Genomic DNA, 57,671 nt, shown 5'->3' on the forward strand with positions numbered 1-57,671 from the left:
GACCGCGACGTCGGGCCGGCGCGCCTGGTGCAGCCCGAGCTCGTGGTCAGGGAGAGCACGGCCGCCGCTCGACCGGCCTCGGCGTAGCCGGGGACATGCGTCGGCGATCGGGGCGATGATTTCGGGCACGCGTGGGGTGCCGGCCGCTCCGGTGCGCACCACCGCGGCTCTGGACCGCTCCGCCGCCACTCCAAGCGATCACCGCCGGTGCCGGCGAGGCCGGCGAACAGGCGTTTCCGGACACGCTATGCGCTCCTCGGGCAGTTCTGTTAACGATAACACAGCGTCCCGGCCCATGGGTGAGCGTTAACAGCCGAGATTAGGTCAACAGTTAAAGCCGATGTGGCACATCCGTCAATATGGTGTTACCAGGATGTTTCGGCGTAACCGGACCGTGACCGGCACCCTCCTTGACGCAGGGTTGTGTTAACGCTCACAGTTCTTGCCAAGCAGTTGAGAGGAGCGACCGTGGGACCCAGCGTCGAGCGCCGCCCGCCCGTCATGGCCGACGTGGCCAGGCTGGCCGGAGTGTCGCACCAGACGGTCTCGCGGGTGCTCAATGATCATCCGAACGTCCGCGCAGAGACCCGCACCCGGGTCATGCGGGCCATCGACCAGCTCGGATACCGCCGCAACCTCGTCGCCCGGGCACTGGTCACCAAGCACTCGCGCACGCTGGGCGTCGTCAGCTTCGACACGACGCTGTACGGCCCGGCGAGCACGGTATACGGAATCGAGCAGGCCGCAAGGGACGCGGGCTACTTCGTGAGCATCGTGAGCCTGCGGACCATCGACAGGGCCGGCGTGAACGACGCGATCGGCTACCTCGCCGAGCAGGGCGTCGACGGCATCGTCGTCGTCGCTCCGCAGCGATCGGCGGCCCGTGCGCTCGACGACCTGCCGGCGGGCATGCCCGCCGTGGCCGTCGAGGGCTGGCATCAGGGCGACGTCTCCGTGGTGAGCGTCGACCAGGTCGAGGGAGCCAGGCTGGCGACCTCGCACCTGCTCGGCCTCGGCCACGAGACCGTCTGGCATGTCAGCGGCCCCGCCGACTGGCTGGAGGCCGAAGGGCGATGCGAGGGCTGGCGCGCGGTGCTGACCGAGGCGGGGCGCCGCGTACCCGACCTGCTGACCGGGGACTGGAGTCCTCGATCGGGCTACCAGGCCGGGAAGCACCTCGCCGCGATGGTCGGCGACGTCACCGCGGTGTTCGTCGCCAACGACCAGATGGCGCTCGGCCTGCTGCGGGCGTTCACGGAGGAGGGGGTGAAGGTCCCCGAGCAGATCAGCATCGTGGGCTTCGACGACATCCCTGAGTCGGAGTTCTTCTCCCCACCGCTCACCACCATAAGACAGGACTTCGGGGCCGTCGGCAGGCGCAGCATCGACGTGCTGCTCCGGCAGATCGAGTCGAGCGAGTCGTTGCCCCATGAACGGCTCGTGGTGCCTCCCCAGTTCGTACGAAGGGGAAGCACGACCGGCGTGCGCTAGCCGTACGGAAATCAACCAAATGATCAGCGCTGACCACCTGACCTGTGTTAGCGCTAACAGCGATGAAAGGATCCCCCCAGTGTTGAAGAGGATCTCGGCACTGATCCTGGCGGGCGTCACCGCCCTGACGATGGCCGGATGCAGCGGTGGCGGCGACGGCGACTCGTCGGCCAGCGGCGGCTCGGCCGGCGGTGGCGACGACAAGATCGTAATGGGCTTTTCCCAGGTCGGCGCGGAGAGTGGCTGGCGTACCGCCAACACCAAGTCCGTGCAGGAGTCGGCCAAGGAGGCCGGCATCGACCTGAAGTTCTCCGACGCCCAGCAGAAGCAGGAGAACCAGATCAAGGCCATCCGCTCCTACATCCAGCAGAAGGTCGACGTGATCGCCTTCTCGCCGGTCGTGGAGTCCGGCTGGGACACCGTGCTCAAGGAAGCCCAGAACGCGAAGATTCCGGTCATCCTGACCGACCGGGCCGTGGATTCCAAGGACACCAGCCTGTACAAGACCTTCCTCGGCTCCGACTTCGTCGAGGAGGGCAAGAAGGCCGGCCAGTGGCTGGTCGACGAGTACAAGGACAGCAAGGACACGGTGAACATCGTCGAGCTGCAGGGCACCACCGGCTCGGCGCCCGCGAACGACCGCAAGGCGGGCTTCTCGGAGATCATCTCGGCCGACCCGAAGTTCAAGGTCATCGCTTCGCAGAGCGGCGACTTCACCCGGGCCAAGGGCAAGGAGGTCATGGAGGCCTTCCTCAAGTCCAACCCCAAGATCGACGTGCTCTACGCGCACAACGACGACATGGGCCTCGGCGCCATCGAGGCGATCGAGGGCGCGGGCAAGGTCCCGGGCAAGGACATCAAGATCATCACCGTTGACGCGGTGCACGACGGCATGCAGGCCCTCGCCGACGGAAAGATCAACTACATCGTCGAGTGCTCCCCGCTGCTTGGCCCCCAGCTGATGGACCTCGCGAAGAAGGTCGTCAAGGGCGAGCAGGTTCCGCCGCGCGTGGTGACCGAGGAGACCACCTTCACCCAGGAGCAGGCCAAGGAGGCCCTGCCCAACCGCAAGTACTGATCGTAAGCACTGGTTTCCTCACCGGGCCGCCTCTTCCCGGGGCGGCCCGGTGCCGCGACAGTGATGAGGACGAGAGAGGGGCTCCGCTATGGCCGCGCCCGCGCCGATCCTGCGGATGAGCGGGATCGGCAAGCAGTTCCCCGGCGTCAAGGCGCTGGACGACGTCGACTTCCGGCTGTTGCCGGGAGAGGTGCACGCCCTGATGGGCGAGAACGGCGCCGGCAAGTCGACGCTCATCAAGGTGCTGACCGGCGTCTACGACATCGACGCCGGCGAGATCGAGCTGGAGGGAAGGCGGGTCGCCTTCTCCAGCCCGCTGGCCGCCCAGCAGGCGGGCATCAGCACCGTCTACCAGGAGGTCAACCTCTGCGCCAACCTCTCGGTGGCGGAGAACATCTTCATCGGCCGTGAGCCGCGCCGGCTCGGCCGGATCCAGTGGAAGAAGATGCGCCGCCGGGCGGAGGAGATCCTCTCCCGTCTCGACCTCGACCTCGACGTGTCGGCGCCGCTGTCGTCGTACTCGCTCGCCATCCAGCAGATGGTCGCGATCGCGCGGGCGGTGGACATCGACGCGAAGGTGCTCATCCTCGACGAGCCCACCTCCAGCCTGGACGCGGGGGAGGTCGCCCAGCTCTTCCGGGTGATGCGCCGGCTCAAGGAGCAGGGCATCGCGATCCTGTTCGTCTCGCACTTCCTCGACCAGATCTACGAGATCTCCGACCGCATGACGATCCTGCGCAACGGCACGCTCGTGGGGGAGTACCTCACCTCCGAGCTGAGCCAGGTCGAGCTGGTCGGCAAGATGATCGGCCGCGAGCTGGCCGACCTGGAGAAGCTCGAAGACCGCCCGCCCGCCCGTGAGGGCGCGCCGCTGGTCGAGACCGAGCTGCTGGGCCGGACCGGGGCGATCGAGCCGTTCACGCTCACCATCCACGAGGGGGAGGTCGTCGGCCTGGCCGGGCTGCTCGGCTCGGGCCGTACGGAGATCGCCCGGCTGCTGTTCGGCGCCGACCACGCGGGCACCGGCGCACTGAAGATCGACGGCCAGGCGGTCAGCCTGCGCACGCCCCGGTCGGCGGTCGCCCGCAAGATCGCCTTCTGCTCGGAGAACCGGCGGGCCGAGGGGCTCATCCCCGACCTCACGGTCCGGGAGAACATCATCCTGGCGCTGCAGGCGGCGCGGGGCTGGACCAGGCCGATCCCGCGGCGCAGGCAGGACGAGCTGGTCGAGAAGTACATCTCCGCGCTGAACATCCGCCCGGCCAATCCCGAGCAGCTCGTCAGGAACCTCAGCGGCGGCAACCAGCAGAAGGTGCTGCTGGCCCGCTGGCTGATCCTGGAGCCCCGCCTGCTCATCCTCGACGAGCCCACCCGGGGCATCGACGTCGGCGCCAAGGCGGAGATCCAGCGCCTGGTCGCCGAGTTGTCGGACGGCGGGATGGCCGTGCTGTTCATCTCCGCCGAGCTGGAGGAGGTGCTGCGGCTCAGCCACAAGGTCGGCGTGCTGCGCGACCGCCGGCTGGTCGCCGAGCTGGACAACGACGAGGGCCTCACCACCGACAGGCTCACGGAGACGATCGCGAGCGGAGCCATCTCATGACGCGGTTCCTCAGACACCGGCTGTTCTGGCCCGTTGCCATCCTGGTCGCCCTGCTGGCGCTCAACCTCGTCTTCACCGACAACTTCTTCCGGGTGCAGATGAAGGACGGCCACCTCTACGGCAGCCTCATCGACATCGTCCGCTTCGGCGCTCCGCTGATCCTCGTCTCGCTCGGCATGACGCTCGTCATCGCCACCAGCGGCATCGACCTGTCGGTCGGCTCGGTCGTCGCCATCGCCGGCGCGCTGGCCTGTCTGCGGATCAGCGACCTGGACGACCAGAACTCGATCGGCGGGGTCCTCGCGGCGGTCGGGATCGCGCTGGCGCTCTCGGTGGCGCTCGGCGTGTGGAACGGCCTCCTGGTCGCGGGCATCGGCATCCAGCCCATCATCGCCACGCTGATCCTGATGGTCGCCGGGCGCGGGCTGGCCCAGCTCATCACCGACGGCCAGATCACCACGGTCAACAGCTCGCCGTACAAGCTGATCGGCGGCGGCTACTGGCTCACGCTGCCGTTCTCGATCATCATCGTGGCGGTCGTGCTCGCGCTCACCGCCTTCCTCACCCGGCGCCTCGCGCTGGGCCTGCTCATCGAGTCGGTCGGCGGCAACGCCGAGGCGAGCCGCCTGTCGGGCATCAGCGCCCGCGGCGTGCTCATCACGGTGTACACGTTCTGCGCGCTGTGCGCGGGCATCGCCGGGCTGATGATCAGCTCGAACGTCTCCAGCGCCGACGGCAACAACGCCGGCCTGTGGATCGAGCTCGACGCCATCCTCGCCGTCGTGATCGGCGGCACCTCCCTGGCGGGCGGCCGCTTCTCGCTCGGCGGCACGGTGCTCGGCGCGCTCATCATCCAGACGCTGACCACCACCATCTACTCGATCGGCGTCCCGCCGGAGACCACGCTGCTGTTCAAGGCGCTCGTGGTGACGATCGTCTGCCTGCTGCAGTCCCCGGCCTTCCGCGAGAAGGTGTTCCACCGCCGCAGGCGCCCGCAGTCGCCGAGCCCGGTGACCGAAGAGAAGGTGAGGGTCTCGGCATGACGAGCGTGACCGGTCTGCTGGACCTCCGCCGCACGGTCCCGCAGAAGTACATCCCCGTCATGGTGACGGCGGGCCTGTTCGTCGCGATGTTCGTCGCGGGCGGCATCCGCTACGAGGGCTTCGCCACCGGGCAGATCGTCCTCAACGTCTTCATCGACAACGCCTTCCTGCTGGTGGTCGCGGTCGGGATGACGTTCGTGATCCTCACCGGGGGCATCGACCTGTCCGTCGGATCGGTGGTCGGGCTCTCCACGATGGTCAGCGCCAGCCTGCTGAAGGACGGCTGGCCGGCGTTCGGGGTCATGGCCCTGGTGCTGGTGATCGGCGCGGTGCTCGGCCTGGGCATGGGCGCGATCATCCACTACTTCGAGATCCAGCCGTTCATCGTGACGCTCGCCGGGATGTTCCTCGCCCGGGGCCTGTGCTACACGATCAGCACCGACTCGATCCCGATCGAGAACGCGACGTTCACGGCGATCGCCCAGACGCGGGTCGACCTCGGCGGCGACATGTGGGTCTCGCCGAGCGTGCTGATCGCGCTCGTGGTCGTGCTGGCCGCGGCGTACGTGCTGCACTACACCCGGCTGGGGCGCAACGTGTACGCCACGGGAGGCAGCGAGCAGTCGGCCCTGCTGATGGGCCTCCCGGTGGCCCGGACGAAGATCGCCGTCTACACCGTCAGCGGGTTCTGCTCGGCGCTCGGCGGCCTGCTGTTCGCCTTCTACTCGCTGTCGGGATACGGGCTGAGCGCCGTCGGGATGGAGCTGGACGCGATCGCCGCGGTCGTCATCGGCGGCACGCTGCTCACCGGCGGCAGCGGCTACCTGCTCGGCACCGTGCTCGGTGTGCTCGTGCTCGGCCTGATCCAGACGATCATCAGTTTCGAGGGCACGCTGAGCTCGTGGTGGACCAAGATCTTCATCGGCCTGCTGCTCTTCGCCTTCATCCTGCTGCAGCGGCTGATCACCGCCAGGCGCAGATAGCGCGGGCGGGTCCGGGTCCCCCTCTCCCTTCTCCCTGGTTTGGAGTGCTTGTGAGCGCTAACAGCGAGCGTTACGTCATCGGCGTCGACTACGGCACACTGTCCGGCCGTGCCGTGGTGGTGCGGGTGAGTGACGGCGAGGAAGTGGGCGGCGCCGTCCACGAGTACGCCCATCGGGTGATCGAGGAGGCGCTGCCGGGCTCGGGGGTCCGCCTCGGGCCCGACTGGGCGCTGCAGTCGCCGGCGGACTGGATCGACGTGCTTCGGCACGCGGTGCCGAAGGCCCTGGCCGCCGCGCAGGTCCCGGCCGAGCGGGTGGTCGGCATCGGCACCGACTTCACCGCCTGCACGATCCTGCCCGTCACCGCCGACGGCCACCCGCTGTGCGAGCGCTTCCCCGAGCGGCCGCACGCCTGGCCGAAGCTCTGGAAGCACCACGCGGCCCAGCCCCACGCCGACCGGATCAACGCCCTGGCCGCCGAACGCGGCGAGCCGTGGCTGCCGCGGTACGGCGGCAAGATCTCCTCGGAGTGGCAGTTCGCCAAGGGCCTGCAACTGCTGGAGGAGGACCCGGAGCTCTACGGCCTGGCCGACCGGTGGATCGAGGCGGCCGACTGGATCATCTGGCAGCTCGCCGGCGTGGAGACCCGCAACGTCTGCACCGCCGGATACAAGGGGATCTTCCAGGACGGCGCCTACCCGTCGGAGGACTTCCTGGCCGCGCTCAATCCCGGCTTCGCGGGCTTCGCCGGGAAGCTGGGCGCCGACCTCGCGCCGCTCGGCGGTCTCGCCGGCCGGCTGACCGCGCGGGCGGCCGAGTGGACGGGGCTGCCCGAGGGGATCGCCGTCGCGGTCGGCAACGTCGACGCCCACGTCACCGCGGCCGCGGCCGACGCCGTGCGCCCCGGCCAGATGGTCGCCATCATGGGCACGTCCACCTGCCACGTCATGTGCTCCGACCAGCTCGCCGAGGTGCCCGGCATGTGCGGGGTGGTGCGTGACGGCATCGTCCCCGGGCTGTGGGGCTACGAGGCGGGCCAGTCCGCCGTCGGCGACATCTTCGCCTGGTTCGTGGACAACTGCGTGCCCGCGTCGTACGCCGAGCGGGCCGCGGAGGCGGGGCTCGGGCTGCACGAGTACCTGACCTCGCTCGCGGACGGGCAGAAGGTCGGGCAGCACGGGCTGGTCGCGCTCGACTGGCACGGCGGCAACCGTTCGGTCCTCGTCGACCACACCCTGTCGGGGGTCGTCGTCGGGCAGACGCTCGCCACCCGTCCCGAGGACGTCTACCGCGCGCTCATCGAGGCCACCGCGTACGGCGCGCGCACGATCGTGGAGACCTTCGAGGCCGCCGGGGTGCCGGTCGAGGAGTTCGTGGTCGCCGGCGGCCTGCTGAAGAACCGGTTCCTCATGCAGATCTACGCCGACGTGCTGCGCCGCCCGCTGTCGGTGATCGGCTCCGACCAGGGACCGGCGCTGGGATCGGCGATCCACGCCGCCGTCGCCGCCGGGGACTACCCCGACATCACCGCCGCCGCGGCGGCGATGGGCAAGCGCGAGACCGCGGTGTACGCGCCCGACAAGGAGCGTGCCGACGCCTACGACCGGCTGTACGCCGAGTACCGGAGGCTGCACGACCACTTCGCGGACGGTGATCTCCTGCACCGGCTCCGCGCGATCAGGAACGAGGCCAGTGCATGATCGAAGAACTGCGCAGGACCGTGTGCCGGCTCCACGCCGAGCTGGTGCGGTACGGCCTGGTGGTGTGGACGGCGGGCAACGTCTCGGGGCGGGTGCCCGGGGAGGACCTGTTCGTCATCAAGCCGAGCGGCGTGTCGTACGACGACCTGACGCCCGAGTCGATCGTGGTGTGCGACCTGGACGGCAATCTCGTCGAGGGCGACCTCGCGCCCTCCAGCGACACGGCCGCGCACGCCTACGTCTACCGGCACATGCCGGAGGTGAACGGCGTGGTGCACACGCACTCCACGTACGCCTCGGCCTGGTCGGCCCGCGGGGAGGCGATCCCGTGCGTGCTCACCGCCATGGCCGACGAGTTCGGCGGCGAGATCCCCGTCGGGCCGTTCGCGCTGATCGGCAACGACGACATCGGCAAGGGGATCGTGGAGACCTTGACAGGTCACCGTTCCCGTGCGGTGCTGATGCAGAACCACGGAGTGTTCACCATCGGGGAGTCGCCGAAGGCGGCGGTCAAGGCCGCCGTCATGTGCGAGGACGTCGCCCGCACCGTCCACCTCTCCCGCCAGCTCGGTGAGCCGCTGCCGATCGCCCCCGGCGACGTCGACAGCTTGTACGACCGCTATCAGAACGTCTACGGACAGAGGAGTCACCTGTGAGGTTTTGGTTCCTGACCGGCAGCCAGGGCCTGTACGGCGAGGACACGCTGCGGCAGGTGGCCGAGCAGTCCCAGCGCATCGCCGAGACCCTCGGCGAGGGGCTGCCGTTCGAGCTCGAGTGGCGGCCCGTGCTCACCGACGCGGCGGCGATCCGCCGGGTGTGCCTGGAGGCGAACGCCGACGACGAGTGCATCGGCCTGATCGCGTGGATGCACACGTTCTCCCCGGCCAAGATGTGGATCGCGGGCCTCGACGCGCTGCGCAAGCCGCTGCTCCACCTGCACACGCAGGCCAACGTGGAGCTGCCGTGGAGCTCCATCGACATGGACTTCATGAACCTCAACCAGGCGGCTCACGGCGACCGCGAGTTCGGCTACATCCAGTCCCGGCTGGGCGTGCCGCGCAAGACCGTCGCCGGGCACGTCAGCGACCCCGCGGTGGTGGCGCGGATCGGCACCTGGGCGCGGGCGGCGGCCGGCCGGGCCGAGGTCGGCTCGCTGCGCCTGGCCCGCTTCGGCGACAACATGCGCGACGTGGCGGTGACCGAGGGCGACAAGGTCGAGGCGCAGCTGCGGTTCGGGGTGTCGGTGAACACCTACGGCGTCAACGAGCTGGTCGAGGCCGTGGACGCCGCCTCGGACGCCGACGTCTCCGCCCTGGTCAAGGAGTACGACGACCTCTACCGGATGGCGCCGGAGCTGCGCGTGGGCGGCGACCGGCACGAGTCGCTGCGCTACGCGGCGCGCATCGAGCTGGGCCTGCGCCACTTCCTGGAGGGCGGCGACTTCAAGGCCTTCACCACCAACTTCGAGGACCTCGGCGGGCTGCGCCAGCTTCCCGGCCTGGCCGTGCAGCGGCTGATGGCCGACGGCTACGGCTTCGGCGGCGAGGGCGACTGGAAGACGTCGGTGCTGCTCCGCACGCTCAAGGTGATGTCGACGGGCCTGCCCGGCGGCACCTCCTTCATGGAGGACTACACCTATCACCTCACCCCCGGCGAGGAGGTCATCCTCGGCGCGCACATGCTGGAGGTCTGCCCGACGATCGCGTCGGACACCCCCTCCTGCGAGATCCACCCGCTCGGCATCGGCGGACGCGAGGACCCGGTCCGGCTCGTGTTCGACGCCGAGCCCGGCTCCGCCGTGGTGGTCGGCCTGTCCGACATGGGGGACCGGTTCCGGCTGGTGGCCAACGAGATCGACGTGGTCGCCCCGCCCGAGCCGCTGCCGGCCCTGCCGGTCGCGCGGGCCGTCTGGCGGCCCCGGCCCGACCTGCGCACCTCCGCCGAGTCCTGGATCACCGCGGGCGCCCCGCACCACACCGTCCTGTCGTCGGCCGTCGGGGCGGAGGAGCTCACCGACTTCGCCGACATGCTCGGCGTCGAACTGCTCGTCATCGACGAGGCGACCACTCCCCGGCAGTTCGCGAAGGAACTGCGGTGGAACCAGGCCTACTACCGGCTCGCGCAGGGATTCTGACGTCCGCACGGGCCCTTCCCGCTTCCCAGGGGCTTCCCGGGGAGGGGCCCGTCCGCCGGTTACCCGCCTCCGCGCGGACTCCTATACACTGGCTGCGTCGCACGGGGCTATAGCGCAGCTGGTAGCGCACCTCCATGGCATGGAGGGGGTCTGGGGTTCGAGTCCCCATAGCTCCACAGACAGGATCGCCGAGGGGCGGTCGGACGCGTTTCACGCGGTCCGGCCGCCCTTCGTCGTCGTTCCCCCGGGCCGGCGGCCGTGCCGGCCGCATAAGGGTTGACAATGATCATTGACTCGGATTCCTGGCGAAAAGCCTAAATAGCTTCGGTATGTCTTGACTTGATCGGGCGAAGCCCCCTATCTAGAAGAAAGCAAATACAGCTGATCACCAATGGCGGCCATGATGACAATCGAGTCAGGACCGGACAATCCGCGTCGGGAGTACCGAGCCATGCAGGCCGAGGCGTTCAATCGCATCGGCGCCCGGTACGACGAGGCGTTCCCACACAAGGAGGGACAGGTCGCCGCCGGTGAATGGTTGATCAAGCAGCTCCAGCCGGGAGCGCGGGTCCTCGACGTGGGCTGCGGCACCGGCGCTCCCACCGCTCAGCAGTTCGCCGAGGCGGGCTGCGAGGTCACCGGCATCGACATCTCCCCGGTCATGCTCGACCTGGCCAGGAAGAACGTGCCGGTCGGCACGTTCTTCGAGACCGACGTGCTCGACCTCGACGCCTCGCTCGGCACGTTCGACGCCGTGACGGCCTTCTTCAGCCTGCTCATGCTGCCCCGGCCCCAGATCGAGCGGGCGCTCGGCCGGATCCACGCCGTGCTCGCGCCCGGCGGCCTGTTCTCGCTGAGCATGGTGGAGATCGACCTCGACGACGTGCCCTTCCAGTTCCTCGGCGCGCCGGTGCGGGTGACGGGGTATCTGCGCGACGAGTTGCGCGAGATCGTCGAGGCCGCGGGATTCACCGTGCTGTCGGAGAACCACATCTCGTACGCGCCGGCGACCACGCAGGCGCCGCCGGAGATCCAGCTCTTCGTCAACTGCCGGCGTGACCATCGCTGAACGGCCGAATCCGTGTGGGGAGACGGTGAGCCGTCGACCATGCTGCACGACGTCAGCGCGATCGCCCGGGCCGTGGGCGACAGCTCCGGCCCGGAGGAGGCGACCAGGGCCCTCTGCGAGGCGGCGGTGCCGGGGCTGGCCGACGCCGCCGCGGTCTACGTGGACGGCGCCGTCTGGCACCGGGTCGATCCCGGCGACCGGCTCCCGTCGCGATGGGCGGGCCACGAAACCGGTGACGACGCCGGTGAGGAGGCCGGTGAGACCGCCCTGCTCGACGGGCGCCTGCTCGCCGTGCCGCTCCGGGCGTACGGGACGGTCGTGGGCTGCGCGCTGCTGGCGCGCGACGCCGGGCGGCCGCCCTTCGGCCCCGCGGACCTGTTCGCCGCGGGACAGATCGCCGTTCCCGCCGCACTCACGATCTTCCACGGCCGGCGGGACCGCCGCCAGGTCGAGATCGTCGAGACGCTGGAGCGTGACATGCGCCCGGGCGCCCCGCCCGACCTGCCCGGGCTGGAGATCTCCTACCGGTACCGGCCGGCCGCCGAGCGGGTGGGCGGCGACTGGTACGACGTGATCCCCCTGCCGGGCAGCAGGGTGGCCCTGGTCGTCGGCGACGTGATGGGCCACGGACCGGCCGCCGCGGCCGTGATGGGCCGGCTGCGCACGGTCGTGCAGACCCTGGCCGCGCTCGACCTCCCGGCCGAGCAGGTGCTCCACTCGCTGGACGAGGTGGCGCAGCGGCTGGCCGAGCAGACCATCACGACCTGCGTCTACTGCGTGTACGACCCGGTGCTGCGCCGGTGCACGATCGCGAGCGCGGGCCACCTGCCGCCGATCCTCCTGGGCGCGGACGGCCGGGCGGAGGTGCTGTCGCCGCCCCGGTGCCCGCCGATCGGCGGGCTGGGCCGCACCCCGTTCGAGACGATGGAGATCGCGGCGGAGGACGGCAGCATGCTCGTCCTCTACACCGACGGGCTCGTGGAGGAACGCGGGGAGGACATCGGCCAGAAGGTGGAGGACCTGCGCCGCCGACTGTCGGACGGGACCTCGATCGAGGACCTGACCGACGCCGTGCTGTCGGCCGCCCGGGCCGACGACGTCACCATGCTGGCCATCCGCTTCCGCGGCATTCCGAGCGAGCACGTCGCCCAGTGGATGATGGAGCCCCAGCCGATGACGCCGTCGCGGGTCCGCGGCCTGGTCCGCCGTACGCTCGACGCGTGGGGTCTCGCGTCGATGACCCCCGTGGCCGAGCTGCTCGTGTCGGAGCTCGTCACCAACGCCGTACGGCAGACGTCGCGGCCCATCACGATCAGGCTGCTGCGCACCGACCATCTGCTGTGCGAGGTCAGCGACGACAACCACCGTCTGCCGGTGCAGCGGGAGCCCGGGCTGCTCGACGAGGACGGCAGGGGGCTCTACCTCGTCGGCCAGCTCGCCGGGCACTGGGGGGCGAGCCGGGTCGCGGGAGGCAAGACCGTGTGGTTCTCGATGCCGATCCCCGGCTGACGGGATCTCCCCGGGGCGGGCCCGCTGACCGGTTTTCGGTTAGGCGCTGCCCCGGAAGTCCTATACACTGGCGACGCGCCGCCGGGCGGCGTGGGTAAGGGGCTATAGCGCAGCTGGTAGCGCACCTCCATGGCATGGAGGGGGTCTGGGGTTCGAGTCCCCATAGCTCCACCACTGCTGAATCATCTCAGGAGCCGTCCTCCGTCGGGGGGCGGCTCTCGGTGTCCCGGCCGGTCAGTGGCCCGTGCGTACGAAGGCGACGGCGTCCAGCGGGACGGCGTGCCCCTCGGGGTCGGTGAAGGACACGTCCAGCCGCGCCCCGGTCCGCCGATCGCGGCGTTCGACCGTCGGTCCCGCGAGCCGGGGCACGTGACGGTCCCCCCATTGCTGCAGCGCTCCGAGGATCACGAGCGCGTCGCGGCCCGAATCGGTCAGGTGGTACTCGTACCTGGTTCGGGCTCCGGTGTCGCGGTAGGGCCGCTTCTCGACGACGCCCGCACCGGCGAGCGTCGCCAGCCGGGTGGTCAGCAGGTTCGTGGCGATCCCCAGGCGCTGCTGGATGTCGGCGAAGCGGACGACTCCCGTGTGCAGCTCCCGCAGTATCAGCGGCGTCCACCGCTCTCCGAGGAGGGTCACCGCCCGCTCGATGGAGCACGTCATCGAGTCAGGGAGTTCGGTGGTCGTCATCGCACGCCTCGCTCGCTCGTCGTCGGTGGGGTCCAGGCTAGCCGGGGAATGCTGGCTTGCAATTTTAAAGTTAGATCTCTACCGTGGACGCCAAGCCGTCGAGGGATGGAGACACAATGAGGATCGAAGGATCGGCCGCGCTGGTCACGGGCGCGAACCGCGGGCTGGGACGACGGCTCGCAGCCGCGCTGCTGGACCGTGGTGCCGCCAAGGTGTACGCGGCGGCGCGCAGGCCGGAGACGGTCGACCTGCCGGGCGTGGTGCCGCTCGCCCTGGACATCACCGACCCCGCGTCCGTCCGGGCCGCCGCCGAGCGGGCCCGCGATGTGAACCTGCTGATCAACAACGCGGGGATCTCCACGGGCTCGTCGTTCCTCGCCGGTGCGCTCGACGACATCCGCCTGGAGATGGAGACGCACTACTTCGGCACGCTCGCCATGGCTCGTGAGTTCGCCCCTGTCCTGGGCCGCAACGGGGGCGGCGCGATCCTCAACGTGCTGTCGGTGCTGTCGTGGTTCACCGCCCCGCAGGTGGCCGGCTACTCCGCGGCCAAGGCCGCCGCGCTGCAGCTCACCAACAGCCTCCGCCTCGAACTGAAAAATCAGGGCACGCTCGTCACGGCGCTGCACGTCGGATACATGGACACCGACATGGCCGCCCACGTCGACGGACCCAAGATCGACCCGGCGGAGGTCGCCGCCCAGGCCCTGCAGGGGATCGAGCAGGGGAGCTTCGAGGTGGTCGCCGACGACACGAGCCGCCAGGTGCGGGCCATGCTGTCCGGCGACGTGGCCGGCCTGTATCCGCAGCTGGCATCCTGAAAGGCGGGCACATGATCACACGCGGGCCGGGTAGGGGCGAGTGCCATGAAGAGAATCCTTCAGCTCGTCGTCACCCGCTGGCTGGCCCGTACGCCGATCGGGATGGTCGTGCTCGGCCTCGGCTGGCTGTTCGCCCGCAAGCGGCGTTCGGACCAGCGGCAGCAGTCGCAGACCCAGGTGCGCCGCGCGCCGGGCCGCCGGTCGGACGACCGGTACGACCGGCGGAGGCCGGTCGCGGGCGCCCGCCGCTGATCACCCGTCAGGAGAGCGCGGCGGGGGTGCGGAACGTCTGCCGGTAGGCGAGCGGGGACACCCCGACGGCGGCGTTCAGGTGCTGCCGGAGCGAGACCGCGCTGCCGAACCCCGCCTTCCTGGCGATCGCGTCGACCGGCAGGTCGGTGGTCTCCAGCAGATGCCGGGCGTGCGCGACGCGCTGCCCGGCGAGCCACCTGGCCGGGCTGAGGCCGGTCTCCTCCCGGAACCGCCGGGTGAAGGTCCGCACGCTCATGCGGGCGTGCGCGGCGAGGGCGGCCAGGTTGACCGGTTCCTCCAGATGTTCCAGCATCCACGCCCGGGTGGGGGCGGTGGTCGTCCCCACCGGGTCGGGCAGCGGCCGCTCGATGTACTGGGCCTGACCGCCCTCCCGGAACGGCGGCGTCACGCACCGGCGGGCGGTGCGGTTGGCCACCTCGGTGCCGTGGTCGCGCCGGATCACGTGCAGGCACAGGTCGATGCCGGCCGCCACCCCGGCCGAGGTCAGCACGTCGCCGTCGTCGATGAACAGCACGTCCGGATCGAGCCGTACGCGGGGGAAGAGGGCGCGGAAGGCCGCGGCGTTGCGCCAGTGGGTCGTCGCGGGCCGCCCGTCCAGCAGACCGGCCGCGGCGAGCACGAAGGCGCCGGTGCAGATCGAGATCAGCCGGGCCCGCCCGGCGACCGCCCGCAGCGCCTCGCGCACCTCCTCGTCGAGCGTGCCGTCCCTCAGCGCGCGACCGTCGTGCACGCCCGGCACCACCACTGTGTGCGCCGTGGCGAGCACGTCCAGGTCGTGGTCGGGGAGGACGCGGTAGCCCGCCCGGGTCCGCACCGGCCGGGCGCCGGGGGAGCAGGTGACGACCTCGTAGAGCGGCCCCCGTTCGGAGTCGCGGCCGGGGTCACGGTCGCGGGCGGCGAGGAACACCTGCCCGGGGATGCCCAGGTCGAGCGACGCGAAGTGGTCCAGGACCAGGACGGCGACCCGGTGTACGGGTGGGCGCACGGCTGGGTGCGTGACCGGAGGCATGGCCGGATTCTTTCACATGTTGACCTCCCGGCCACTGTCCGCCCGGCGGGCGTGACGGGAGGATGCTCGCCATGAAGTCGTTGCACCGTGCCTGGACAGTGGCCGCCGTCGCCTTCGTCGCGATCATCGGGGCGGCCGGCTTCCGGGCGACGCCGGGCGTGCTGATCATGCCGCTGCAGGACGAGTTCGGCTGGACGAGGGGCACCATCTCACTGGCGGTGTCGGTCAACCTCATGCTCTACGGGCTGTGCGCGCCGTTCGCGGCGGCCCTGATGGACCGCTTCGGCATGCGCCGGGTGGTCGCCTGCGCCCTGCTGCTGGTGGCCGCCGGCAGCGGCCTCACCGTGTTCATGACCGCGAGCTGGCAGCTCGTCGCGCTCTGGGGGGTCCTGGTCGGGGCGGGCACCGGCTCGATGGCGCTCGTCTTCGCCGCCACGCTGACCGACCGCTGGTTCGTCCGGCACCGCGGCCTGGTCACGGGCGTGCTCACGGCGGGCGGCGCCACCGGGCAGCTGGTCTTCCTCCCGCTGCTCGCCCACCTTGTGGAGGCGCAGGGCTGGCGGCCGGCCTCGCTCACGGTGGCCGGGGCCGCGCTCGCCGTCGTCCCCCTCGTGTGGTTCCTGCTCAGGGACACTCCCGAGGAGATCGGCCTGACCGCGCTGGGGGCCGATGGGCCGGTCGTCCGTACACCGGGAGGGGGCGCCGCCGCGCGGGCCGTACGGGTGCTGCGGGACGCGGCGCGCACCCGCTCCTTCTGGTACCTCGCCGGGGGCTTCGCCATCTGCGGCGCGAGCACCAACGGCCTGGTCGGCACCCACTTCATCCCGGCCGCCCACGACCACGGCATGCCCGAGACCGTCGCGGCCTCGCTGCTGGCCGTCATCGGCGTGTTCGACATCGCCGGCACGATCTTCTCCGGGTGGCTGAGCGACCGCGTGGACGCGCGGCTCCTGCTCGTCGTCTACTACGCCCTGCGCGGGCTGTCGCTGCTGGTCCTGCCGCAGCTGTTCGCCGCCACGACCGAGCCGAGCATGCTGGTCTTCATCGTCTTCTACGGCCTCGACTGGGTGGCCACCGTGCCGCCTACCGTCGCCCTGTGCCGCAGGATCTTCGGCGCGGACGGCGCGGTGGTGTTCGGCTGGGTCTTCGCCTCCCACCAGGTCGGCGCGGCCGTCGTCGCCACCGTGGCCGGCGTCACCCGCGACCACCTGGGGAACTACGACCTGGCGTGGTACGGCGCCGGCGCCCTGTGCCTGCTCGCGGCGCTCATGTCGTCCCGCATCGTCACGCGTGTCCGGGACCGCGGCGAAGCTGCGATCCTTGTCGGGTGACCGAGCGCGTTCTTCCCCTGGTCGTACGCATCGAGCGGGCGGCGCCGCCGCGCCGCACCGACGCGCTGGAGGCGGCCGCGACCGCCGTGCCGCGACTGCTCGACCATGCGGAGAACAGCGCGGAGAACGGGGCGGAGCACGGGGACGAGTGGAGCGGGGAGATCGCCGAGTGGCAGGACGGCCGGATCAGGAAGGTGGTCAGGCGGGCCCGCGGGGCCGAGTGGCGGCGGGCGCTCGCCCTGCCCGGGATCACCGTCACCGTGCGCACGGCCGAGGTGCGGGTGCATCCGCCGGTGCCGTTGGACGACTGGCCGCGTGACCTCGCCCGGCTCCAGGTGTCGGGCACCGATCTGGAGGACGACGCCGTTCCGCCGGAGCCCGGCCCCGATGACGTGGTGCTCTGGGTCAACCCCCGGCTGACGATGACGGCGGGCAAGGCGATGGCCCAGGCGGGCCACGGCGCGCAGTTCGCCTGGTGGGGCGCGGGCGAGGCGGACAGGGCGGCCTGGCGTGGGCGCGGCTTCGCCGTACGCGTCCGGACGGCGGGTGCCGGCCGGTGGGACGCGCTGGCCGGGAGCGGCCTGCCGGTGGTCCGGGACGCCGGGTTCACAGAGATCGAACCCGGCTCGGCGACGGTCGTCGCGGACGCCCCCTGGCTGCGGGCGGGCGTTCCCGATCTGTGATGGGGAAGGCACCCGAAAAACCGGGATATGCCGTACGCTCCCGATCGTGTCACCTGGGGACTATGGGACGAAGGCCGTGCCCTCCTACATAGCGGCCGAGGCCGAGACCACGCCACTGCCGAAGATCACGGTCCCGCCGCCGGCACCGGCGACGAATTCCGGCAAGGGCCTCGGGGACCTGCCGATGCGGGTGGTCTACCGGGCGGTCGCCGTGGCCGCGGGGGTCGGCATCCTGGGCGCGGGCGCCGCCTTCGTGGTGCTCGGCCGGGGCACTCCCGCGCCGGCCGAGGTACAGAGCCCGGCCGCCCAGGGAGCGACGCAGCAGGTGGTCCTGCCGAGCGGGGTGTCCAGCCCGGCCGCGGTGGCAGGCGGCGCGGGGAACGGCGGGGGGATCGGCACGGCGACCGAGGCTGTGGCGACGCCCGGCCTGAGCCCGCTGTCCAGTGCCAGCCCGCTCGACGCCAGTCCGCTCACTGCCAGTCCGATCGGTGCCAGCCCGCAGGCCAGTGTGAGTCCGCCCGGCGCGAGCCCCGAGCCCTCGCCCGACACCGCGATGGCGGCGGCCCTGCACGATCCCCGGGTGCCCACGCTGCCCGCGAACGAGCGCAAGCTGCGCCGGCTGCACGGGCATCCGGCCCACATCCGCGGCCTGGTCAAGGACCGGCGTTCCGGTGTCGCCCTGCCGCGCTTCACCAAGTCGTGGACGCTCGCCAAGGCGAGCCCGTTCGCCTCCCGGCAGGTGCTGCCGAAGGTCAAGGGCATGTCGTACCGCGGCCTGCTGGTCTCCTGCCCGGTGCCGATCCCGCAGCAGGAGACGCTGCGCGACACCGCCTTCCTGGCCGCGCGGTGGACGCTCAACCACCATCCGTCCGGCGCGACGATCACCTGGACCGCCTCCCAGCCGATGAAGGCGGGCAAGCGGAAGGGCTGGCTGCTGGGCTACACCGTGCACTACACGGTGAAGGGCAAGAAGCGGACCTCCGCGGCGGCGCTGGCCCTCGTGGACGTCAAGGACAAGAAGCCCGCCGTCGTGTTCGTCACGATCCCTGACAGCCAGAAGAAGCGCTGGCGCGACATCAACGCCGTGATGTCCTCCGTCAAGGCGCTCTGACTCAGCGGGAGCGCGGGCGCCGCCACAGGCGGCCGGTCAGGAGCACGGCCACCGCCAGCCCGGCCGTGGTGAGGGCGCCGCCCTCGCCGACCATCCAGGCCGACCTGTCATGCGTCGAGGTCATCGCCTCGGCCACGAAGTACAGCGACGCGTTCACCGTGGCATGGCACACCAGGACGGGCCAGATGCTCCGGGTGCGAAGCCGCAGCCACACGAGCGGGAAGGCCAGCGTGACCGTCTGGAGTGTGAACATCAGCATCGCGTACGGCACCGCCACGCCCTCTTCCACCGCCCCCGGCACGAAGAGCATCAGCGGGTAGTGGAACGCGGCCCAGGCCAGGCCGAGGATCACCGCCGTCGTGGCCGGGCTCCTGCGCGCGGCGAGCCTCATGACCAGCAGGGAGCTCCAGCCGAGCTGCTCGCCGAGCGCCAGGACGACGAACGGCACCACACCGGGAACGAGGCCGAGCAGCACGCCGAGTGCCGGATGCAGCCCGGTGGACCCGGCGGGGTTGCCCGGGTCGAAGCGGGCGGCGCCGGTCAGCCAGGCCGTGCCGTACGCGATGCCGATGCCGAGGACGGGAACGGCCCAGGCGGCGGCGAGCGTGCGCCAGGGCACCCGGTGGAAACCCCAGTCCACGGCGCGGACGCCTCCGGCGGCCAGGCACGCGACGAGCGCGGCGAGCGCGGGCATGAACGCCTGGCTGTACATGGCGATCTGGGTCCCGATGGGAGCGTCGCCGATTCGGTCGAGGTCGGCGCCCTGCGAGACGGCGAGGGCGACGACGGGCAGCACGAGGGCGGCCAGGGCGACGCCGTAGACCCCGAGCCGCGGCTCGCGGGCGGTGGGAGCGGCGGTCCCGGTGTCGGTGGCGGTGGCGGTTGACGTGTTCGTTCGCATGGGCCGATTCCAGCGTCCCGGCGGTCCCGCCCGCCTGAGGGTGAGGTCCCGTTCCGTCCCGTGCGACGGACCTGGGCGGAGTCCCGGATGGGACGGGACCCGGGTCCCATTCCCCTCCGTGCGCGAATGTCCAATGATGTCCTGATGCGAAGCGGTGCGTGGCCCCGAGGTCTCTGGGCGATCCCTGTCCTGTGCGGGGCGGCCGTCGTCGCCGGCGTCGCGCTGACCGCGGCCGCGCCCGCCCTGGACACCACCTATCTCGTGCTTGACGCGGTCGCCGGCCTGACCTGCCCGGCGGTGGGCGTGCTGATCCTCTCGCGATGGCGGCGGCACCTCGTCGGCCTGCTGTTCTGTCTCAGCGGCGCCGGGCTGGCCCTCCAGGCACTTTCCGGGGGATACGCCGCGTACGCACAGTCGCACGGGCTGCCCGGCGCCCTGGCGGCCGCGTGGGTGACGAACTGGGTGTTCTTCACCGGCTTCGGGCCGCTCCTGCTCCTGCCCATGCTGCTGCCCGACGGACGGCTGCCGTCGCCGCGCTGGCGGCCGGTCCTGGTCGCGGCCGTCGCCGGGATGATGGTGCTCCAGGTCATGCTCATGCTTCGGGACCGCATCTGGGTCTGGGGGCGGGAGGTGCCCAGCTCGTTCGGTTTCGTGCCCACCAAGCCCATGGCGGAGCTCACGTTCGGCGTGGTGGCGATCGGGCTGGCCGCGTCGGGGATGGCGGCGCTGGCCGCACGGGTCACCCGATCCGACGACAGGCGACGTCTCCTGCCGGTGTTCGCGGCCGTCGTCGCGGTGGGGCTCGCGGTGGCCGCCGACACGCTGCTGCCGCCCGATCCGCCCGTGGGCGTGTGGCTGCTGGCCGTGGCGCTGCCGCTGTTCCCCGCGGCCACGGCGGTCTCGATCTTCCGCTACCGGTTGTTCGACATCGAGGTGCTGATCCGGCGCACCGTCGTGTACGCGCTGGTCACGGTCACGCTGCTGGGGGCCTACCTGGTCACCGTGGCCACGATCGGCACGCTCCTGCGGGCCGGGAGCGGGGTGTTCGAGCCGCTGGCCGCCACCGCCGTCGTCGCGGTGGCGTTCGCACCCGCGCGCGACGCAGCGCAGCGGGCCGTCGGCCGTCTGCTGTTCGGCAACCGGGGCGACCCCGCGGCCGCGTTGTCCCTGCTCGGCCAGCGCCTCGAGTCGTCGGCCGACCCGACGCGGCTCCTCGAACGGGCGGCGGAGACCGTGGCGCACACCCTGCGGCTGCCCGCGGTCGCCGTGCTCGCCGCCGACGGCACGCCGGTCTGCGCGGAGGGCGGTGTCCCCGGCGACGGCGTACGTCTGCCGCTCGTGGTGGGTGGACGCGTGGAGGGGGAGTTGCGCGCGGCTCCCCGATCGCCGGGCGAGGCCCTGTCGGCGGCGGACCTGGCGGTGCTCGACGACCTCGCCCGCCAGCTCGCGGTCGCCCTCGCGGCCGTACGGCTCGCCAGGGAGGTGCAGACGTCGCGGGAGCGGCTGGTCATCGCCAGGGAGGAGGAACGGCGCAGGCTCCGCCGTGACATCCACGACGGTCTCGGGCCCGGCCTCGCCGCCATCGGCGTAAGGCTCGACGTGATAGAGGCCACCGCCGCGGGCGTGTCGCCTGCCGTGCGATCGTCGCTGTCGGAGGTCGGGCAGCTCGTCCGGGGGCTCGTCGGGGACGTGCGGAGGATCGTTCACGACCTGCGCCCGCCGGCGCTCGACGAGCTCGGGCTGGCCGGAGCCTTGGAGGACCTGGCCCTGGAGACGGAGGAGACCGCGCAGGGCGGCCCCGCGGTCAGGGTCCGGGTGCCGGAGCCGCTTCCCGAGCTGCGGGCCGCCGTCGAGGTGGCGGCGTACCGCATCGCCCAGGAGGCGCTGGCGAACGCCCTGCGGCACGCGCAGGCCAGGACCGTTGAGATCGTCGCACGGATCGAGCGGGGCGGGCTGGTCCTGCGGGTCCGCGACGACGGCCGGGGGCTGCCCGAACCGCTCGTCGAGGGCGTGGGGTCGGGCAGCATGAGAGAGCGCGCCCTGGAACTCGGCGGCGTGCTGCACAGGACGTCCGCCTTCGGGACGGGCACGACAGTAGAGGCGGTGCTGCCGCTGTGATGAACCCCGAGGCCGATTCGGAGACTGCCGAGCCGATACGCGTCCTGCTGGCGGACGACCACCCGCTGCTGCGGCACGGCCTGCGGACGCTGCTGGAACAGGTCGGCGGCGCCGAGGTGGTGGGCGAGGCGGGGGACGGCGAGGAGGCCGTCGCCCTCGCCCTGTCGCTGCGCCCCGACGTGGTCGTGATGGACCTGGTGATGCCGGGCACCTCGGGGATCGAGGCCACCCGCCGGCTGATCGACCGCGAGCCCGCCCTCGGCGTGCTCGTGCTGACGATGAGCGAGGACGACGCGTCGGTGTTCGCCGCGCTGCGGGCGGGCGCGCGCGGCTACGTCCTGAAGGGCACGGGCGGGGCGGAGTTCATCGCCGCCGTTCGGTCCGTCGCCCGGGGGGAGGCCGTGTACGGCCCCGCCGTGGCCCGGCGCATCCGCAGGTTCCTGGCGTCCGGCCCGGACGTCACGCCCTTCCCCGAGCTGACCGCCAGGGAGCGTGGTGTTCTCGACCTGCTCGCGTCCGGCAAGTCGAACGCGGAGATCGCCCGCGCCCTGTTCCTCAGCCAGAAGACCGTGAAGAACCACCTGACGTCCGTCTTCGCCAAGCTCCAGGTGGCCGACCGGGCGCAGGCCGTGGTGCGCGCCCGCCGCGCGGGCCTCGGTGACTGAGCGGTGGGGACGGCCGGGCTCAGCATTCGGCGAGGACGATCACGGAGTCGCCGGGCGTGAACGTCACCGCCCGGGACCGGTCCGGGTTGAGCACGACGCCGTAGTGGGGCGGCTCCCCGGACCTCGCCGCCACGCGGTAGCCGATCGCGGTCTCGCCACGGCGCAGGGCCGACTCCACGATCGTGCGGAAGGCGACGGGCCCGCCGGTCGTCACGTAGTCCTCCACGGGCCGGGGATAGACCTCCGAGCCCGCGGCGTCGAAGAGGTAGCCGAAGACCTCGGCGAGGTGCGGATTCTCGGCGAGCTGGGCGAGCAGCAGGCCGATGACGGTGTCGCTGATCACGATGTCGTCGGCCTCGGTGACCTCGGCGAGCGCCCGGTTGTTCTCGTCGTGCATCTCGCTAACGATCGAGTACTTCTCCCCGAGGGTCGCCTGCATGTCGCGCAGTTGCAGCAGCGTCATCAGCGTCCGGTTGTCGGCGTGGCGGGGATCGTGCCGGTCGTCGGAGAGCACGATGACGTGCTGGTAGACGCCGACGCCGAGGGACTCCAGGGCGTACCTGTCGGTGCCGTCACACTCCTTGACGTTGACCGTCAGGTTGCGCAGGTCCGCCAGGCCGGCGCCGGCGCCGGGGTGGACGCCGGCGACGTCGAGCACCGATCCGGGGGTCACGTAGCCGTCCAGGTAGCGGATGATCCGCGCGGCCCGGCCGTTCCAGCCGAGCATCAGGGTCCGCTCGGGGGCCGGCGCCGGGGCCGTCGCGGGGACGATGTGCCGTTCGTCCGCGGGGGCCGTTCCGTTCGCCAGGCGGATGAGCGAGTCGTCCTGGGCGAGCACGACGATCTCGTCGGACGTCCCGATCACCGTGTCCGGCGGCGGGTTGAGCGTCACGCCGCCGGGTGCGCGCAGGCCGAGGACGGTCGCGGTCGCGTACGCGTCGAGGGCCTGGCCGTACGACCTGCCGGCGAGGGCGGGATCGCGCCGGAGGTAGATCTCGCCGCCGTCGAAGTTCAGCAGATCCATGCAGACGACGGACACGCCGGACTGCCAGGACGACTGCACGATCAGCCGCGCGGCGATGTCGTCGCTGTCGACCAGGTGGACGCCGGGCCCACCGGCCAGCCGGGCGGCGGCCATGTTGCGCGAGGAGGCGATGGCGGCGACCACCGGCGGATGCTCGCCCGCCCGCTTGGCCAGCGCGAGCAGGGTCTTGACGACGTGCGCGTCCGGGTCTTCCGTCTCGGGGGACAGCACCACGATCGCTCGCGCGGTGCTCAGGCTCATCAGGTCGAGGTCGGCCGGCTCGGTGGGCCGGCCGGTGCGGCACACCAGGCGCGTCCTGCCCGTGTCGCCCACGTGGGCCCGGATCGCGTCCTCCATGGCGGGCTTGTCCCTGTCGGCCAGGATCGCGATGACCGAGCCGTGCTGGCTGGCGTGCGCCCTCGTGAGCTCGGAGACGATCGTGTAGAGCTGCTCGGACCAGCCGAGGATGACGGTGTGGCCGCTCTCGATGACGCGGGAGCGGCCCTTGCGCAGCTCCTCGATCTTGGCGCGCAGACCGGTGGAGAGCACGCCCACGAGGATGCTGACGATGAAGATGCCGCCGAGGGACGCCCCCAGCATGATCGCGAGGAAGGGCGCGGTGCCGGCGTCTCCGGCAATCTTGCCGGGGCTGAGGGCGTGCATGAGCGACAGCCACAGCACCCCGGGCCAGCCGTCGTGCCGGAGCGCCTCGTCGGGGGCGAGCCACATCGTCAGCGCGCTGACCACCACGATGAGCGCCAGCGACACCAGGGCCAGCCAGCCGATGAGGGCGGTCGTGCCCTTGGCCATGGTGTTGTCGAACCAGTAGCGCGCACGCTCTTTGACCGTGGCTTTTGACACCGGCATCCCCCGCGTGTGATCGGTAAACGTCAGACATAGTAGAAGCGACTAGGCTTCGTCGTGTGACGGAACTGGTGCTCGCCTCGGCCTCGCCCGCCCGCCTCGGTGTGCTGAGGGCGGCCGGGCTCGACCCCAAGGTGATCGTCAGCGGGGTCGACGAGGACGCGATCACGGCCGCCACGCCCGAGGAGCTCTGCCTGAAGCTGGCCGTGGCCAAGGCCGTCGCGGTGTCGCGGACGCTCGGCGACGGCATCGTGATCGGCTGCGACTCGGTGCTCGAACTCGACGGCGTCGCGTACGGCAAGCCGGGGACGCCCGAGGAGGCGGTGCGCCGCTGGCACATGATGCGCGGCAGGACCGGCCGGCTGCTGACCGGGCACTGCGTCAAGGACGTCGCCGGGGGTGGCACGCGGTCCGAGGTCGCCGCGACCGTGGTGCGGTTCGGCACCCCGTCGGACGAGGAGATCGGCACGTACGTCGCGAGCGGCGAGCCGCTGCGGGTGGCGGGGGCGTTCACCCTCGACGGCCTGGGCGGCTGGTTCGTGGAGGGCATCGAGGGCGACCACGGCAACGTGCTCGGCATCTCGCTGCCGCTGGTCCGCCGCCTGCTCGCCGATCTCGGCGTGCCGGTGACGCGTCTTTGGCGCTAGCCTGCCCGCCATGAGTGGCATCGAGCGGCCCGCCGGGCGGCGTGGCGTCGGCGGTTTCGCCGAGGGGATCGGCTTCTGCTTCCGTGGGCTGGGATGGGTCGCCCGGCATCCCGGCTGGTGGTTGTTCGGGCTGATCCCGGCTCTGATCGCGCTCGCGCTCTACGTCGTGGCGCTGGTGTGGCTGGGCACGCACGCCACCGACGTCGCGGCCTGGGTGACGCCGTTCGCCGACGACTGGGGCTGGCGGGACACGTTCCGCGCGCTGGTCGGCTTCATGATCTTCGTGGTGGGGCTCGCGCTCTCCGTGCTGACCTTCACCGCCGTCACCCTCGTGATCGGCGACCCGTTCTACGAGAAGCTCTCGGAGAAGGTCGAGGAGGACCTGGGCGGGCTTCCCAGCGGCGATCTGCCCTTCTGGTCGTCACTGCTCCGGTCGGTCCGCGACAGCCTCGTCACGCTGTGGTACGTCGTCCTGTTCACGGTGCCGCTGTTCGTTCTCGGGTTCGTGCCGGTCGTGGGCCAGACGGTAGTGCCCGTGGTCGGCGCGTTCGTCTCCGGGTTCTTCCTCACGGTCGAGCTGACCGCCCTCGCCATGGAGCGGCGGGGCCTGCGGCGCAAGGAGCGCTTCGCCCTGCTCCGCGCGAACCTGCCGGTCACGCTCGGGTTCGGCGTGCCGCTCTTCCTCGCGTTCATGGTGCCGCTCGTGAGCGTGGTCGCGATGCCGGGCGCCGTGGCCGGAGCCGCGATGCTCGTGCGCCTCCGGCTCGCGCCGGCGCCCGCACCGGAAGATCAGGCATCAGGAGGCCGGGCGCCGGAAGGTCAGGCCAGGGACACGAGACCGGCGTAGCCGGGGTTCCACATGTCCTCGACCCCGTCGGGCAGCAGCAGGACGCGGTCGGGACGCAGGGCCTCCACGGCCTTCTCGTCGTGGGTGACCATCACGACGGCGCCCTGGTAAGAGGCGACCGCCGCCAGCACCTCGTCCCGTGACGCCGGGTCGAGGTTGTTGGTGGGCTCGTCGAGCAGCAGCACGTTGGCCTGCGAGCCGACCAGGGTGGCGAGCGCCAGACGGGTCTTCTCGCCGCCGGACAGCACGCCCGCGGGCTTGCCCGCGTCGTCCCCCGTGAACAGGAACGAGCCGAGGATCCGGCGCACCTCGCCGTCGCCCAGGTGCGGCGCGGCGGCGGCGAGGTTCTGGGCGACGGTGCGCGCCGGGTCGAGGGTGTCGTGCTCCTGCGCGAAGTAGCCCAGCCGCAGACCGGGACCGTGCACCACGCGGCCCGAGTCGGGGCGTTCCCGCCCGGCCAGGATCCGCAGCAGCGTGGTCTTGCCCGCGCCGTTGAGACCGAGCACGACGAGCCGGCTGCCCCGGTCCACGGCCAGGTCCACGCCGGTCAGCACCCGCAGGTCGCCGTACGCCTTGGCCAGGCTGATCGCGCCGAGCGGGGTGCGGCCGCAGGGGGCGGGCTCGGGCAGACGGATGCGCGCGACCTTCTCGGCGCGGCGGACCGGCTCCACCGCGGCCAGCATGCGGTCGGCCCGGCGCGCCATCTCCTTGGCCCGCACGGCCGTCGACTTGCCGGCGCGCATCCTGTCGGCCTGGGCGTGCAGCGCGGCGGCCTTGCGTTCTGCGACCGCCCGCTGCCGGGCGCGCCCGCGCTCGGCGGCGTCACGGTCGGCCAGATAGGTGCGCCAGCCGGTGTTGTGCACCTCCAGCGCGGCCCGGTCGGCGTCGAGGCGCCAGATCCTGTTCACGGTGTCGTCGAGCAGCGCGGTGTCATGGGTGATCAGGACCAGCCCGCCGGTCCGGCTCGCGAGGAACGACCGCAGCCAGGCCACGGAGTCGGCGTCCAGGTGGTTGGTGGGCTCGTCGAGCAGCAGCGTGCCCTGCCCGGCGAACAGGATGCGGGCGAGTTCGACGCGGCGGCGCTGCCCGCCGGACAGGGTGCCGACCGGCTGGGTCATGACCCGGTCGGGCAGGCCGAGCCCGGCGGCGATGCGGGCGGCCTCGGCCTGGGCGGCGTATCCGCCGCGGGCCTCGAACTCCGCCTCGGCCCGGACGTACCGCCGCATCGCCCGCTTCTGCTCGGCGGGGTCGGCCATGGCCGCCTCGGCGGCGCGCAGCGCGCACTCGGCCTCGTCGAGACCGCGGGCCGACAGGATGCGGGCGGCGACGGAGAGGGACGGATCGGCAGCCGCGGGATCCTGCGGGAGATAGCCGACCTCGCCGGTCCGGGTGATGGTGCCCGCGACCGGCTGCAGTTCGCCGGCCAGGGTCTTCAGCAGGGTGGTCTTGCCCGCGCCGTTGCGGCCGACCAGGCCGACGTGGTCGCCGGGGGCGACGTGGGCGCTGACGTCCGACAGCAGGAGACGGGCGCCGACGCGCACGTCGACACCGCGAAGGGTGATCATTTGTTGACGCTCCGGAGAAGCTCAAGGACACACGGGTGGCGTGGAAGCGGGTGTCCGAGCTAGGAGATCCGGGGCAGAGACATGGCGCCGAGCGTAGGCCGGGTGCCCGGCCCGGTGCCACTGGTTTTCCGGCTGCCGGGTTGTCCACAGGGGACGGCTGTCCCCAGAACGCGCTTCGGCCGTCTTGGGGGCGCGGCGGTCCGGCGAGGCTGTCCGCCATGACGACTCCGAAGCTCGTGCTCTCGACCCCCGCGGACATCCTCTCCGCCGTGCCCTACCTCGTCGGTTTCCACCCGGCCGACAGCCTCGTGGTGACCGGGTCCACCGGTCCCGAGGTGCGGCTGACGACGCGGTGGGACCTCCCGGCCGATCCCGGGGAGCTCGACCGGCTGGTCCCGCTGCTCCGCCGTGAGGCGGTGACCTCCGCGTTCCTCGTGGGGTACGGCCCGGGCGCCCTCGTGACCCCCGTCGTCGACGAGGTGACCCGGCTGCTGCGGGCCGGGAACATCCTCGTGACGGAGAGCCTGCGGGCCGAGGGCGGGCGCTACTGGTCCTACTCCTGTGGCAGCGCGACCTGCTGCCCGGCCGAGGGCACGCCGTACGACACCGGCGGCAGCCGGGTCGCGGCCACGGCGGTGATGCACGGGCTGGTCGCGCTGCCCGACCGGGGCAGCCTGCGCCGCTCCGTCCAGCCGTCCGGCGGGACGCGGATGCGGCAGGCGACACTCCGCGTCGTGGCGGCCCTGCGCACGCGCCTCGCGGCCCTCGACGCGGCGAGCGAGGCGGCGACAGCGTCGGCGGGTGAGGCGGCGACGGACCTGGATGAGGAGGCCGCGCGGTTCGTCGGCGAGGCGCTGGGGCGGGTGCGCACGGCGATCGAGCTTTACGACTCGGGGGGCAGGCTCGGCGACGAGGAGGCCGCGCGGCTCGGGCTGGACCTCGCCGTGATCCGGGTGCGGGACGAGGCGTGGGCGCTGATCGACGACCGGGACGCGCATCTGGCGTTGTGGCGTGACCTCACCCGGCGGCTGGAGCCGGGCCACGCCGCTCCCGCCGCCTCGCTGCTGGCGGCCGCGGCGTGGCAGCGGGGGGAGTGCGCCCTCGCCGGCATGGCGCTGGAGCGGGCCCTCGCCGCCGATCCGGGCTACTCGATGGCGCTGCTGCTACGGCAGGCGCTGACGCACATGATGTCCCCCGCCATGCTCCGCGACCGCATGCCCACCCCGGCGGAGCTCGACGACGAGATGGGCGCTCCGAGGGCGGTCTGGCTCGCGCCGCTGCGCGCGCTGCTGACGCCGGCTCAGACCGGGTCGCTGTCCTGAGCCTGACGACGGCGCTCGTTGTAGGCGCGCATCCGCGCGGGATAGCCGGTGAGCTGCACGTCGTAGACCGGCAGGGCGAGATCTCTGGCGACCTTGGCGATGACGGCGGGCGATCCGACGCGGCGGCGGGTCCACTCCCCGTCGTGGGCCACGGCCACCGCCGTGGTGTCGGTGGCGAAGGTCTCGGGCTCGACGTAGAACTCCACACCACGCCGGGTCTTGGCGAACTCGATGAGCGCCTCGATGTCGGCGTCGGTCGCCTCGCGGTCGAACTTGGCCACGCGGAGGCCGCGCCGCCGCCGGAGCCCGTAACGATCTCGCCATCTCATAGTGCTTGTATACCGTGCCGCAGATCACGATGGCGTTAAGGGAACGGTCTCGGGGCCATGTCGGGGATGTCCCTGATGCCGGGGGCGCCTCTCCGGAGCAGGATGGAGGCAGACTTGAGACAAGCCGAGCAGGCCGTCGACGGAAGGCGATGTTTGTGATGCCCGCGACAGCGACACCACCGTGGCAGGGCCGCCCGGCCCCCATGCCGCACCCTCAGTTGCGCGTGACGAACCAGGACCGTGAGCAGGTGGTCGAGCACGTCAAGGCGGCCTACGCCGAGGGCAGGCTCGACAAGCACGAGATGGACGAGCGGCTGGACCGGGCGATGACCGCCCGCACCCATGCCGACCTCATGCCGATCATGAACGACCTGTACGGCGCCCGCCCGGCGTACGTGCCCCGGCCGCCCGCGTCCTTCGCTCCCCATCCCGCCCTGGAGGGAGGCGACCGGGCCGGAGCGGCGGCCGCGCACCTGTTCGCGCTGGCGGGCTTCTTCGTCGTCGGCCCGCTGCTGATGATGGTGACCGCGGGCCGCACGTCCCCCTACATCAGGCGGCACGCGGTGGAGGCGCTCAACTTCCACCTCACCGTGCTCGGCGCGACCATCCTGCTGCCCTTCACCGTCGTCGGGGTCGTGCTGGTGCCGGTGGTCTGGGTCCTCGGGCTGGTCCTGTCCGTCGTCGGCGGGGTGTCGGCGATCGCCGCCACCGAGTTCCGCTATCCCCTGACGGTCCGCCTCGTGAAGTAAGCCCCGTGAAGTAAACCCCGTGAAGTAGGCCCGTGAAATAAGCCTCGTGAAGTGACGCCGGTGACGTCAGGGCATGATCGCGCGGACGGCGGCGACGGTGTCGGCCTCCTCCGGCCGCTTGTCCGGGCGGTAGCGCAGCACCCGGGCGAACCGCAGCGCCATGCCCCCGGGATAGCGGCTGGACCGCTGCACCCCGTCGAAGGCGATCTCCACCACCAGCGTGGGCGTGAGCGTGACGACGTAGCCGTCCCCAGGGCCGTCCCCGGGGCTGTTCCCAGGGCCCTCGGCAGGGCTCTCCGCGATCCGCAGGAACTGCTCGGTCTGCCAGGTCAGCAGTTCGTCGGTGAGGCCCTTGAACGTCTTGCCGAGCATCACGAAGCCGCCCGTCTCCGGGTCGTAGGCGCCGAGGTGCAGGTTCGACAGCCAGCCCCGGCGTCGTCCGCTGCCCCATTCGGCGGCCAGCACGACCAGGTCAAGGGTGTGCCGGGGCTTCACCTTGATCCAGCCCGCCCCCCGCCGGCCCGCGGCGTACGGCGTGCCCAGCGACTTCACGACGACGCCCTCGTGCCCCCGGCGCACCGCGTCGCCGAAGAAGGCCTCGGCCTCCTCGGCGTCCCCGGTGACCAGGCGCGGGGTGATCAAATTGGCCGGGACCGCCGTCTCCAGCGCGGCGTGCCGCTCCTGGTCGGGCAGGTCGAGCAGGTCGGCCCCGCCCACCCGCAGGGCGTCGAAGAAGAAGACGGTCAGCGGCACGGTCTCCCGCAGCGACGCGACGCCGGTCCTGCTGGCCACCCGCCCCGAGGTGACCTGGAACGGCTCGGGACGGCCGTCGGGGCGGAGCGCGAGGACCTCGCCGTCCAGGACCAGATCGGTGCCGGGCAGGCCCAGCACCGCCTCGACCAGCTCCGGCACCTGACCGGTGATGTCGTCGAGCGTCCGGGTGAAGACGGCGACGTCGTCGCCCGACCGATGCGCCTGGACCCGTACGCCGTCGAGCTTCCACTCGACCGCGGCGGGAGCGCCGGCCTTCTCCAGCGCGGCGGTCACACTGGCCGCGCTCTGCGCGAGCATCGGCGCGACGGCCCGCCCGACCTCCAGGTGGAACGCCTTGAGCTCCGCCACCCCGCCACGCAGCGCCGCCGCCCCGACGGCGGGCAGTGAGCCGCGCAAGGTCAGAGCCCGGCGCACCTCGGCGGAGGGCACGTCCGCCGCCCTGGCGATCGCCTCGATCATCACGCCGTCGAGCGCGCCCTGGCGCAGCTCGCCCGTCAGCAGCCGGTGCAGGAACGACTGCTCCTGCCGCGTCACGGCGCCGAACAGCTCGCCGAGCAGCTCCCGGCGCGCGGCCTGGGAACCCGTCCCCGACTGGGCCTTGATGCGTTCGAGCAGCGCGTCGACCTGGCCGAGGGTCGCCGTCGCGATCTGACGCGGCTCGGGAAGGTCGGAGAGGCTCCGCCAGCCCACGCCGATCTGACGCTGCGGCAGCTCTCCCGACAGGTAGGCGATGGCGATCTCGGCCTCGTCCGGGCCCACCCTGCCGAGCAGCTCGGCCAGGTGCCTGATCTTGGCCAGCCGCGCCGAGTCCGCCGCCACGGCCGCGGACGTCCGGGCAAGGTCGATCAGCAACACAACGTAATCCTGCCTTACCGGATGGGCACGTGCCCAGGCAGGGGGGCGAGTCGCCTCAACTGTAGTGACGCATGAGCGGCCACAGCTCGCGCCAGGGCCGGTGGGGGTCACGGCAGACCGTGATCGGCACGCCCTGCTCCTCACCCGGCATCCCGGTCACCGTGCCCGCGACCGAGCAGGCGGCGAAGACCGTGCGGAGACGGCCGGGCGGGTAGCCGACGGAGACCGTCACCCGGGTCCCCTCCGGCGGCGGGCCCCACCACCACAGCTCGTTGTGGCCGCTGTAGACCGCCGGCAGGCCGAAGTCGCCCGCCCAGCGGCGCAGCGCGCCGGCCTCGCCGTAGTTCCCCGCGAGCAGCACCGCCCCCGCCCGCTCGCCGGCGGGCAGCGTGGCCACCACCCGCCCAGTTTGCGCCGCCAGGTCACGCATGCCCACCGACTCGCGGGCGACCTCGTTGATCGCCGCGACCGGCGTCCCCGCGAGTGACGCGGCCGGGACGACCGGCAGGGCCATGACCACCGCGACCACGGCGTTGAGCGCCAGCGCCACGACGAGGACGGGCCGCCTCCGCCATCCGGCGGCCGTCACGCACCCGGCCGCGAACAGGTAGAGCAGGAAGGCGCCGGCGTAGTCGGGGCGGCCGCCCGACAGCAGGATCAGCACGCAGGCCACGGGGTAGGCCAGGGCGAGCGAGCGGACCCGCCGGTCGCGCCAGAGCCGCAGCCAGCCCGCCACGCACACCACCGCCTGCGGGGGACCCAGCAGCAGGATCTGGAGGGGGACGAAGGCGATGCGGTTGTCCGCCCCCTCGTCGACGCGCAGCGCCTCGGCCATCTGGAGTTGCGGCCAGTCATGGGTGACCTGGTAGACCAGGTTGGGCGAGGCGATCGCCAGGGCCAGGAGGGCCCCGAGCCACAGTCGCCTGTCCCGCAGGGCCCCGCGCGGGCCGGCGACGACGAGGCCCAGGCCGGCGCAGCCGAGCAGCAGCACGATGAGGTCGCGGTTATAGGACGTGATCCCGGCCAGCAGGCCCGTCCAGAGCCAGTAACGGCCGTCGCCGCGCAGCAGCACCCGGAGCAGGCACAGCGTGACCGCGAGCCACAGCACGAGATCGGGGGTGAGGGTCAGCAGCGAGTGCCCCGCGAGCAGCGGCAGCACCGCGCCCGCCGTGCCGGCCGCGGCGAGGACCTGCGCGGCGCGGCCCGTGCCCGAATCCCGGGCGCCCAGCTCCCGGGCGACCAGCGCGGCGAGGACGACCAGCGCCCCGGCGCACAGGGCGGGGACGATCCGGAGCGCGACGACCGTGTCCCCGAAGACCGCCGTAGACAGCCGGGCGATCATCGGGGTGAGCGGCGGCGTGTCGAAGTATCCGAGCCGGGGGCGTTCGCCCAGCATGCGGAAGTACAGCTCGTCGCGGTGGTAGCCGTACCAGGGGCTCACCGCGAGCAGCACGGCCACGACCGCGGCGGCGAGCCCGACCACGGCCCGGGGCAGCCGGACGAGGGGTGACTCCACGGGGGGCGGCTGTGTGGGAGGAACGGTGCTCGCCGGGCCGCCCGCCGCGGCGCTCGGAGGCTCGGCCACACGGGGACCGTCATGAGAGGGGCCGTCATGAGGAAGATCGCCGTTCATGCGGCAATCATCCCCGACGAGCCCGGGACCTCATAGGCTTCGCCGGGCGGCCTCTCACGGCCCCGGGCGGCGTCCCGCGGGGCCCAAACCCGCAGCGGATGCCCCGATCCCGGACGCTCGATCCCGGCTGCCGGCCCTGGACACCCGGATGTCCCGGGGCGCGCGTGGCCGGGCGGCGGGGGAGTGGTCAGCCGACGCCGAGCAGGTCGACGACGAAGATGAGCGTCTCGCCCGGCTTGATGACGGTGCCCGCGCCGCGGTTGCCGTACCCGAGGTGCGGGGGGATCGTCAGCCGCCGGCGGCCGCCGACCTTCATGCCGGCCACGCCGCGGTCCCAGCCGGCGATGACCCGGCCGCCGCCGAGCGGGAACTGGAACGGCTGCCCGCGGTTCCAGGAGGCGTCGAACTCCTCACCCGTGGAGAACGCCACCCCGACATAGTGGACGGTCACGTTCTGCCCCGGCCTGGCCTCCGGGCCGGTCCCCTCCACGAGATCGGCGATCTCCAGGTCGGCGGGCGGCTCGCCCTCGGGAAAGTCGATCTCGGGCTTCTCCAGTGCCACGTGGGTCTCCTGTCCTGTCCGTGCCGGACGTTCCGGCGGCAGACGACTCTACCGCCAGGGCCGTGCGGTGATCCCGCGACGGCGGCCGACACGACGACGCCTTCCCCGCCGTGTCCGGACGCAGGCGGGGAAGGCGTCGTGGTGTCCATGGGAAACGGCGCTACGGGAAACGGCACCGTGGGAGGACGTGAGAGAACAGCGCGAGGGAAACAGCGCCGGGGGACGTCACATCCGGCGGCCCCGCGACAGCCCGGCCTCGTCCCGCGCCTCCTCGTCCCGAATCTCCCTGTCCCGAATCTCCCTGTCGCGGGCGTCCCTGTCGAGGGAGTCCTCAGCGCGCTCCTCGTCCGTACGGAGGTCCTCCTGCGGGGCGGTGTCGCCGGAGACCGCCGTAGGCGGCGTCACGGGCGCGGTGACGGCCGGCGTGGCGGGCCCGGCGGACGGCGGCCGCTGGACGACGACCGTGTCGGCCGGCTGCACCCCGCCCTGCAGCAGGGCCTGCGCCTGGTCCAGCATGGGGGCGGCCACCAGCACGTCGTAGCGCCCGGCGACGATCGAGCTCCGGGAGGAGAAGTCGCGCGTCCCGCCGGTGAAGGCGTGGCCGACGAAGCCGAAGGCGGCGCCCGCGATGGCCCCCCACAGGATCGACCACAGCACGAGCCCGAAGAACGAGGTCGTGGTCGAGGTGAACAACCCGAGGAACATGCCGACGATGAGCCCGAAGACCGCGCCGCTGATCAGGCCGGTCAGCGCGGCCCTGCCGTTGGTGAGCCGCCCGGTGACGGTCTCCTCCAGGCGCAGGTCGCTGCCGATGATCGCGCTGTTCTCCACCGGGAAACCGGCGTCGGACAGGGTGTCGACGGCGCGCTGCGCCGCGGCGTAGTTGTCATAGCTGACCAGCAGCCGTCTGTCGACCGCCGGACTGGCCGGCTCTGCGGCCGGTGAGTACTGCATGAGCGCCTCCGCGGGATAGTGCGGCCGGTACGAGGAACCCCACTACCCCGGCGGAGCCCGATATTCCTCCCGGGAATCGGTGCGGTCACCAGCTCTGGTGCAGCGGCATGCCCTCGCTGTAGCCCGAGGCGCTCTGCACGCCGACCACCGCCCGCTCGTGGAACTCCTCCAGCGTGGTGGCGCCCGCGTAGGTGCAGGAGGACCGCAGGCCGGCCACGATGGCGTCGATCTGGTCCTCCACGCTCGGCCGCGCGGGGTCGAGGTACATCCGGGAGGTCGAGATGCCCTCCTCGAACAACGCCTTGCGGGCCCGCTCGAAGGGCGTGTCCTCGGCGGTGCGCAGCCGTACGGCGCGGGCGGAGGCCATGCCGTAGTTCTCCTTGTACTTGCGGCCGTCGGCGGCGGTGCGGGTGTCGCCGGGGGACTCGTACGTGCCGGCGAACCACGAGCCGATCATGACGTTGGCCGCGCCCGCCGCGAGCGCGAGCGCGACGTCGCGGGGGTGGCGCACGCCTCCGTCGGCCCAGACGTGCCGCCCGAGACGGCGGGCCTCGGCCGAGCACTCCAGCACGGCGGAGAACTGCGGGCGCCCGACGCCGGTCATCATCCGGGTCGTGCACATGGCGCCGGGGCCCACCCCGACCTTCACGATGTCGGCCCCGGCCTCGACCAGGTCGCGTACGCCCTCGGCGGTGACGACGTTGCCCGCGGCGACCGGCACGGCGGGGTCGAGCGCGCGTACGGCCCGCAGCGCGCCGATCATCTTCTCCTGGTGGCCGTGCGCGGTGTCGACCACCAGCACGTCGACGCCGGCGTCGAGCAGTTCCTTGGACTTGGCGGCCACGTCGCCGTTCACCCCGACCGCGGCCGCGATCCGGAGCCGGTTCCGCGCGTCGACGGCGGGCTGGTAGAGGGTGGAGCGCAGCGCCCCGGTGCGGGTGAGGATCCCGACGAGCCCGCCGTTGTCGTCCACGACGGGGGCGAGCCGGTGGCGGCCCCCGTGCAGCGCCTCGAACGCCGCCTGCGGGTCGATCCCGCGCGGCAGCGTCTGCGGCGAGGGGGTCATGACCTGGGAGAGCTGGGTGAACATGTCGACGCCGTGACAGTCGGCCTCGGTCACCACGCCGACCGGGCGGTTGTCCCAGTCGACCACGATGACCGCGCCGTGGGCCCGCTTGGGCAGCAGGGTCAGCGCCTCTCCGACGGTGTCGTGCGGGGTGAGGGCGATGGGCGTGTCGTGGACCAGGTCGCGGTTCTTGACCCAGTCGACGACGTCGGCCACGACCTCGATCGGGATGTCCTGGGGGATGACGGCGACGCCGCCGCGCCGGGCGATCGTCTCGGCCATGCGGCGGCCCGCGACGGCCGTCATGTTGGCGACGACGACGGGGATCGTGGTGCCGCTTCCGTCCACCGTGGACAGATCCACGGCCAGGCGGGACCCGATCGCGGACCGGGAGGGCACCATGAAGACATCGCTGTACGTGAGATCGTAGGGCGGCGTCACATCGTTGAGGAATCGCACGTTTGTCCAGCCTACGTTGTGAGCGGTCGTTTCCGGCATTCCCGCCCGCCGACGAGAGCAGACCCGTCCACGGGATACATTGACCTCGCCTGAGAGGAGCACAAGTGATCATCGTTGACCGTCCGGAGACGCTTGTCGTCGGCTACGTCGTACGGACGACCAACGCGGCGGAGGCGGACCCCTCCCTCGCCCGGCTGCCGGCCCTGTGGGCCCGCGCCGGAGCGCCGGGGGCCTTCGCCCACGTGCCGGGCCGGGTCGACGAGAACCTGTACGCCGTGCTGACGGACTACGAGAGCGACCACAACGGCGCCTACACGCAGATCGTCGGCGTGGCGGTGCGCACGGCCGCGCGACTGCCCGAGGGCATGGTCGCCGTACGGGTGCCCGGCGTCCCCTCGCTGATGGCCGAGGCGCGGGGGCCCCTGCCCGGGGCGCTGATCGACGCCTGGCAGAAGGTGTGGAAGCACACCGAGTCGGGCGCGACCCCGGCCCGCGCCTTCACCACCGACCTGGAGATCCACCACCCCGGCGGAGTCGACCTCTACGTCGCGACCCTGCCGTCCTTCGGCGAGCCCTCCGGGCCCCCGGCGCAGGTCCAGGCCGCCCCCGCGTAATCATTCGGTTTGATCCGGCTCGTCGTCTGGATCAGGCCAGGACGCCGGCGGCGCGCAGCGCCTCCGCCTCGTCGCCGGACAGCCCCCACGCGCTCAGGTCGTGCAACCGGGTGGCGGGGGAGAGGTCGCCGTGCCCGGCGCCGGGCAGCCGGGGGGCGGGCGCGGCCTGCGGGACGCCGCCGACCTCCACGAACGTGCCGCGCGCCACGTTGTGCGGATGCCCGGCGGCCTCGCGCGGGTCGAGCACCGGGACCACGCAGGCGTCGGAGCCCTCGAAGACCGCTTCCCACTCGGCCCGCGTACGGGACCGGAACGCCTCGGCCAGCCGTTCGCGGATGACCGGCCAGTTGGCCTGGTCGTCGCGGCCGGGCAGGTCGCCGATGCCCATGCGGTCGAGCATCTCCGCCCAGAACCGCGGTTCCAGCGCGCCCACCGCGAGGAACCCGCCGTCGGCCGTCTCGTACGTGTCGTACATGGGGGCGCCGGTGTCGAGGAGGTTGGTGCCGCGCGGACCCCACTGCCCGCCGTGCACCGCGCCGTGGAACATCGAGAACAAAAGCGCCGCGCCGTCGACCATCGCGGCGTCCACCACCCGGCCGCGGCCGGTCCGCTCCCGCTCGATCAGGGCCAGCAGCACGCCGTACGCGAGCATGAGCCCGCCGCCGGCGAAGTCGCCGAGGATGTTGATGGGCGGGGTGGGCTTGCCGCCCGCGCGGCCCAGCATCGACAGCACCCCCGCGATCGCGATGTAGTCGATGTCGTGCCCCGCGGTGTGGGCGAGCGGGCCGTCCTGGCCCCAGCCGGTCATCCGGCCGTACACGAGCCGCTCGTTGACGGCGTGCAGGTCGCCCGGCCCGATGCCGAGCCGCTCGGCGACGCCCGGGCGGAACACCTCGATCACCACGTCGGCCCGCTCCGCCAGCCGCCGGAACGCGGCCACGCCCTCGGGCGACTTCAGGTCGAGGCCGATGGTCCGCTTGCCGCGGTCCATCACCTCCCGCCGGGGCTCGTCGCCCACCGCGGCCACCCGGTCGACGCGCAGCACCTCGGCGCCGTGGTCGGCGAGCATCATCCCGGCGAACGGCCCCGGCGCGAGCCCGGCCAGCTCAAGCACCCGGATCCCCGCCAGCGGCCCCCGTGACGCGTCCATGCGTTCCTCCTCACCATCCAGTGGAACACGCCCGTCGGCCCAGGTCCTGACGGTTTCCACAGTTACGGCAGGGGCGCGCGAGGCGAAGAACACGGGAAGGATACGATCTGTCCCGACGGGGTGTCGCGAGGCTACTCGATAGTTTTCGCGGGCGTAACGTGTCTACTCTGGTCTGCGTCCCCGTCCGGGGATAGCGTGCCAAGAGGCGATCACTACGATCCATGGGGGTGGTGTCATGCCAGAGCGCACGGCCAGTATGACCGCCCATATCAAGGCAGTCGAGCAGATCAGGGACTCCTACGCCGCCATCCCCGAAGACGCCGCTCCTCGGCTGGCGAAGGCCACGACGAACCTGTTCCGCTTCCGGGCGCCGGCCAAGACGGCGGCGCTGTCCGCCCGGGACCTGGACCAGGTCATCCACGTCGACCCGGTCACCATGACGGCCGAGGTCCAGGGCATGACGACGTACGAGAACCTGGTGGACGCCACGCTGCCGCACGGGCTCATGCCGTACGTCGTGCCGCAGCTGAAGACGATCACGCTCGGCGGCGCGGTCACCGGCCTCGGCATCGAGTCGAGCAGCTTCCGGGACGGCCTGCCGCACGAGTCGGTGGAGGAACTGGAGATCCTCACCGGCGACGGGCGGATCCTGGTCGCCCGGGCCGACAACGAGCACGCCGACCTGTTCCGGGCCTTCCCCAACTCCTACGGCACGCTCGGCTACGCCCTGCGCATCCGCATCAAGCTGGCCCGGGTCAAGCCGTACGTGAAGCTGACCCACATCCGCTTCGGCGACGCGGACAAGTGCATGCTCGCCATGCAGGAGATCTGCGAGAGCCGCGAGCACGACGGCGAGCCGATCGACTTCGTCGACGGCACGTTCTTCAGCCCTGACGAGCTGTACGTCACCGTCGGGTCGTTCTCCGACCGGGCGCCCTATACCTCCGACTACACCGGCATGCGGATCTACTACCAGTCGATCCGCAGCCGCGCCCGCGACTGGCTCACGGTCCGCGACTACCTGTGGCGCTGGGACACCGACTGGTTCTGGTGCTCGCGCGCCTTCGGGGTGCAGCAGCCGCTGGTCCGCTCGCTCCTGCCGCGCCGGTGGATGCGCTCGGACGTCTACCGCAGGCTCGTCGGCCTCGACCAGAGGTACGGCCTGACGGCCAGGATCGACCGCTGGCGGAACAACCCCGTGCACGAGTCGGTGATCCAGGACGTCGAGGTCCCGGTCGAGCGGGGCGCGGAGTTCCTTGAGGTCTTCCACCGCGAGGTCGGCATGACCCCGGTGTGGATGTGCCCGCTCAGGGCGACCGGCGAGTGGTCGCTCTATCCCCTCGAACCCGGCCGCCTGTACGTGAACTTCGGCTTCTGGGGGATGGTGCCGCTGCCGCGCGGCCAGTACGACGGGTATCACAACCGGCTGATCGAGCGTGCCGTGCACGCGCTCGACGGCCACAAGTCGCTGTACTCCACCTCCTTCTACGGTCGTGAGGAGTTCTGGCGGCTCTACAACGGGGACGCCTACTGGCCGGTCAAGAGTGCCTACGACCCGGGCGGCCGGCTGCTGGACCTGTACGACAAGTGCGTCAGGGCCAGGTAGGTGGGCGTCAAGACGTCGGGAGAGGTGCAATGACTCTTGCGGAGATCTTCGAGAAGATCGTCGGTCCTGACGCGGGCGTCGAGTTCGTCGCCTACGACGGCAGCAAGGCGGGATCCCTTGGTGCGGACGTCCGCGTCGAGGTGAAGACGCCGGCGGCGGTGGCCTACCTCGCGCAGGCGCCGGGAGAGCTGGGGCTCGCCCGCGCCTACATCGCGGGGCACATGGACGTGCACGGTGACATGTACACCCTGCTCGACCGGATGTGGTCGCTGACGCTCAACGACCTGCCGCTGGGCGAGAAGATCGCCGCCGTCCGCTCGCTCGGGCTCAAGCCGCTGCTGATGCGCCTCCCGCCGCCGCCGCAGGAGGCGCGGCAGAGCACGCTGGCGAAGCTCGGCAGCCGGCACGCCAAGCAGCGCGACGCCGAGGTGATCCACCACCACTACGACGTCTCCAACCGGTTCTACGAGTGGGTGCTCGGCCCCTCCATGGCGTACACCTGCGCGGTCTTCCCCCGGCCGGACGCGACGCTGGAGGAGGCGCAGCACACCAAGTTCGACCTGGTCGCCAAGAAGCTGGACCTCAAGCCCGGCATGCGGCTGCTCGACGTCGGCTGCGGCTGGGGCGGCATGGTCATGCACGCGGCCAAGGAGTACGGCGTGAAGGGCCTCGGCGTCACGCTGTCGCGCCAGCAGGCCGAGTACGCGCAGAAGGCCATCGCCGAGGCCGGGCTGTCGGAGCTCGCCGAGGTCCGTTTCATGGATTACCGCGACGTCGCGGAAACCGGTTTCGACCGGGTCAGCTCGATCGGCCTCACCGAGCACATCGGCAAGGACAACCTGCCGTCCTACTTCTCCTTCCTCTACGGCAAGCTCAAGCCGGGCGGGCGTCTCCTCAACCACTGCATCACCCGCCCGACCAGCACGGAGAAGACCCTGAACAAGGGCGGCTTCATCAACCGCTACGTCTTCCCCGACGGCGAGCTCGAGTCGGTCGGCCACCTGATCCGTCAGATGGAGGACATCGGCTACGAGGTCCGCCACGAGGAGAACCTGCGCGAGCACTACGCGCTGACCCTGCGCGAGTGGTGCAAGAACCTCGACGAGCACTGGGAGGAGGCCGTGGAGGAGGTCGGCCAGGGCACCGCCCGGGTCTGGCGGCTCTACATGGCCGGGTGCGTGGTCGGGTTCGAGCGCAACAAGGTACAGCTCCACCAGGTGCTCGGCGTCCGGCTCGACGAGGGACGGTCGCATGTGCCGCTCCGCCCGTCCCTCGACTGGCCGTGACGGCGCCTACCGCAGCTCGCGCTTGAGGATCTTGCCGGTGGCGGTCATCGGCAGGGACTCGCGGAACTCCACGATCCGCGGGTACTTGTAGGCCGCCATCGTCTCCCTGCTCCACGCCACCAGTTCCTCCTCGGTGGTCGTGTCGCCGGGCGTCCGGATGACGTACGCCTTGACCTCCTCGCCGTGCGACTCGTGGGGCACCCCGACGACCGCGGCGAGCGAGACCGCCGGGTGGGTCATCAGGACCTCCTCGATCTCCCGGGGATAGACGTTGAACCCACCCCTGATGATCATGTCCTTGGCCCGGTCGACGATGAAGTAGTAACCGTCCTCGTCGCGCCGGGCCATGTCGCCGGTGCGGAACCAGCCGTCCCGCATGACCTCCGCGGTCGCCTCGGGCCGGTTGTGGTAGCCCTTCATGATGTTGTGGCCGCGGACGGCGATCTCGCCGATGCCGTCCGGGTCGCCGACGGTGTTCCACTCGGGGTCCACCAGTTTCATCTCGACGCCCCAGACCGGGGTGCCGATCGAGCCGGCCTTGGCGGGGCGGCCCGGCTGGTTGAACGAGGCCACCGGCGAGGTCTCCGACAGGCCGTAGCCCTCCAGGATGTCCACCCCGAACGTCGCGCTGAAGTCCTTGAGCACCTCGACCGGCAGCGCGGACCCGCCGGAGGCCGCGGTGACCAGCGACGACGGCGCCGCGGCGGCCCCTGTGCGCACCGCGGTGAGCATCGCCCAGTACATCGTCGGCACCCCGGCGAACAGGGTGACCTCCTCCTGCTCCATCAGGGCGAGGGCCCCGGCCGGCTCGAAGCGCGGCATCAGCACGAGCGTGGCGCGGCGCCGGAACCCCGCGTTCATCAGCACGGTCTGCCCGAAGGAGTGGAACAACGGCAGCGCCACGAGGTAGGCGTTCCGGTCCTGGCGCCGGAACATCTCGTCGCTGATGACGGCGTTCATCACCATGTTCTGATGGGACAGTTCCGCGCCCTTGGGCTGCCCGGTGGTGCCGCTCGTGTAGAGGATGACCGCCGTGTCCTCCGGGGAGGTCTGCACGGTCTCGAACTCGCCCGGCATCCCGTCGAGCGCCGCCCACAGCGTCTCGCCGTACGCGGACTCGGTGGCGAACGGCGTGGCCGGCAGCACGACGAAGTGCTCGGCCCGGCCGGCCTCGGCGAACCCGGCCCGGCCGCGCTCGCCCAGCGGCAGTTCCGGCGTGCCCTCGAAGCAGAAGAACGCCTTGGCGTCGGAGTCGTCCAGGTGGTAGGCGATCTCCCTGGCCTGCAGCAGCACGTTCAGCGGGACCACGGTCGCGCCTGCCTTGAGGATCCCGTAGTACACGAACGGGAAGTACGGCAGGTTCGGGCAGGCGAGGGCGACCTTGTCGCCCCTGCCCACACCGCGGGCGGCGAGCAGGTTGGCGACCTGGTTGGCGATGGTGTTCACGAGTGAGTACGGCAGGCGGAGGTCTCCGAAGACGACCGCGGTGGCGTCGGGCGTGTCACGTGCGCTGTCCTCCAGCACGACGGCCAGGTTGAGCATCTGCCGCTCCTCTTTCTGTCGGACGCGTGGTCCATACCAACCGGTAGGTACCTCAGCGTAACGGCTGATTCGCCCGATTTTGAGTGCCCGGTCAACAGTGTGGTCAGCAGTGGGTGTACTCGTCGCGCCGGTGGAGCATGGCCGCCAGCATCAGCGGGAACATCGCGACGTGCGCGAGGACCATCACGGTCATCCCGTCGATCGCGCCCACCCACAGCAGTGGGAACAACGGCACGACCGGGACGAACATGGCGCCGCACATCTCCAGAGTCGCGGCCCAGGCGTGGCCGCGCACGCGCATCCACACGGCCATGCCCACCGACATGTCGAACGCCATCAGCAGGTAGGCGAGCTCGGGGTCGCGGGTGTGGGAGAGCTCGATCCCCAGAGCGGACCCCAGAACGGACCACAGCAGGCCGAGCGCGAACATCCCGGCGAACATCGCCACGACCATTTCGAGGTAGTGCAGGGCGAATCGTCTCCATCGCCGCGGGCCGGCCGGGTGGCTGGACGAGTGGCTGGACGAGTGGCTGGATGGGGGGCCGGTGTGCCGGGCGGGCGTCGTCTGTGTCATGGCTCGACTGTCCCGGCGGCCAGGGACTCCGCGAAGGGCCCGGCCGCCGAGAGGTCCGGAAACTTGGGATACCGGTCCCTGTGACGTACAGTCCGGGTGTGATCTCGCGGCGGGTGGTCGTGGTCGGGTACCACGCGGCGGAACTGCTGGACATCGCGTGCGTGACGTCGAGCCTCATCATGGCGAACGTCCAGGGCGCCACGCCTCCGTACGAGGTGTGCCTGGTCACCCCCTCCGGGCTGCCCATCACCTGTGGCAGCGGGCTGACGCTGCAGGCCCAGCAGGCCCTCGAACGCGTCACCGGGCCGCTGGACACGCTTGTGCTGTCCGGGGGGATCGGGCACGAGCTGGCCGCCGCCAACCGGGTGATCGTCGGGCACGTCCGCCGTCTGGCCCGGGAGAGCCGCCGCGTCGCCTCGGTGTGCACGGGCGCGGCGGTGCTGGCCGCCGCCGGGCTGCTCGACGGCCGGCGCGTCACCACGCACTGGGGGTACGCCTCCACGCTCGCCTCGCGCCACCCCGAGATCACCGTGGACGCCGCCCCGATCTTCATCCGGGACGGCAACGTCACCACGGCGGCGGGCGTCACCAGCGCACTGGACCTGACCCTCGCCTTCATCGAGGAGGACAACGGCTCGGCCCTGGCCCGGGAGGTGGCCCGCCATCTGGTGACCTATCTGCAGCGTCCCGGCAACCAGGCGCAGATGAGCATGTTCACCGAGGGCCCGCCCCCCGGCGACGACCTGGTCAGGCGGGTCGTCGACCACGTCACCGGCCACCTCGGCGCCGATCTGGGCACCGCCGCCCTGGCGGCCGCGGCGGGGGTGAGCGAGCGGCACCTGACCCGGCTGTTCCTCCGGCACCTCGGCCAGACGCCGGGCCGGTTCGTCCGCCGGGCACGGGCCGAGGCCGCCGCCCATCTTCTGGCCACCACCTCGTTGCCGGTGGCCGCCGTCGCGGCCCGGTGCGGCTTCGGCACGGCCGAGACCCTCCGCCAGGCCTTCGTCGACCTGTACGGCATCCCGCCCTCGCGCTACCGGCAGGCGCAGGCCTCCGCCCTGCCGCAATCCTTCCGCTCCTGATCCCGGCGCTGTGGCAGACTGACCACCGAATGTCGTTCTGGTCTACGTCGAAGGGCGGGTCCATGACCACGCGGCCCACGGGGCGGGCGCCCATCACCTCCGTGCCGGACATCGACCTGTCGAGCTGGGACTTCTGGGCCCGGCCGGACGAGGAGCGGGAGCACGCCTTCCGGCTGCTGCGCGACCTGGACACCCCGGCCTTCTTCGCGGAGCCCGAGATCAACTTCGCCGGGACGCGCGGCCCCGGCTACCACGCGCTCGTACGGCACGCCGACATCCTGGAGGCCAGCCGCACTCCCGAGATCTTCTGCTCCGGCGACGGCGGGGCGACCAACATCCCCGACCTGCCCGCGGAGTTCACCGAGTATTTCGGCTCGATGATCAACATGGACGACCCGCGGCACGCCCGCCTGCGGCGCATCGTCTCCCGGGCGTTCACCCCACGCATGATCAGGCAGTTCGAGGCCGACGTCGAGGCGGCGGCGTCCCGCATCGTGGACGACCTGCTGGAGACCGGGCCGGGCTGCGACTTCGTGACCGAGGTGGCCGCGAAGCTGCCACTGAAGATCATCTGTGACATGGCGGGCATCCCGGAGAAGGACTACGGCTTCGTCTTCGACCGCTCGAACGTCATCCTCGGCGCCACCGACCCCGAGTATGTCGGCGACCCGCAGGGCATCGCGCACGCGCTGCTCACCGCCGCGATGGAGCTGCAGCAACTGGTGGAGGACCTCGCCGCGCACCGGACCGAGCGGCCCACCGGCGACCTCATCTCGTCGCTGGTCAACGCCAACATCGACGGGGAACGGCTGACCGCCCAGGAACTCGCCTCGTTCTTCATCCTGCTCGTCGTGGCGGGCAACGAGACGACCCGCAACGCCATCTCCTCCGGCATGCGCCTGCTCACCGTCAACCCCGATCAGCGGCGGCTCTGGCTGGAGGACTTCGAGGGCCGCGCGCCGCGCGCCGTCGAGGAGATCGTCCGGCTGGCGGCGCCGGTCAACTACATGCGCCGCAAGGTCACCCGGGACCACGAGATGAACGGCACGCGCTACCGCGCGGGCGAGAAGGTGCTGCTGTTCTACTGGGCGGCCAACCGGGACGAGCGGGTGTTCGCCGACCCGCTGCGGTTCGACATCCTGCGCGACCCCAACCCGCACGTCGGGTTCGGCGGCCCCGGCCCCCACTTCTGCCTTGGCGCCCACCTGGCCCGCCGCGAGATCACCGTGATGTTCCGCGAACTGCTGCGCCGGGTCCCCCGCATCGAGGCGGGCGAGCCCGAGCGCCTGCTGTCCAGCTTCATCAACGGCGTCAAGCACATGCCCTGCACGTTCTGACGGCGCGTGTTCTGACGGCGGGGCGGGTCCTCAGCGGATCGGCTTGATCGAGCGGACCACCGTGTTGACGTCGGGCAGCAGGTCGTTCTTCAGCTCCGGCACCGCCATGTAGACGATCGTGGGAAGGTCGGCGCCGGTGTCGACGGCGGCGATCACGACCGTGGTGGAGCCGCCGTCGGCGGTCACCTTGTAGGAGGCCAGCAGACCGGTCATGCCGCCCCGCGACAGGCGCTGCTGCGCGGTCTTGGTGACCTTGTTGTCCTTGGGGAACTGCGTCTGCCGCGCGCGGTACATGACCGCGCTGAGCACGGAGCCCATCTTGTCGGGCGTGGTGTACTTCACCGCGAGCGACTGCGCCAGCGGCCCCGACATCACCACGGCGAACTCCCGCTTGCCCTTGGTGGTCATGCCGGCGGGCACGTACTGCCGGGTGGTGAAGCCGTACGTCGCCTTGGTCTGGGCGGGGTCGGTGTCCGCCTGCCAGGGGCCGCCGAGCCTCGGCAGCGTGATCCGGCCGGCGGTGTCGGTGAGCACGCCCTTCACCGGGGAGGCGGTGCCCTCGTAGACGGGCAGCGGCGGCACCTGTGCCTGTGGCTTGGCACTGGCGCGGGGCGCGGTGGCCGAGGGCTTCGGCGGGGTCGCCGCCTCGGCCGACCTGCCCGAGCTGAGCGGCCCGGCGCCGAACGCCCAGACCAGCACCGCCACGAGCACGGCCACGACCGAGGCCACCAGCGCGTACAGCCAGACGGGACGGCCGGGCCCGTCGTCCTCGTACTCGTCGATCGCCCGGTAGTTCTCGCCGAAGACCGTGTTCCACAGCTCCTGCTGCCGGTGCGCCGGAGGCGTCTTGGGCCCGCTGATCTGTCCCGCCGTCACGAACGGCCGGTACGGGTCGTCCGGCTGGGGCGGGGGCGGCGGAGCCGTCGACACGGGCGGCTGGGCGTGCGGGGAGCCGGGCCGGGACGGCGGCGAGACGGGCTGGGAGGTCTCGGCGTACGACCGGACCGAGGGGGTGAACGGGGCGGCCGGGGTGGCGGGGCCGGCCGGGCCCGCGGGGGACCGCGGCGGCGGGCCGGGCTCGCCGAAGGCGGGGGTGGGCATGCGCGGGGGCGCGCCGGGCGGGGGGCCCGCCATGGTCGCCGCGTCCGTGTCGCGCGGCGCCCCCTCGACGAAGGAGCGCACCGTGGGCGTGAAGGAGGCCGGCGGAGGGATCTCGGGCCAGGCCGGGGGGACCTCCGGCCAGGCCGGCGCCCGCTGGGGCTCGCTGCGGTCCGAGGGCACGCTACCTCCCGAGATCATGCCCGAATTGGGGGTGCCTGGCATGATCTCATGGGAGCCGGGGGCTGCCGCAGCGAAACCGGAGAATGCCCCGCGGAACTGCTCACCGGTGGGGTCGGTGGGCGGGTCCTGCATCGGCAAGTCCGGAGGCGGGAAAGAGTTGGCCACGCAAGCACAGTAAGCGAGCGGACATAAGAGGTCACAACGGAACTATCACCATCGGGTATCGCACTTTGACACGCAAGGTCAGCCCCGGATGATCGAAACCGCGGCCACATGGGCGACTGCGCTACGCTTGACACGCGTGCCGCCACCCTGCACTGCGCCACCCCACACGGGGTCATCTGTCTCACAGCTCGGCGCGTGAGAGCGCAGGCGCGGGCCGCCCCGATCGTATGGCAGGGGTTGCCCGGGCGGGCGTCATCAACCCTGATTCTGCCGCCGGGCGAGGAGTGGAAGTGGACGAGCCGGTGTACGACCCGCAGGCGCTGCAGGCCAAGTGGCTGCCGCGGTGGGAGGAGTCGAACCCCTTCGCGGCGGTCGAGGACGCCGCGGACACCAGGCCGCGCAAGTACATGCTCGACATGTTCCCCTACCCCTCCGGCGACCTCCACATGGGCCACGGCGAGGTCTTCGCGATCGGCGACGTCGTCGCGCGCTACTGGTTCCAGAAGGGCTACAACGTCCTGCACCCCATCGGGTGGGACTCCTTCGGCCTGCCCGCCGAGAACGCCGCGATCAAGCGCAACGCCCACCCGGCCGAGTGGACATACGCGAACATCGAGACGCAGGCGAACTCGTTCAAGCGGTACGCGATCTCCTTCGACTGGTCGCGCCGCCTGCACACCAGCGACCCGGAGTACTACCACTGGAACCAGTGGCTGTTCACCCGCTTCTACGAGCGGGGCCTGGCCTACCGCAAGGGCGGCCTGGTCAACTGGTGCCCCCAGGACCAGACCGTGCTGGCGAACGAGCAGGTCGTGGCGGGCAAGTGCGAGCGCTGCGGCGCCGACGTCGTCCGCCGCGAGCTGACCCAGTGGTATTTCAAGATCACTGACTACGCCGACCGCCTGCTGGACGACATGGCGCGGATCCAGGACGGCTGGCCCGAGCGCATCCTGACGATGCAGCGCAACTGGATCGGCCGCTCCACCGGCGCCGACGTCCGGTTCGAGATCGAGGGCCGCGACGAGCCGGTCACCGTCTACACCACCCGCCCCGACACGCTGTACGGCGCGACGTTCTTCGTCGTCGCGGCGGACGCCCCGCTGGCGGAGGAGATCGTCGCCCCCGAGCAGGCCGAGGCGCTGGCCGCCTACCGCGCCGAGGTCGCCAAGCTCTCCGACATCGAGCGGCTGTCCACCGAGAAGGAGAAGACCGGCGTCTTCCTGGGCATCCACGCGGTCAACCCGGTCAGCGGGGAGCGCATCCCCGTCTGGGCCGCCGACTACGTGCTGTCCGACTACGGCCACGGCGCGATCATGGCGGTGCCCGCCCACGACCAGCGCGACCTCGACTTCGCGCGGAAGTTCGGCCTGCCGGTGAAGGTCGTCGTGCACACCGGCCTGGCCGACCCGGGCGAGACCGGCGTCGCCACCCCCGGTGAGGGCACGCTGGTCAACTCCGGCCCGCTCGACGGGCTGACGAAGGCCGAGGCGATCGGCAAGATCATCGAGGTCCTGGAGGAGCGCGGCACCGGCAGGGCCGCGGTCAACTACCGCCTGCGCGACTGGCTGCTGTCCCGGCAGCGGTTCTGGGGCACGCCGATCCCGATCATCCACTGCGTGGACTGCGGCGAGGTCCCGGTGCCGGACGACCAGCTGCCGGTCACGCTGCCCGACCTGCGCGGCGCGGACCTCAAGCCGAAGGGCGTCTCGCCGCTGGCCGCCGCCACGGACTGGGTCAACGTCTCCTGCCCCAAGTGCGGCGGCCCCGCCCAGCGGGACACCGACACGATGGACACCTTCGTCGACTCGTCGTGGTACTTCCTGCGCTACTGCGACCCGGACTACACCGACGGCCCCTTCGACGTGGAGAAGGTCCGGAAGTGGGGCCCGATCGACCAGTACGTCGGCGGCGTCGAGCACGCCGTGCTCCACCTGCTGTACGCGCGGTTCTTCACCAAGGTCCTGCATGACATGGGCATGGTGGACTTCGTCGAGCCCTTCGAGCGCCTGCTGAACCAGGGCCAGGTCATCAACCACGGCAAGGCGATGTCGAAGACGCTGGGCAACGGGGTGGACCTCGGCCAGCAGATCGACAACTACGGCGTGGACGCCGTCCGGCTGACGATGATCTTCGCCGGGCCGCCGGAGGACGACATCGACTGGGCCGACGTCTCGCCGGCCGCGTCGCAGAAGTTCCTGGCCCGCGCGTTCCGCGTGATGACGGAGGCCGGAGCGGCGTCCGCCCCGGGGACGGGCTTCTCCGGCGGCGACGTCGAGCTGCGCAAGGTCACCCACCGGACGATCGACGAGGTCACCCGGCTCGTCGACGGCCACCGCTTCAACGTCGCGGTGGCCCGCATGATGGAGCTGACCTCGGCCGCCCGTAAGGCGATCGACGCCGGCCCCGGCGCCGCCGACCCCGCCGTCCGCGAGGCCGCCGAGACCCTGGCGGTCATGCTGTCGCTGGTCGCGCCGTACGTCGCGGAGGAGGGCTGGGAGCGGCTCGGCCACGCGCCGTCGGTCGCGAAGGCGGGCTGGCCGCAGGCCGACCCGGCGCTGCTGGTGCAGGAGTCGGTCACGGCCGTGGTCCAGGTGGCGGGGAAGGTCCGCGACCGGCTGGAGGTGTCCCCGGACATCTCCGAGGCCGACCTGGAGGCGCTGGCCCTGGAGTCGGAGAAGGTCAGGGCGTATCTGGACGGCGCGCCGCGCAAGGTCATCGTGCGCGCGCCGAAGCTCGTCAACATCGTCCCGTGACCGGACGTTGACGATCGGGCAGCTGTCCGGACAAAATTACGCCCGAGCCACAAAACCAGTCATACAGATGAGGCGTGCGGTCAGGGCATGCCGCGACCACCACCGCTCCGGCGGTGGTCTGGGGTGCGCGCCTGACCGTACGGCTCACCGGTGGCGTGCGCCCCTCGTGGGAGGCACGTCTTGTACAGACGCATTCTCGGCGGGCTGGCGACCGCCGTCGCGATGGCGGCGACCGTGCTCGTCGCCACCGGTTCACCGGCGAACGCGGCCGGCACGGGCACCGGCTACCTGCACACCAGCGGGAACAAGATCGTCGACAGCACCGGCGCCACCGTCCGGCTGACCGGCATCAACTGGTTCGGCATGGAGACCGACAACAAGACCTTCCACGGGCTGTGGGCCAGCAACCCGTGGAGGAGCCAGCTCGACCTCATGGCGAACCTGGGCTACAACACGATCCGGGTGCCGTTCTCCGACGACGCGCTGAAGCCGGGCGCGCAGGCGACGAGCGTCAACACCGCATCCAACCCCGATCTCATCGGCCTGTCGCCGCTGCAGATCCTCGACAAGGTCGTGGACTACGCGGGCCAGAAGGGCATGCGGATCATCCTCGACCGGCACCGGCCGACCAGCGCGGGTCAGACGGCGCTGTGGTACACCTCGACCGTGCCGGAGTCCACCTGGATCGCCGACTGGAAGTCGCTGGCCCAGCACTACGCCGGCAACACCACGGTCATCGGGGCCGACCTGCACAACGAGCCGCACGCCGACGGCACCAACCCGAACGCGACCGGCTCCTGCTGGGGCTGCGGCGACCAGGCGCGCGACTGGCGGCTCGCGGCCGAGCGGGCGGGCAACGCGATCCTCTCCGTCCAGCCCAACTGGCTGATCTTCGTGGAGGGCGTGAGCTGCCCGAGCGGCGGCCTGTCCAACATCTGGGACAACGACACCAGCAACGACGAGGACTGCGGCTGGTGGGGCGGCAACCTCACCAAGGCCGGCCAGTTCCCCGTCCGGCTGAACGTGGCGAACCGGCTCGTCTACTCGCCACACGAGTACGCCACGTCGGTCTACCACCAGCCGTGGTTCGACGACCCGACGTACCCGGCGAACATGCCGGCCATCTGGGACAAGTACTTCGGCTACATCTACAAGCAGAACATCGCGCCGATCATGGTGGGCGAGTTCGGCACCACGCTGGCCAGCAACACCGACAAGATCTGGCTCCAGGAGCTCATGAAGTACCTGGGCACCGGGGTGAACGGCATGTCCTTCACCTACTGGTCGTGGAACCCCAACTCGGGTGACACGGGCGGCATCCTGAAGGACGACTGGGCCACCGTCGACCAGGCCAAGCAGAGCATCATCTCGCCGTACCTGATCCCGCCGGTGGGCGGCAATCCGCAGTCGCCCTCGGCGTCACCGTCGGTGTCTCCGTCATCCTCTCCTTCGGCGTCCCCGTCGGCCTCGCCGTCGGTGTCTCCGTCCTCGTCTCCGTCCTCGTCTCCCAGCGGGAACGGGGGCAAGTCCTGCACCGCCACCTACAAGGTCGTCAACCAGTACAGCGGCGGCTTCCAGGGTGAGGTCACGGTGAAGGCGGGCGGCTCCGCCATCTCGGGCTGGACCGTGAAGTGGGCCTTCCCGAACGGGCAGAGCATCAGCCAGCTCTGGAACGGCACGCTCAGCGCGAGCGGATCCAACGTCACGGTGACGAACATGTCCTACAACGGCGCGCTCGGCGCCGGGGCGTCCACGGCGTTCGGGTTCAACGCGAGCTGGTCCGGCACCAACGGCGTGCCGTCGCAGGTCACCTGCGCGGCGAGCTGAGCGAGCGGATCACTTCAGCGCGGCGGCGATCCTGGCCAGGATCTCCTCCAGGATCGGCGCCGACGTCGCGAAGTTGAGGCGGGCGAACGTGTCGCCGCCTCCGTAGTTGGGGCCCGGGTTGAGCCTGACCCGGGCCTCCCGCTCGATGAAGGAGGCGGCGTCGGGGATGCCGAAGTCGAGCCACGCGAGATAGGTGGCCTCGGGCACGCGGTACCCCACCCCGGCCGGGAGTCGCTCGGCGATGAGCCGGCGGTTGCGGTCCAGGATCGCCAGCACCTCCTCCAGCCACGTGTGGCCGTGCCGCCACGCGGCCACCGTGGCCTCCACGCCGAGGACGCTCGGCGCGCCGTAGATGTGCGCGGGCTGACGGCCGAGCGCGTCCCTGACGTCCCTGGCGCCCAGATGGGCCACCGAGCAGTGCAGCCCGCCCATGTTGAACGCCTTGCTGGCGGAGGTCAGCGTGACCGTCCGCTCGGGCAGGATCGTGGCGAACGGGACGTGCCGGGCCGGGGCGTACGTCAGGTCGGCGTGGATCTCGTCCGCGATCACCAGCGTGCCGTGCCGGTCGGCGTACGCGGCGAGCCCCTCCAGCTCCTCCCGGGTGAACGACCGGCCCGACGGGTTCTGCGGGTTCACCAGGAGGAGCACGCGTACGGGCTCGGCGGGGACCTCGAACCGGCCCTCGGCCGTCAGCGGCATCGGCACCAGGCGGCGGCCCATCCCGGTGAGGGTGACGAGGAAGGGGTCGTAGGCCGGGACGTGCAGCGCCACGGCGTCGCCGGGCTCGGTCATGAGGTGCAGCAGCACCTGGAGAGCCTGGTTGATGTCGGTGTAGGACCGCACGTGCGCGGGATCGGCCCGCCAGCCGTACCTCGCCTCCATCCGCTCGGCGAAGGCCTCCGCCAGCGGCCCGGCGGTCGGCTGGTCCAGCCACGCGGGGTAACCGAGATCCATGGCCGCACGTCGCGCGACGGCCTCACGGACCGCCTCGGGCACGGGAAAGTCCATGTCGGCGACCCAGGCGGGGATGACACCGGGCGCGGCCAGGGCCCACTTGATCCCGTCACGGGCGCGGGCGGCCTCCAGGGAGAGCGAGTCGAGTTTCACGGGACTCACCCTAATCGCCAGATATCGGTCATCCCGAGAGTAACCATGCCGGCGTCCCGCGGCGGGACGCCGGCACAGGGTCTACAGCTTGCACAGGGCCTACAGCTTGCGCAGGACGGCCGTGACCTTGCCGAGCACGGTGGCCTCGTCGCCGGGGATCGGCTCGTAGTTCGGGTTGTGCGGCACCAGCCACACGTGCCCGTCCTTGCGCTTGAACGTCTTCACGGTGGCCTCGCCGTCGATCATCGCCGCGACGATGTCGCCGTTGTCGGCGACCGGCTGCTGCCGCACCACGACCCAGTCGCCGTCGGCGATGGCGGCTTCGATCATCGAGTCGCCGGAGACCTGGAGCAGGAACAGCGTGCCCTCGCCGACAAGCTGCTTGGGCAGCGCGAACACGTCCTCGATGCTCTGCTCGGCGAGAATGGGGCCACCGGCGGCGATGCGGCCGACCAGCGGCACGTACGCCGCGGTGGGCCGGTTGAAGCCGCTCTCCTCCTCGGCGGCGTCCGGGTCGACCCACAGGACCGGCTCGCCGGGGAGCCTGACCTCCAGCGCCCGGGGGCGGTGCGGGTCCCGGCGGAGGTAGCCCTTACGCTGGAGCGCCGTGAGCTGGTGCGACACGCTGGAGGTGCTGGTCAGCTGGACGGCCTCCCCGATCTCCCGCATGGACGGCGGATAGCCGCGCTGCTGGACCGAGTCGCGGATCACCTCGAGGATCTTCCGCTGCCTGGGGGTGAGGCCAAGCGAGTCGCGCCGACGAACCGCGAGGTCGCCGACGCCATTCGCCTGCTCACTTCGGTCACTCACGATGCCACCTCTCAATCCGTGTTCCTCATGTCGCACAGAGCGACCGTACCGCGATTCAAGATCACCGTCAAACAATTGTTCGATATCCAGCGAAATCGCCGATCTCGCCGTTCTCCTCATCGTACGGGAGTTCGATCGATCCCGTGTTCGATTTACCCGATCTTCCTGGTGGGTCGTACGCCCAGTTCAGAAGCAATGGAGAAATCCGGGCGCGACAATGCCGTACGGCCTATTCCCCCGCGCCCGGGGCAGGGGATGCGCCTGGGGCGCGTGGGGCGACACGCGCGGCGAACAGGAACTTCCCCCGCCACGGCCGGTTCGACTTGCGTTCAAGGACGGGCACTTCTACCGTTGGACCCCAACATCTAGTAGTCACAGCGGTGTAAGTTCACTACACCTTGTGTTCGGGATGTGCGTTCAGGGAGGCGATGAAGTGCACTGTCCGTTCTGTCGCCACCCGGACACACGGGTCGTGGACAGCCGCGCAGCCGAAGACGGGGCGGCCATCCGCCGCCGCCGCACCTGCCCCGAATGCGGGCGCAGGTTCACCACTCAGGAGACCGTGCTGCTCATGGTGAGCAAACGCAGCGGGGTCACCGAGCCGTTCTCCCGGGAGAAGGTCGTCGCGGGCGTACGGCGGGCCTGTCAGGGGCGCCCGGTCGGCGAGGACTCCCTCGCCCAGCTCGGGCAGCGCGTGGAGGAGACCATCCGGGCCACCGGCGCCGCGGAGATCGCCTCGCACGAGGTGGGGCTGGCCATCCTGGGCCCGCTCCGCGACCTGGACGAGGTGGCGTACCTGCGGTTCGCGTCGGTCTACCGGAGCTTCGAGACGCTGGCGGACTTCGAAGCCGAGATCGAGCGGCTCAGGGCGGCCCACGGCGGCGGGGAGTAGCCGCCGGGCCGGCGGGCGGGGCGAGGAGCGAGCCGTGCGGCGCGACGATGAGGGTGTAACGAGCGTGGTCGGAAAGAGGGGCTCCATCGGGCCCCGGGAGGGGGAAGTCATGACGGAGACCGTGAGCGGCACAGAGGCGGGTGTGGGAGGCCGGGGCGCGAGGCGTCCGCGCAAGGGCCTGAAGATGAAGCGCATCTTCACCACCCCGGGCGTCCACCCGTACGACGAGGTCCGCTGGGAGCGGCGCGACGTCGTGATGACCAACTGGCGCGACGGCTCGGTCAACTTCGAGCAGCACGGCGTGGAGTTCCCCGCCTTCTGGTCGGTCAACGCGGCCAACATCGTGACCACCAAGTACTTCCGGGGCGCGGTGGGCACCCCCCAGCGCGAGTCGAGCCTACGGCAGCTCGTCGACCGGGTGGTGGGCGTCTACACCAGGACCGGCGTCGAGAACGGCTACTTCGCCTCCGAGGAGGACGCGGAGATCTTCGACCACGAGCTCAAGCACGCGCTGATCCACCAGACCTTCAGCTTCAACTCCCCGGTCTGGTTCAACGTCGGCACCCGCTCCCCCCAGCAGGTCAGCGCGTGTTTCATCCTCGCCGTGGACGACACGATGGAGTCGATCCTCGACTGGTACAAGGAAGAGGGTGTGATCTTCAAGGGCGGCTCGGGCTCGGGGGTCAACCTCTCCCGGATCCGCTCGTCCAAGGAGCTGCTGTCCAGCGGCGGCACGGCGAGCGGCCCGGTCTCGTTCATGCGCGGCGCCGACGCCTCCGCCGGGACCATCAAGTCGGGCGGCGCCACCCGCAGGGCGGCGAAGATGGTCGTCCTCGACGTGGACCACCCCGACATCGAGGAGTTCATCGAGACCAAGGCGCGCGAGGAGGACAAGGTCCGCGCGCTGCGCGACGCCGGGTTCGACATGGACCTCGGCGGCAAGGACATCGTGTCCGTCCAGTACCAGAACGCCAACAACTCGGTCCGTGTCTCGGACGAGTTCATGCGCGCCGTGGAGGCCGGATCGAACTTCGGCCTGCGGGCCCGCCTGACGGGCGAGGTCATCGAGGAGGTGGAGTCCCGGTCGCTGTTCCGCAAGATGGCGCAGGCCGCCTGGGAGTGTGCCGACCCCGGCGTGCAGTACGACGACACCATCAACGACTGGCACACCTGCCCGGAGACCGGGCGCATCACGGCGAGCAACCCCTGCTCGGAGTACGTCCACCTGGACAACTCCTCCTGCAACCTCGCCTCGATCAACCTGCTGAAGTTCCTGCGCGACGACGACAGCTTCGACGTCGCGACCTTCGTGAAGATCACCGAGCTGATCATCACGGCGATGGACATCTCCATCACCTTCGCCGACTTCCCGACGCAGAAGATCGCCGAGACCACCCGGGCGTACCGGCAGCTCGGCATCGGCTACGCCAACCTGGGCGCGCTGCTGATGGCGACCGGCCACGCGTACGACTCCGACGGCGGCCGGGCGATCGCCGCGGGCATCACCTCGCTGATGACCGCCGTGTCCTACCGCCGCTCGGCCGAGCTCGCCGGAATCGTCGGCCCGTACGACGGCTACCAGCGCAACGCTGAGCCGCACAAGCGGGTCATGCGCAAGCACGCCGCGGCCAACGACGACCTGCGCACGCTCGACGACATGGACAAGGCCCTGCACGCCGAGGCCACCCGGCAGTGGCAGGAGTGCCTCCGCACCGGGGAGAAGAACGGCTACCGGAACGCGCAGGCCTCGCTGCTGGCGCCCACGGGAACCATCGGGCTGATGATGGACTGCGACACCACCGGCATCGAGCCCGACCTGGCGCTGGTGAAGTTCAAGAAGCTCGTCGGCGGCGGCTCGATGCAGATCGTCAACCAGACGATCCCGCGGGCGCTGCGCCAGCTTGGCTACCTGGAGGAGCAGGTCGAGGCGATCGTCGAATACATCGCCGAGCACGGTCACGTTGTGGACGCCCCCGGCCTGCGGCCGGAGCACTACGAGGTGTTCGACTGCGCGATGGGGGAGCGGGCCATCGCCCCGATGGGCCACGTCCGGATGATGGCGGCGGTCCAGCCGTTCCTGTCCGGCGCGATCTCCAAGACCGTGAACCTGCCCGAGTCGGCCACGGTGGACGACATCGAGCAGGTCTACCTGGAGGGCTGGCGGCTCGGTCTCAAGGCGCTGGCCGTCTACCGCGACAACTGCAAGGTCGGCCAGCCGCTGTCGATCGCGAAGAAGACCTCCGAGGAGGCGCCCGCCGCGGAGACCGCCGAGAAGGAGCCGGTCGTCCAGGTCGTGGAGGTCGCGCGCCCGACCCGGCGGCGGATGCCGAACCAGCGGCCCAGCACCACCACCCGCTTCACGGTGGGCGGGGCCAAGGGCTACATGACCGCCTCGTCCTACCCCGACGACGGCGTGGGCGAGGTTTTCCTCAAGATGTCCAAGCAGGGCAGCACGCTCGCGGGCGTGATGGACGCCTTCTCGGTGGCGATCTCGATCGGCCTCCAGTACGGCGTGCCGCTGGACACGTACGTGCAGAAGTTCGTCAACATGCGGTTCGAGCCCGCCGGGATGACCGACGACCCGGACGTCCGGATGGCGCAGTCCGTGATGGACTACATCTTCCGGCGGCTCGCGCTCGACTACCTGCCGTACGAGGACAGGGCGGCCCTCGGCATCTTCTCCGCCTCGGAGCGGGCCGCGCAGCAACGTGGCGAGGACCCGGGCGCGATCCAGGACGTCGACACCGCCGCGCTGGCGCAGTCGGCGCCCATCGAGGCCAAGCGCGCCGACGCGCCGGTCGAGGGGGTGGCGCAGCCGGTGGCGGCGCCCGAGCCGCGCCGGTCCGGGGCCTCGCTGGAGAGCCACCAGGGCCGTACGGCGGACGCGCCGCTGTGCCTGACCTGCGGCACGAAGATGCGCCCGGCCGGAAGCTGCTACGTCTGCGAGGGCTGCGGCAGCACCAGCGGCTGCAGCTGACCTCGGGTCACACCCCGTGAGCGAAGGGGGCCGGCGGGCTCGCCGCGGTCCCCTTCCTCGCGTGAGATGACCGCAAGGGCTGGTGCTCGAAAGTTTCGATCACGATGCGATAATTTCCGCTCCGGGCTGTGAACGGATCATCGGTGCCCGTCGAGTGTCGTGCGTGCGTCGTTCAGTACCGTACGGCCGGGAGGAGCGCCCCCCACAGCCCCGCCCATATGGCGTTGAACAGGGGAGACGGGCCCGAATCGCGGGTGCTCCTCTCCTGGCGCGATGAACCGAAATTTTCGGGAAATCTCCTGACATATTGAGTCAAATCTTTCGGCGTGTTATCTCTGTAGGTGTTCCGATCCGGTGTCGCCCTCGGCCTGAGCCTCCCACCGACTGCTCCACGCCGCGCCGCGGCCACGCGACGCCGGCCCTGTCCCGAGGTGCCTTCGCGGGCGCGCAAACCCCCTCGACACCGGAGTAGCCATGCGTAAACACGCCCTCGCGGCCGCACTGCTCGTCGCTCCACTGATCGGGCAGGCACAGCCGGCGGCCGCGTCGACGGTCACCATCGACATCGACAACAGCGTGAAATACCAGAAGATCGACGGGTTCGGCGTCTCCACCGCGTTCCGGCGGAACGAGCTGATCAAGGCCCTGCCGGAGGACAAGCAGCAGGAGATCCTCGATCTGTGGTTCAGCCGTGAGAAGGGCGCCGGGCTCAGCATTCTCCGGCTCGGCATCGGAGCGAGGCCGGCGGGCAGCCCGTACGACCAGATGGTCTCGATCCAGCCGGACGACCCGGGCGGCCCGACGGCGCCACC

Annotated in this window: 48 protein-coding genes and 2 tRNA genes (1 of these 50 running past the window's edge); 33 read left to right on the plus strand and 17 right to left on the minus strand. The window is 71.3% G+C overall.

The window, feature by feature from the left end; translation table 11 throughout:
• The first annotated feature begins 501 nt into the window (after window positions 1-501).
• The 12 genes from Mam01_RS09630 (at window position 502) to Mam01_RS09685 (ending at window position 12,781) form a co-directional block, all read left to right on the plus strand.
• Window positions 502-1,491, plus strand: a complete 990-nt coding sequence (locus Mam01_RS09630; protein ID WP_204285261.1) for a LacI family DNA-binding transcriptional regulator — start codon at window positions 502-504, stop codon at window positions 1,489-1,491.
• A 79-nt stretch (window positions 1,492-1,570) separates the two neighbouring features.
• Entirely contained in the window at window positions 1,571-2,569 is a 999-nt protein-coding gene (locus tag Mam01_RS09635; protein ID WP_204285046.1) for an ABC transporter substrate-binding protein, read from the plus strand.
• 88 nt (window positions 2,570-2,657) lie between these two features.
• The gene (locus Mam01_RS09640; RefSeq protein ID WP_204285047.1) at window positions 2,658-4,169 is read left to right on the plus strand and encodes a sugar ABC transporter ATP-binding protein; all 1,512 of its coding nucleotides are present in this window, start codon (window positions 2,658-2,660) and stop codon (window positions 4,167-4,169) included.
• On the plus strand, window positions 4,166-5,212 hold the full coding sequence (locus Mam01_RS09645; RefSeq protein WP_204285048.1) for an ABC transporter permease: 1,047 nt from the start codon (window positions 4,166-4,168) through the stop codon (window positions 5,210-5,212). The genes Mam01_RS09640 and Mam01_RS09645 overlap by 4 nt, the downstream gene beginning before the upstream one ends.
• Window positions 5,209-6,195, plus strand: coding sequence for a galactofuranose ABC transporter, permease protein YjfF (gene yjfF, locus Mam01_RS09650; RefSeq protein WP_150932493.1), 987 nt, complete (start codon window positions 5,209-5,211; stop codon window positions 6,193-6,195). The genes Mam01_RS09645 and yjfF overlap by 4 nt, the downstream gene beginning before the upstream one ends.
• Window positions 6,196-6,245: 50 nt before the next feature.
• Window positions 6,246-7,895: a ribulokinase gene (gene araB / locus Mam01_RS09655; protein ID WP_150932491.1), complete on the plus strand. Its 1,650-nt coding sequence runs from the start codon at window positions 6,246-6,248 to the stop codon at window positions 7,893-7,895.
• Window positions 7,892-8,551, plus strand: coding sequence for an L-ribulose-5-phosphate 4-epimerase (locus Mam01_RS09660; protein ID WP_204285049.1), 660 nt, complete (start codon window positions 7,892-7,894; stop codon window positions 8,549-8,551). The genes araB and Mam01_RS09660 overlap by 4 nt, the downstream gene beginning before the upstream one ends.
• On the plus strand, window positions 8,548-10,029 hold the full coding sequence (gene araA / locus Mam01_RS09665; protein ID WP_204285050.1) for an L-arabinose isomerase: 1,482 nt from the start codon (window positions 8,548-8,550) through the stop codon (window positions 10,027-10,029). Before Mam01_RS09660 ends, araA begins: the two co-directional genes overlap by 4 nt.
• Window positions 10,030-10,132: 103 nt before the next feature.
• Window positions 10,133-10,205, plus strand: a tRNA-Ala gene (locus tag Mam01_RS09670).
• A gap of 275 nt (window positions 10,206-10,480) precedes the next feature.
• Entirely contained in the window at window positions 10,481-11,098 is a 618-nt protein-coding gene (locus Mam01_RS09675; RefSeq protein ID WP_225311250.1) for a class I SAM-dependent methyltransferase, read from the plus strand.
• Window positions 11,099-11,137: 39 nt separating this feature from the next.
• Window positions 11,138-12,607: an ATP-binding SpoIIE family protein phosphatase gene (locus Mam01_RS09680; RefSeq protein WP_204285052.1), complete on the plus strand. Its 1,470-nt coding sequence runs from the start codon at window positions 11,138-11,140 to the stop codon at window positions 12,605-12,607.
• Window positions 12,608-12,705: 98 nt separating this feature from the next.
• Window positions 12,706-12,781 (plus strand) — tRNA-Ala (locus Mam01_RS09685).
• Between the two features lie 60 nt (window positions 12,782-12,841).
• On the opposite strand, the gene Mam01_RS09690 is transcribed toward Mam01_RS09685, so the two are convergent.
• Window positions 12,842-13,294, minus strand: a complete 453-nt coding sequence (locus tag Mam01_RS09690) for a winged helix-turn-helix transcriptional regulator (protein WP_204285053.1) — start codon at window positions 13,292-13,294, stop codon at window positions 12,842-12,844.
• Between the two features lie 116 nt (window positions 13,295-13,410).
• On the opposite strand from Mam01_RS09690, the gene Mam01_RS09695 reads away from it, so the two are divergent.
• Window positions 13,411-14,115: an SDR family oxidoreductase gene (locus Mam01_RS09695; protein ID WP_204285054.1), complete on the plus strand. Its 705-nt coding sequence runs from the start codon at window positions 13,411-13,413 to the stop codon at window positions 14,113-14,115.
• A 45-nt stretch (window positions 14,116-14,160) separates the two neighbouring features.
• Window positions 14,161-14,367: a DUF6203 family protein gene (locus Mam01_RS09700; protein WP_204285055.1), complete on the plus strand. Its 207-nt coding sequence runs from the start codon at window positions 14,161-14,163 to the stop codon at window positions 14,365-14,367.
• 7 nt (window positions 14,368-14,374) lie between these two features.
• On the opposite strand, the gene Mam01_RS09705 is transcribed toward Mam01_RS09700, so the two are convergent.
• A complete protein-coding gene (locus Mam01_RS09705; protein WP_239101173.1) occupies window positions 14,375-15,373 on the minus strand; it encodes a GlxA family transcriptional regulator in 999 nt (332 codons plus the stop codon).
• Window positions 15,374-15,468: 95 nt separating this feature from the next.
• Here Mam01_RS09705 and Mam01_RS09710 point away from each other — a divergent pair, with 95 nt between their 5' ends.
• Genes Mam01_RS09710 through Mam01_RS09720 form a run of 3 tightly spaced genes read left to right on the plus strand, consistent with a single transcriptional unit; the run spans window position 15,469 to window position 18,522 of the window.
• Complete coding sequence (locus Mam01_RS09710; RefSeq protein ID WP_150932474.1) at window positions 15,469-16,728, plus strand: MFS transporter; 1,260 nt, start codon at window positions 15,469-15,471, stop codon at window positions 16,726-16,728.
• Complete coding sequence (locus Mam01_RS09715) at window positions 16,725-17,411, plus strand: aminoacyl-tRNA hydrolase (RefSeq protein ID WP_204285057.1); 687 nt, start codon at window positions 16,725-16,727, stop codon at window positions 17,409-17,411. Before Mam01_RS09710 ends, Mam01_RS09715 begins: the two co-directional genes overlap by 4 nt.
• Before the next feature lie 46 nt (window positions 17,412-17,457).
• The gene (locus Mam01_RS09720) at window positions 17,458-18,522 is read left to right on the plus strand and encodes a hypothetical protein (RefSeq protein WP_204285058.1); all 1,065 of its coding nucleotides are present in this window, start codon (window positions 17,458-17,460) and stop codon (window positions 18,520-18,522) included.
• A 1-nt stretch (window position 18,523) separates the two neighbouring features.
• Here Mam01_RS09720 and Mam01_RS37280 read toward each other — a convergent pair whose 3' ends face one another.
• Complete coding sequence (locus Mam01_RS37280; RefSeq protein ID WP_204285059.1) at window positions 18,524-19,423, minus strand: CPBP family intramembrane glutamic endopeptidase; 900 nt, start codon at window positions 19,421-19,423, stop codon at window positions 18,524-18,526.
• A gap of 144 nt (window positions 19,424-19,567) precedes the next feature.
• Here Mam01_RS37280 and Mam01_RS09730 point away from each other — a divergent pair, with 144 nt between their 5' ends.
• Both Mam01_RS09730 and Mam01_RS09735 read left to right on the plus strand, forming a co-directional pair.
• Window positions 19,568-21,541, plus strand: a complete 1,974-nt coding sequence (locus Mam01_RS09730; protein ID WP_204285060.1) for a sensor histidine kinase — start codon at window positions 19,568-19,570, stop codon at window positions 21,539-21,541.
• Complete coding sequence (locus Mam01_RS09735; protein ID WP_204285061.1) at window positions 21,541-22,206, plus strand: response regulator transcription factor; 666 nt, start codon at window positions 21,541-21,543, stop codon at window positions 22,204-22,206. Before Mam01_RS09730 ends, Mam01_RS09735 begins: the two co-directional genes overlap by 1 nt.
• 19 nt (window positions 22,207-22,225) lie before the next feature.
• On the opposite strand, the gene Mam01_RS09740 is transcribed toward Mam01_RS09735, so the two are convergent.
• Window positions 22,226-24,091, minus strand: coding sequence for a CASTOR/POLLUX-related putative ion channel (locus Mam01_RS09740; RefSeq protein ID WP_204285062.1), 1,866 nt, complete (start codon window positions 24,089-24,091; stop codon window positions 22,226-22,228).
• A gap of 62 nt (window positions 24,092-24,153) precedes the next feature.
• Between Mam01_RS09740 and Mam01_RS09745 the strand changes: the two genes are divergently transcribed.
• Window positions 24,154-24,741, plus strand: a complete 588-nt coding sequence (locus Mam01_RS09745; RefSeq protein WP_204285063.1) for a Maf family protein — start codon at window positions 24,154-24,156, stop codon at window positions 24,739-24,741.
• Between the two features lie 10 nt (window positions 24,742-24,751).
• Window positions 24,752-25,588 carry an EI24 domain-containing protein gene (locus Mam01_RS09750; RefSeq protein ID WP_204285064.1) on the plus strand — a complete coding sequence of 279 codons (837 nt, stop codon included), beginning with the start codon at window positions 24,752-24,754 and terminating at the stop codon, window positions 25,586-25,588.
• On the opposite strand, the gene Mam01_RS09755 is transcribed toward Mam01_RS09750, so the two are convergent.
• Entirely contained in the window at window positions 25,561-27,153 is a 1,593-nt protein-coding gene (locus Mam01_RS09755) for an ABC-F family ATP-binding cassette domain-containing protein (protein WP_204285065.1), read from the minus strand. The genes Mam01_RS09750 and Mam01_RS09755 overlap by 28 nt on opposite strands.
• Window positions 27,154-27,371: 218 nt before the next feature.
• Between Mam01_RS09755 and Mam01_RS09760 the strand changes: the two genes are divergently transcribed.
• Window positions 27,372-28,475: a DUF4192 domain-containing protein gene (locus tag Mam01_RS09760; RefSeq protein WP_204285066.1), complete on the plus strand. Its 1,104-nt coding sequence runs from the start codon at window positions 27,372-27,374 to the stop codon at window positions 28,473-28,475.
• Here Mam01_RS09760 and Mam01_RS09765 read toward each other — a convergent pair.
• Window positions 28,454-28,804, minus strand: a complete 351-nt coding sequence (locus tag Mam01_RS09765; protein WP_138462612.1) for a hypothetical protein — start codon at window positions 28,802-28,804, stop codon at window positions 28,454-28,456. The genes Mam01_RS09760 and Mam01_RS09765 overlap by 22 nt on opposite strands.
• Window positions 28,805-29,028: 224 nt before the next feature.
• On the opposite strand from Mam01_RS09765, the gene Mam01_RS09770 reads away from it, so the two are divergent.
• Window positions 29,029-29,553: a DUF1707 and DUF4870 domain-containing protein gene (locus tag Mam01_RS09770; RefSeq protein WP_239101174.1), complete on the plus strand. Its 525-nt coding sequence runs from the start codon at window positions 29,029-29,031 to the stop codon at window positions 29,551-29,553.
• Between the two features lie 66 nt (window positions 29,554-29,619).
• Here the strand turns inward: Mam01_RS09770 and Mam01_RS09775 are convergent, their stop codons facing one another.
• From Mam01_RS09775 to Mam01_RS09795, 5 genes are all read right to left on the minus strand, one after another.
• A complete protein-coding gene (locus Mam01_RS09775) occupies window positions 29,620-31,182 on the minus strand; it encodes an ATP-dependent DNA ligase (protein WP_204285067.1) in 1,563 nt (520 codons plus the stop codon).
• Between the two features lie 55 nt (window positions 31,183-31,237).
• Window positions 31,238-32,767 (minus strand): glycosyltransferase family 39 protein, encoded by a 1,530-nt coding sequence (locus tag Mam01_RS09780; RefSeq protein ID WP_204285068.1) that lies wholly within the window; start codon window positions 32,765-32,767, stop codon window positions 31,238-31,240.
• Window positions 32,768-33,002: 235 nt separating this feature from the next.
• Window positions 33,003-33,377, minus strand: coding sequence for an FKBP-type peptidyl-prolyl cis-trans isomerase (locus tag Mam01_RS09785; protein ID WP_275408935.1), 375 nt, complete (start codon window positions 33,375-33,377; stop codon window positions 33,003-33,005).
• Window positions 33,378-33,602: 225 nt separating this feature from the next.
• Window positions 33,603-34,331, minus strand: coding sequence for a YrzE family protein (locus tag Mam01_RS09790; RefSeq protein WP_204285069.1), 729 nt, complete (start codon window positions 34,329-34,331; stop codon window positions 33,603-33,605).
• Window positions 34,332-34,416: 85 nt separating this feature from the next.
• Window positions 34,417-35,856, minus strand: coding sequence for a GuaB1 family IMP dehydrogenase-related protein (locus tag Mam01_RS09795; RefSeq protein ID WP_204285070.1), 1,440 nt, complete (start codon window positions 35,854-35,856; stop codon window positions 34,417-34,419).
• A 104-nt stretch (window positions 35,857-35,960) separates the two neighbouring features.
• Between Mam01_RS09795 and Mam01_RS09800 the strand changes: the two genes are divergently transcribed.
• Entirely contained in the window at window positions 35,961-36,470 is a 510-nt protein-coding gene (locus tag Mam01_RS09800) for a GyrI-like domain-containing protein (RefSeq protein WP_204285071.1), read from the plus strand.
• 31 nt (window positions 36,471-36,501) lie between these two features.
• Here Mam01_RS09800 and Mam01_RS09805 read toward each other — a convergent pair whose 3' ends face one another.
• On the minus strand, window positions 36,502-37,620 hold the full coding sequence (locus Mam01_RS09805; protein WP_204285072.1) for a CaiB/BaiF CoA transferase family protein: 1,119 nt from the start codon (window positions 37,618-37,620) through the stop codon (window positions 36,502-36,504).
• A gap of 235 nt (window positions 37,621-37,855) precedes the next feature.
• Here Mam01_RS09805 and Mam01_RS09810 point away from each other — a divergent pair, with 235 nt between their 5' ends.
• Both Mam01_RS09810 and Mam01_RS09815 read left to right on the plus strand, forming a co-directional pair.
• Window positions 37,856-39,226 (plus strand): FAD-binding oxidoreductase, encoded by a 1,371-nt coding sequence (locus Mam01_RS09810; RefSeq protein WP_239101175.1) that lies wholly within the window; start codon window positions 37,856-37,858, stop codon window positions 39,224-39,226.
• 29 nt (window positions 39,227-39,255) lie between these two features.
• A complete protein-coding gene (locus tag Mam01_RS09815; protein ID WP_204285073.1) occupies window positions 39,256-40,512 on the plus strand; it encodes a class I SAM-dependent methyltransferase in 1,257 nt (418 codons plus the stop codon).
• A gap of 6 nt (window positions 40,513-40,518) precedes the next feature.
• Here Mam01_RS09815 and Mam01_RS09820 read toward each other — a convergent pair whose 3' ends face one another.
• Both Mam01_RS09820 and Mam01_RS09825 read right to left on the minus strand, forming a co-directional pair.
• Window positions 40,519-42,054, minus strand: coding sequence for a long-chain-fatty-acid--CoA ligase (locus Mam01_RS09820; RefSeq protein ID WP_204285074.1), 1,536 nt, complete (start codon window positions 42,052-42,054; stop codon window positions 40,519-40,521).
• Window positions 42,055-42,157: 103 nt separating this feature from the next.
• Window positions 42,158-42,628, minus strand: coding sequence for a hypothetical protein (locus tag Mam01_RS09825; protein ID WP_204285075.1), 471 nt, complete (start codon window positions 42,626-42,628; stop codon window positions 42,158-42,160).
• Window positions 42,629-42,726: 98 nt separating this feature from the next.
• On the opposite strand from Mam01_RS09825, the gene Mam01_RS09830 reads away from it, so the two are divergent.
• On the plus strand, window positions 42,727-43,710 hold the full coding sequence (locus Mam01_RS09830; RefSeq protein ID WP_239101176.1) for a GlxA family transcriptional regulator: 984 nt from the start codon (window positions 42,727-42,729) through the stop codon (window positions 43,708-43,710).
• Window positions 43,711-43,772: 62 nt separating this feature from the next.
• Window positions 43,773-45,047, plus strand: a complete 1,275-nt coding sequence (locus Mam01_RS09835; protein WP_204285077.1) for a cytochrome P450 — start codon at window positions 43,773-43,775, stop codon at window positions 45,045-45,047.
• Between the two features lie 30 nt (window positions 45,048-45,077).
• Here Mam01_RS09835 and Mam01_RS09840 read toward each other — a convergent pair whose 3' ends face one another.
• A complete protein-coding gene (locus tag Mam01_RS09840; RefSeq protein ID WP_204285078.1) occupies window positions 45,078-46,328 on the minus strand; it encodes a hypothetical protein in 1,251 nt (416 codons plus the stop codon).
• 455 nt (window positions 46,329-46,783) lie between these two features.
• Between Mam01_RS09840 and leuS the strand changes: the two genes are divergently transcribed.
• Both leuS and Mam01_RS36505 read left to right on the plus strand, forming a co-directional pair.
• Window positions 46,784-49,246: a leucine--tRNA ligase gene (gene leuS, locus Mam01_RS09845; protein WP_239101177.1), complete on the plus strand. Its 2,463-nt coding sequence runs from the start codon at window positions 46,784-46,786 to the stop codon at window positions 49,244-49,246.
• A gap of 180 nt (window positions 49,247-49,426) precedes the next feature.
• Window positions 49,427-51,073, plus strand: a complete 1,647-nt coding sequence (locus Mam01_RS36505; protein ID WP_239101178.1) for a cellulase family glycosylhydrolase — start codon at window positions 49,427-49,429, stop codon at window positions 51,071-51,073.
• Between the two features lie 9 nt (window positions 51,074-51,082).
• Here the strand turns inward: Mam01_RS36505 and Mam01_RS09855 are convergent, their stop codons facing one another.
• Together Mam01_RS09855 and lexA are read right to left on the minus strand one after the other, a co-directional pair.
• Window positions 51,083-52,180, minus strand: a complete 1,098-nt coding sequence (locus tag Mam01_RS09855; protein WP_239101179.1) for a MalY/PatB family protein — start codon at window positions 52,178-52,180, stop codon at window positions 51,083-51,085.
• A 99-nt stretch (window positions 52,181-52,279) separates the two neighbouring features.
• On the minus strand, window positions 52,280-52,993 hold the full coding sequence (gene lexA, locus Mam01_RS09860) for a transcriptional repressor LexA (RefSeq protein ID WP_373868689.1): 714 nt from the start codon (window positions 52,991-52,993) through the stop codon (window positions 52,280-52,282).
• 430 nt (window positions 52,994-53,423) lie between these two features.
• Here lexA and nrdR point away from each other — a divergent pair, with 430 nt between their 5' ends.
• The 3 genes from nrdR to Mam01_RS09875 all read left to right on the plus strand — a co-directional run.
• Window positions 53,424-53,882 (plus strand): transcriptional regulator NrdR, encoded by a 459-nt coding sequence (gene nrdR, locus Mam01_RS09865; RefSeq protein ID WP_111697938.1) that lies wholly within the window; start codon window positions 53,424-53,426, stop codon window positions 53,880-53,882.
• Window positions 53,883-53,991: 109 nt separating this feature from the next.
• Window positions 53,992-56,859: a vitamin B12-dependent ribonucleotide reductase gene (locus Mam01_RS09870; protein ID WP_204285080.1), complete on the plus strand. Its 2,868-nt coding sequence runs from the start codon at window positions 53,992-53,994 to the stop codon at window positions 56,857-56,859.
• A 474-nt stretch (window positions 56,860-57,333) separates the two neighbouring features.
• Window positions 57,334-57,671, plus strand: the 5' end (the start) of a protein-coding gene (locus Mam01_RS09875; protein ID WP_204285081.1) for a glycoside hydrolase family 30 protein. 1,012 nt of this gene lie beyond the right edge of the window; only the first 338 of its 1,350 coding nucleotides appear in the window; the start codon lies at window positions 57,334-57,336; its stop codon lies beyond the right edge, outside the window.

The organism is Microbispora amethystogenes (assembly GCF_016863015.1).
Taxonomy (GTDB): domain Bacteria; phylum Actinomycetota; class Actinomycetes; order Streptosporangiales; family Streptosporangiaceae; genus Microbispora; species Microbispora amethystogenes.

What these genes read in the sequence shown, in the direction of transcription:
- Mam01_RS37280 (WP_204285059.1), bottom strand. Translation starts at nt 19,423, where the DNA reads ATGCGAACGAACACGTCAACCGCCACCGCCACCGACACCGGGACCGCC.
- Mam01_RS09630 (WP_204285261.1), top strand. Translation starts at nt 502, where the DNA reads ATGGCCGACGTGGCCAGGCTGGCCGGAGTGTCGCACCAGACGGTCTCG.
- Mam01_RS09755 (WP_204285065.1), bottom strand. Translation starts at nt 27,153, where the DNA reads ATGATCACCCTTCGCGGTGTCGACGTGCGCGTCGGCGCCCGTCTCCTG.
- Mam01_RS09765 (WP_138462612.1), bottom strand. Translation starts at nt 28,804, where the DNA reads ATGAGATGGCGAGATCGTTACGGGCTCCGGCGGCGGCGCGGCCTCCGC.
- Mam01_RS09640 (WP_204285047.1), top strand. Translation starts at nt 2,658, where the DNA reads ATGGCCGCGCCCGCGCCGATCCTGCGGATGAGCGGGATCGGCAAGCAG.
- Mam01_RS09675 (WP_225311250.1), top strand. Translation starts at nt 10,481, where the DNA reads ATGCAGGCCGAGGCGTTCAATCGCATCGGCGCCCGGTACGACGAGGCG.
- Mam01_RS09805 (WP_204285072.1), bottom strand. Translation starts at nt 37,620, where the DNA reads ATGGACGCGTCACGGGGGCCGCTGGCGGGGATCCGGGTGCTTGAGCTG.
- Mam01_RS09645 (WP_204285048.1), top strand. Translation starts at nt 4,166, where the DNA reads ATGACGCGGTTCCTCAGACACCGGCTGTTCTGGCCCGTTGCCATCCTG.
- Mam01_RS09660 (WP_204285049.1), top strand. Translation starts at nt 7,892, where the DNA reads ATGATCGAAGAACTGCGCAGGACCGTGTGCCGGCTCCACGCCGAGCTG.
- Mam01_RS09760 (WP_204285066.1), top strand. Translation starts at nt 27,372, where the DNA reads ATGACGACTCCGAAGCTCGTGCTCTCGACCCCCGCGGACATCCTCTCC.
- Mam01_RS09870 (WP_204285080.1), top strand. Translation starts at nt 53,992, where the DNA reads ATGACGGAGACCGTGAGCGGCACAGAGGCGGGTGTGGGAGGCCGGGGC.
- Mam01_RS09810 (WP_239101175.1), top strand. Translation starts at nt 37,856, where the DNA reads ATGCCAGAGCGCACGGCCAGTATGACCGCCCATATCAAGGCAGTCGAG.
- Mam01_RS09835 (WP_204285077.1), top strand. Translation starts at nt 43,773, where the DNA reads ATGACCACGCGGCCCACGGGGCGGGCGCCCATCACCTCCGTGCCGGAC.
- Mam01_RS09790 (WP_204285069.1), bottom strand. Translation starts at nt 34,331, where the DNA reads ATGCAGTACTCACCGGCCGCAGAGCCGGCCAGTCCGGCGGTCGACAGA.
- Mam01_RS09680 (WP_204285052.1), top strand. Translation starts at nt 11,138, where the DNA reads ATGCTGCACGACGTCAGCGCGATCGCCCGGGCCGTGGGCGACAGCTCC.
- Mam01_RS09750 (WP_204285064.1), top strand. Translation starts at nt 24,752, where the DNA reads ATGAGTGGCATCGAGCGGCCCGCCGGGCGGCGTGGCGTCGGCGGTTTC.
- Mam01_RS09695 (WP_204285054.1), top strand. Translation starts at nt 13,411, where the DNA reads ATGAGGATCGAAGGATCGGCCGCGCTGGTCACGGGCGCGAACCGCGGG.
- Mam01_RS09820 (WP_204285074.1), bottom strand. Translation starts at nt 42,054, where the DNA reads ATGCTCAACCTGGCCGTCGTGCTGGAGGACAGCGCACGTGACACGCCC.
- Mam01_RS09825 (WP_204285075.1), bottom strand. Translation starts at nt 42,628, where the DNA reads ATGACACAGACGACGCCCGCCCGGCACACCGGCCCCCCATCCAGCCAC.
- Mam01_RS09700 (WP_204285055.1), top strand. Translation starts at nt 14,161, where the DNA reads ATGAAGAGAATCCTTCAGCTCGTCGTCACCCGCTGGCTGGCCCGTACG.
- yjfF (WP_150932493.1), top strand. Translation starts at nt 5,209, where the DNA reads ATGACGAGCGTGACCGGTCTGCTGGACCTCCGCCGCACGGTCCCGCAG.
- Mam01_RS09710 (WP_150932474.1), top strand. Translation starts at nt 15,469, where the DNA reads ATGAAGTCGTTGCACCGTGCCTGGACAGTGGCCGCCGTCGCCTTCGTC.
- Mam01_RS09690 (WP_204285053.1), bottom strand. Translation starts at nt 13,294, where the DNA reads ATGACGACCACCGAACTCCCTGACTCGATGACGTGCTCCATCGAGCGG.
- Mam01_RS09815 (WP_204285073.1), top strand. Translation starts at nt 39,256, where the DNA reads ATGACTCTTGCGGAGATCTTCGAGAAGATCGTCGGTCCTGACGCGGGC.
- Mam01_RS09735 (WP_204285061.1), top strand. Translation starts at nt 21,541, where the DNA reads ATGAACCCCGAGGCCGATTCGGAGACTGCCGAGCCGATACGCGTCCTG.
- Mam01_RS09730 (WP_204285060.1), top strand. Translation starts at nt 19,568, where the DNA reads ATGCGAAGCGGTGCGTGGCCCCGAGGTCTCTGGGCGATCCCTGTCCTG.